Source organism: Delftia sp. HK171, from assembly GCF_001886655.1.
Lineage (GTDB): Bacteria > Pseudomonadota > Gammaproteobacteria > Burkholderiales > Burkholderiaceae_C > Comamonas > Comamonas acidovorans.
This window is the reverse complement of record NZ_CP018101.1, coordinates 2,100,019-2,157,432: the sequence shown is the minus strand read 5'-3', so window position 1 is coordinate 2,157,432 and position 57,414 is coordinate 2,100,019. Positions and strand designations below refer to the sequence as shown.

Genomic DNA, 57,414 nt, shown 5'->3' with positions numbered 1-57,414 from the left:
GGCACGCGCGGTGAATCAGGACTTCGAGCTGCTCGCCTTGCTGGCGCCCGCAGCGCTGCGCGAAAGCGGGCCGCGCCTGGACAGGGACATGCTCGCCAGTCTGCGCCACGGCCTGCAAGGCGCGACGGCGCCAGGTGTTCTGGACACGCAGGAACCATTGCGCCTGGAACAGCGCCTGGAACAACGAGTCGAGCAGCACCTGCATGGCGACTTCCTGGCCCGGCACCCCAACGACAAGCTGGTGGGCATGCTGCAGCAGTGCCAGATGCCCTGGCTGATCCACAGCACCTTCTGCCGCATGTTTCCGCAATCGCCCAACCCGCCGCTGACCGAGAACTGCCGGCAGATCGTCGATGCCTTGTGGGAGGGGGAGTATGAGCGGGCCGCACAGGCGCTGCAGGACTATCTGGCCCAGGCGCGCAAGCGCGCCCAGCTGCAGCTCAAGGTGCTGGCCGTGCTGCCTGAGACGCAGCTGCCCGCCTACCTGGTGCGGCAGACCTGATCTTGTGATTCCTGCAGTCGGCTGCCGCTGCCCGGCGCGGCTGGTTGCATGTGGAACCGCTGGTTTGCCTGCCGTTCACCGGGCGTTTACGCAAGCACGGCATATTGGGCGCCCAAAGGACCGCACCGATGAACGCCCTGCGCATCAGCACCACCGTCTTCACCGAAGCCAGATTCTGGAGCCTGGTGGTTTTCTCGGTCGTTCTTCCCTGCGCCATCTACGCGGCCCTGCTGGCCAAGCGCAGCATCTCGCGCACCACGGTACTGCTGTTCGGGCTGGCCCTGGTGGCCATGGCGGGGGTGGATGTCTACCTGCTGCAAAGCCTGGCATCGGCGGCCCGGCAGACGCCGTCGCTGTCGGACAACGCCATCTTCGTCTCGGAGCTGTCCACGGCGCTGTACCTGCTGCCGGCCATGATTGGCGGGATCGGCGTGAACATGACCTCGCATGTGCTGATACAGCATCTGTTCGATGCGGAGCGCCGGTTCGACAGCAACCGCAAGAACGAGACCACCTGAGCCGGCCGGGCCCCGCCTGGCGCTATCGGACGCTATCGGGCGCTATCGGGAGCAACCGGACTCGGCCCGGTTCAGCCCATCACGTCTTCGGAAAAGAGCTGCCAGCGCCCGCCCGTCTTGCGCCAGTACTGGCGCAGCGGCAGGCCTTCGGCGAAGGACTTGCTGCTGGCGCGCAGGTTGACCACGCGGATCTCTCCCTTGGCATCTTTCCAGGAATAGATGGACAGGTCCTGCAGCGTCACGCCGGGGCGGTTCAGGTAGGCAGCCAGCCGTTCCTGCGATGCGCGCGAGGCGGGCGACTGCAGCAGGTCCGGCGCGTAGAGCGCGGCCAGCTTGCGCGGGTCGGCCCCGTCCCAGGCGCTCTTCCATTCCTCGACGACACGCACAAAGGCATCTGCCGCCTTCTGCTGGGCCTGGGCCTTGGGGCCACCCACTGCAGCTTCTCGCGGATCAGCACCGGCGTCTGCCGGTCCACGGTCTGCATGAGCAAGGTGAGGTCGGGGTTGGCCAGCACCAGGCAGCCATCGCTGGCCTCGGGCGCGCGCGAGAACTGGTCGGGCGGCGAGCCATGCAGCCAGATGCCGCTGCCCGAGCGGCCCACGGCCTTGTCCCAGTCGTTGGGAAAGTTGACCGTGAGCGCACCCTTGCCATAGAACTCCGGCAGCCGGGGTCCGGGGATGTGGCGGCCCACGAAGTAGATGCCCAGCGGCGTGCGCTGGTCGCCTTCCTGCCATTTGTCCGTGCCCAGCTTGCCCACGGAGACATAGAAATCCCCCACCAGCCGCAGCCCGCCCGCCTCATGGGCGAACAGGTACAGCCGTGACTTGCTGGCGTCGATGGCAATCGCATGCCGCACCGACGCGCCCAGCATCAGGAACTCGCCCGGAACGGAGCCCGCGGGCGGCGCGCCGCTGTCGGCCTGCAGGCGGCGCTTGAGTTCGTTTTGCAGATCCTGCAGCTGGGCCTGCGTGGGACTGGCCGGGCCTTCCAGCCGCGCGACACTGCCCACGGACAGGTTGTGCCGCACCAGCACGCCCTGGCCCGGATGGCCGGGAGCGGAGGAGGCGGCGACGGGCGTGCCCGCCAGCACCTCGCCGGCACGGCCGGTCTTGAAGCGCAGCAGGTCGGCATACACCAGCTGGGCTGCGCGGAAATTGGGAACCTCGGCGGTGAGATCACCGGCGGCCTTCAGCGCGCCGTCCAGATCCCGCTGCTCCACCTGGCGGATGATGGCCAGCAGGCGCGCCTCCGCCTGGCTTTGCTGCGCGGGGGCGGCGGCCTTGGCATGGGTGGCTGCCACGGCAGCGGCACCGCCCGCCGTGGCCACCGCAGCGGCGGCCAGGGCGGGCTTGCCCGATGCCGCGCGCAGCCTGGCTGCGCCCGCCTTGCCGGAGGCAGGCTTGGAGGAGACAGGCTTGGCAGCTGCCGTTTTGGAGGCCTTGGCCTTGGCCTGCCTGGCATGGGCTGCCGGGCTGAAGGACACCGCGGACAGCGCGACCAGCAGCACGGCCACCCCGGCGGCCCGCGCATGCAGGCGCAGCAGGCCGGTGGGTGGCAGTGCCAGGGGACGCGCTTTTTCAGGCATCAGGAGCCGGTTCCTTCATGGGTGATGCGCCATTGTCCCTTTTCGCGCTGCATGCGCAGGGTCTTGCGGGTAGTGGTCTTGAGCGCGCCCGATGCGTAGTACTGGCGGAACTGGGCCGTGGCCTTGTCGCCATCCACGGTCACCTTCAGGTCGCGCACATTGACGACGATGGCGGTGCGGCCAACGATGCGCTGGCGGCGCTGTTCCTTCCACTTGGCCAGGCTGCTGCCATCGGCCGGGGAGAAGTGGTCGCTGTAGGCGTCCAGGTAGCGGTCCATGTCCTGGCCGGCCCATGCGGTGGACCAGGCCTTGACGGCGGCTTCCACTTCCTGCGCGGCAGCCGATTGTGCGGCCTTCTTCTCATCGACGGCAGGCGCTGCCTTGGCAGGCTCGGCGGCGGCCACGGCGGTGGCGGCTGCTGCGGTGGCCGGAGCAGCGGCCTTGGCCGCTGCCTGCCTGGCTTCCTCGGCCGCGCGGGCCTTGTCCTGTGCTGCCTGAGCTGCCTGAGCTGTCTTTTCCTGGGCCAGCTTGGCCTCTGCCGCCTTGGCTTCCGCCGCCTTGGCCTGGGCCAGCTTGGCTTCTGCAGCCTTGGCCTCGGCAGCCTTGGCTTCTGCAGCCTTGGCTTCCGCCGCCTTGGCCTGGGCGGCCTTGGCATCGGCGGCCTTCACTTCAGCGGCCTTGAATTCGGCAGCCTTGGCCTCTGCGGCCTTGGCTTCGGCGGCGCGGGTCTCGGCCAGCTTGGCGTCGGCTTCTCGGGCCTGGGCTGCCTTGGCATCGGCCACCTTGGTCGAAGCGGCCGTTGCCGTGGCCGTGGCCTGGGCCGTCTTGACCTGGGCGCCGCCCTGCTTGGGGAAGATCTGCGTGATCAGGGCCAGCTTGGGCTGGATGGCCTGGCGCGATCCGTCCAGTTGCAAGGCCTTGGCATAGGCATCGCTGGCCATGCGCGCATACAGGTCGCCCAGGTTCTCATGCGCCGTGGCGTAGCTGGGGTTGGTGCGAATGGCCTGCTCCAGCACTTCCGAGGCCTTGCGCTCCTGGCCCTCGGCGGCGTAGAGCACGGCCAGGTTGTTGTAGGGCTCGGGCAGGCTGGGGTAATCACGGGTCAGCGCCGTGAAGATCTTGATGGCCTGGGCGTTCTGGCGCTGCTCCGCGGCGATCACGCCCTGCAGAAAGCGCATCTGCACATCGGCCGGGTTCTGCTTGAGGTAGGCCTCGGCCTGCTTGGCGGCCTGGGGCGCCTTACCCTGCTCCAGCAGCCGGGAGACCTCGTCCACCGCCTCCTGCGACGCATGGGCAAACGCCCCGCACAAAGCGGCCCCCAGGCTGAAGGCGGCAATGGCCACAGGTCGGGCTATCCGCAAATAGGTACGACCCGGCACTCGCGACGGAACTCTGGACGAAATCAGCATATGGGCGCTCTCTACGCAATGAAAGTTGGAAGACGGGCCTGTTCGCTTTTGGGCTTCTTGCACACGCCGATATGCGCCTGCAGCCAAAAGCCAGCGATTTTATAGGCGAAAGCCACCTTGCCCCGCTGCATGGGTCCTTGAGACAAGGGCCATGAAACACGGCGCAAAGCCTGCTCCGAGGTAACGGAGCGGACCGGGCGGCGTTACGTAACGTGTGCCGTAACAGACCGTTGCTGAGACATTGTGATCAATAACAAAAACCATACAAATCAATATCTTAGGAAGATTCCTAGGCCATCCAGACCTGCCACCGGCACATGGCATGCATGTTGCACAAAAGGGCTCGACAGATTTCACGGCTTCCAAGCCACCGTCTGACCTTGTCGTTTCAACCCTTGTCTGGAGAGAGCAAATGACCGCCCAATCGATGCAGCCCACTGGCAACACCACCGTCAGCCCCGTGCAGTTTGCTGACCAGCAGCCCTCCACCGTTGTGCTTGCACAGCTGGGCACATCGAACACGCAGCCCGGCGCGGCTGCGGTGCTCATGCCCCGGGGCGCCGGTCCCGCCACGATGTCCCAGGTCAGCCCGGGCGTGCAGATCGTGCGCAACGGAGAAACCCTGATGGCCCAGCCCGGCAGCGCGCTGCAGGTGGGCGACAAGATCATCGTGCCCGCCGACGGCAGCGCCAAGGCGCTGTTCCAGGGCAAGGACGGCCAGACCCTGGTCGGCACCTTCGAGGGCGGCACGCAGGCCACGCTGACCCAGCGCGACGGCGACGGCGCAGGGGCCATGGTGCTGGACCTGGCCTCTGGCAACGTCCAGGTGGCACCCGCCAATGACGGCGACGCCCTGGGCCTGATCGTCACCAAGGAAAGCGCCGCAGCCGCAGCCGGTGGCTCCGTGCTCAGCGACTTCCTGCTGGCCGGCCTGATCGGCGCGGGCGGCGTGGGCCTGATCGCAGCAGCCAACAGCAGCGACGACGATCCGGCGCCCCCGCGCCCGACCGACCCCACCAACCCGACGAATCCGACGGATCCCACGAATCCGACCAACCCCACGAACCCGACAAACCCCACCAATCCGACGGACCCCACGAATCCGACCAATCCCACGAACCCGACAAATCCGACCAATCCTACGAATCCGACCAATCCCACGGATCCTACGAACCCGACCAACCCCACCAATCCAACAAACCCAACGAACCCGACCAATCCGACGGACCCCACGAATCCGACCAATCCCACGAACCCGACAAATCCGACCAATCCTACGAATCCGACCAATCCCACGGATCCCACGAACCCAACCAACCCTACGAACCCGACCAATCCGACCAACCCTACGGATCCCACGAACCCGACCAATCCCACGAACCCCACCAATCCGACCAACCCCACGGATCCCACGAACCCGACCAATCCCACGAACCCCACCAATCCGACCAACCCCACGGATCCTACGAACCCGACCAATCCCACGAACCCCACCAATCCGACCAATCCCACGGATCCGACGAACCCGACCAACCCCACCAATCCCACGGATCCGACGAACCCGACCAACCCGACCAATCCCACGGACCCCACCAATCCGACGGATCCCACGGACGGCCATGGCCTGATCACCTCAGTGCAGGACGTGGTGGGTGCGCTGTCCGGTGGCACGGTCGCCGGTCCGGTGGGCAACCTGATCGATACGCTGGTCAATCCCGGCAGCGGCACGCTGTCCGGGGTGACAGGCCTGCTGGAGAGCCTGACCAGCACCAATGGCGGGCCGCTGGGCGTGCTCACCGAGCTGGTGGACGGCCTGGTCAATATCCAGAATCAGGGCCTGGAGCCCCTGATCAGCACGCTCAATGAGCTGCTCAAGGGCCTGGACGAAGCGGGCTCCGGCGGCTCCATCGGTACGGTAGTGGACAACGTGCTCGGCGGCCTGCTCGACGAAGACGGTGCGCTGGGCGGCCTGCTGGCCGGCGTGGGCGGACTGCTGGGCGGCCTGGTGGGCGGCGGAACGGGCAATCCTCCCGGTACGCCGGACAGCGGCGTGGTCACCTCCGTGCAGGACGTCGTGGACGGCCTGCTGGGCGGCACCGTGGCGGCCCCCGTGGGCCAGTTGCTCGATGCGCTGACCAATCCCACGGACGGACTGCTGTCCACCGTGACCGGCGCGCTGGAGAACCTGACCAATGTCGAGGGTGGCCCCCTGGGTGTGCTGACCGAGCTGGTCAATGGCCTCACCCAGGTGGACGGCGAAGGCCTGGCCCCCGTGATCGGCACGCTCAACGAGCTGATTGCCGGTCTGGGCAACGGCCTGGGCGAAGATGGGCTGGGCGGACTGGTCGGCAGCCTGCTGGGCGGCCTGGTGCCCGGTGGCGGCACGGGCGGCGGCACGGGTGAAGGCCTGGTCACCACGGTGCAGGATGTGGTGGACGGCCTGCTTGGCGGCACCGTCGCAGCCCCTGTGGGCCAACTGCTGGACGCGCTGGCCAATCCCACCGATGGCACGGCCTCGGTCGTCACCGGCCTGCTGGAAGGCCTGACCAGCGTGGACGGCGGCCCCCTGGGCGTGCTGACCGAATTGGTCAACGGCCTGACCCAGGTGGACGGCCAGGCCCTGCAGCCGGTGATCGGCACCCTCAACGGCCTGATTGCCGGCCTGGGCAACGGCCTGGGCGAGGGCGGCATCGGCGAGCTGGTGGACGGCCTGCTGGGCGGCCTGATCCCGGGCGGCACGGGCGGCGGCAGCGGTGATGGCCTGGTCACCACGGTGCAGGATGTGGTGGACGGCCTGCTCGGCGGCACCGTCGCAGCCCCTGTGGGCCAACTGCTGGATGCGCTGACCAATCCCACCGATGGCACGGCCTCGGTCGTCACCGGCCTGCTGGAAGGCCTGACCAGCGTGGACGGCGGCCCCCTGGGCGTGCTGACCGAACTGGTCAACGGCCTGACCCAGGTGGACGGCCAGGCCCTGCAGCCGGTGATCGGCACCCTCAACGGCCTGATTGCCGGCCTGGGCAGCGGCCTGGGTGAAGGCGGCATTGGCGAGCTGGTCAGCGGCCTGTTGGGTGGCGACGGCGGCCTGCTGGGCGGCGTGATCGGCGGCGACGGTGGCTTGCTGGGCGGCGTGCTTGGCGATGACGGCCTGGTCGGCGGTCTGCTGGGTGGCGACGGTGGCCTGCTGGGTGGTGTGCTTGGCGATGACGGCCTGGTTGGCGGTCTGCTGGGCGGCGATGGTGGCCTGCTGGGCGGCGTGCTTGGCGACGACGGCCTGGTCGGCGGCCTGCTGGGCGGCCTGGTTCCGGGCGGCGGCACAGGCAGCGGCGACGGCCTTGTCACCACGGTGCAGGACACCGTTGGCGACCTGCTCGGCGGCACGGCCGGCGCCCCTGTGGGCCAGGTGCTGGATGCGCTGATCGACCCCGGCACCGGCGCACTGTCTGTGGTCACGGGTCTAGTGGAAGGCGTGACCCAGGTCAACGGTGGTCCGCTGGGTGTGGTGACGGACCTGGCCAACGGTCTGACGCAGGTCCCGGGCCAGGCACTGCAGCCGGTGATCGGCACCGTCAATGGCGTGCTGGCCGGCCTGACCGGCGGCGATGGCCTGCTGGGTGGTGTGGTCGGCGGCGACGGCGGCTTGCTGGGTGGCGACGGTGGCCTGCTGGGCGACGTACTTGGCGGCGATGGCGGCCTGCTGGGTGGCGTCCTTGGCGATGATGGCCTCGTCGGCGGTCTGCTGGGCGGCGTCCTTGGCGGCGATGGCGGCCTGCTGGGCGGCGTACTTGGCGATGACGGCCTGGTCGGCGGTCTGCTGGGTGGCGACGGTGGCCTGCTGGGCGGTGTCCTTGGCGATGATGGCCTGGTTGGCGGCCTGCTGGGCGGCGATGGCGGCCTGCTGGGTGGAGTGCTTGGCGATGACGGCCTGGTCGGCGGTCTGCTGGGTGGCGACGGTGGCCTGCTGGGCGGTGTCCTTGGCGATGATGGCCTGGTTGGCGGCCTGCTGGGCGGCGATGGCGGCCTGCTGGGTGGAGTGCTTGGCGATGACGGCCTGGTCGGCGGTCTGCTGGGTGGCCTGGTTCCGGGCGGCGGCACAGGCAGCGGCGACGGCCTTGTCACCACGGTGCAAAACACCGTTGGCGACCTGCTTGGCGGCACGGCCGGAGCGCCTGTGGGCCAGGTGCTGGATGCGCTGATCGACCCCGGCACCGGCGCCCTGTCCGTGGTCACGGGCCTGGTGGAAGGCGTGACCCAGGTCAACGGTGGTCCGCTGGGTGTGGTGACGGACCTGGCCAACGGTCTGACGCAGGTCCCGGGCCAGGCACTGCAGCCGGTGATCGGCACCGTCAACGGCGTGCTGGCCGGCCTGACCGGCGGCGATGGCCTGCTGGGTGGTGTGGTCGGCGGCGACGGCGGCTTGCTGGGTGGCGTGCTCGGCGATGACGGGCTGGTCGGCGGTCTGCTGGGTGGCGACGGCGGCCTGCTGGGCGGCGTCCTTGGCGGCGATGGCGGCCTGCTGGGTGGCCTCACGGGCGGACTGACGGGCGGCTCCGGCCTGGTCGGCGGCCTGCTCGATACGGTAGTGGGCGACAACGGCATCGTTGGCGGACTGCTGGGCGGCGACGGCGGCCTGCTGGGCGGCCTCACTGGCGGTCTGACGGGCGGCTCCGGCCTGGTCGGCGGGCTGCTCGACACGGTGGTGGGCGACAACGGCATCGTTGGCGGACTGCTGGGCGGTGACGGCGGCCTGCTGGGTGGCCTCACTGGCGGATCGGGCCTGGTCGGTGGCCTGCTGAACACCGTGACGGGCGACAACGGCGTCGTCGGCGGGGTGCTCAACACCGTGGCCGGTGACAACGGCGTCGTCAGCGGCGTTCTGGACACGGTGGCAGGCAACAACGGCATCGTCAGCGGCGTGCTCGACACCGTGGCCGGTGGCAGCGGCATCGTCAGCGGCGTGGTCGACACCGTGGCGGGTGACAACGGTGTCGTCAGCGGGCTGGTCAACACGGTGGCTGGTGACCACGGCATCGTCAGCGGCGTGGTCAATACCGTGGCCGGCGACAACGGAATCGTCAGCGGCGTGGTCAACACGGTGGCCGGCAACAACGGCATCGTCAGCGGCCTGCTGGGTGGCGGCAGCAGCGGCGGCGGCCTGCTGGGCGGGCTGCTGGGGGGATCGTCCGGCGGCGGGCTGCTCGGTGGCCTGCTGGGTGGCACATCGCACGCGGCAGCGGCCTCGGTCGCCGAGCTGGATCCGATTGCCACCTCCATCAGCAGCCATGCCAGCAGCACGGCCGATGCAGCAGCCAGCGTGCTGACGCAGCAACTGCACCACAACACCCTGCTCTGAGCGGCCGCGGCGCCTGCGGGCGCCGCATCCATCCCCTGCGCCGCCGCCCCACGGTGGCGGCGCACGTCCCAGGAGATCCTCCATGTCACACACTTTCAGGCTGTGCACCATCGTGCTGCTGGCCGCAGGGCTGGCCGCCTGCGGATCCACCGCCACCACCAGCACGCAGCGTTCCGAGCACCACTACGCCTTCGGCAAGACCCCGGCCCCGGCGCCGGCAAGCTCCGGCGTCGCGCCCGTGGTGGCCACCACGCAGGCCGACCAGCGCGGGCCCGCCAACGTCGCCCACATCGTCTACTTCGACTTCGACGCCTACACCATCCGCAACAGCGACCGGGCCATCGTGGAAAGCCATGCGCAGTGGCTGCGCAGCAATCCCGGGCGCTCGGTGATGCTGCGCGGCCATACGGACAGGCGCGGCGGCATCGAATACAACCTGGCGCTCGGCCAAAAGCGTGCCGACGCGGTGCGCAACAGCCTGCAGCTGCTGGGCGTGAACCCAGCCCGCGTGGAGTCCGTCAGCTACGGCAAGGAGCGGCTGGCCGACGAAGGCACGAGCGAAGAAGCCCACCAGCGCAACCGGCGCGTGGAATTCGACTACCGCTGAGCCGCCGCGCTCCGCATCCGCCTGCCGCCGGGCCGCCATGAAGGAACAGATCCGCACGCGGTCGGTGCACCGCGGCCCGGCGTCCCGTCCCCACGGGAAGAGCAGCCTCCCAATGACCCTGACCGAGGCCGAGAGCATGTTGTCGCAGCAATTGGCAAATGGCCTGGAGTACCTGGCACGGCACATGGTGCTGCTGCCCGAACCCTACCCCGGCTGCATTCTTTTCTTCACGGTGTCGGCCGAGAACAAGGTTGCCTCCGTCTTCCACGTGCGCGCCACCACGCTGGAGGCTGCCTGGCGCGAGGGTGCGACACGCGTGCGCCAATGGGCCTGGGCCCGCAAGCGTGACGAGGTCGATCTGCGCATCGACTGGGCGCAGGACATCACGCCCCTGAAGGCGGACAGTCCGCTGCCGGACTGCAGGGCCTGGACCCAGGCGCCCATGCGCTCCCTGGCCCTGGCTGATGCCGGTCTGGAGCGTGCGCAGCTGCTGCAGCCCCTGCTGCCAGATCCGCACCCGCTGGGCAGTGAAACAGGCAGCGCCCAACGGCCCCTGCACCCGCCCTGCCTGCTGCTGCACCTGCGCGGCATCTATATCAGCGGGGAGCAGCCCGCCCTGGCCGTGCCGCGCACCGACCCGCCCGAGCAGCGCCTTTGGCCCCACCTCGTGCCCGTGCACGCTGCGCTGCAGCAACTGCTGGCGCAGCAGGGCAAGGACGGAAGCTGGCCCGGTTGCGGGGATGTCTGCGACCACCTGGGCGTGACCTACGCCCTGCTGCAGGCCCAGCGCCATGCGGGCAGCGCCGCGCTGGCGCAGGCCATTGCGCTGGCCGTGGACCATGTGGAGCAACGGCTGCAGCCATTGCCCGGCGACTGCCTGCCCAGCGCGCTGGCCATGCTGGTGCTGGCCCGCCACCTGCGCAACAGCTTTGTCCTCGGGCCGGGAGCCGACAGCCAGGCCCGCGCCCGCATTCCGGCGCTGATGGACCCGCTGGCGGAAAGCCTGCTGTCCATGGCTGCCGCTTCGGCCAGCACCACCAAGGCTGCCGCCGCTGCCGCCAATGCCGCTGAAGCAGGCACACCCCGCTCCGGCCAGCCCATGCTGACCTGGGCCGAGCTGGCCATGCATGTCTATGCAAGCTCGCGCCCCCCCACCAGCGACAGCCCCACGCTGCGCGCGGCGCGCAGCGCCCTGCCCGACACGGCGGCCCTGCCTGCCGCCTTCCTGCAGGCCGCGCTGCCGCAGCTGCTGGGCATGGATGGCGGCAATGACGGCAATGGCGACGACGATGGCGACGATGGCGAAAGTGTCGAGAAGGCAGGCGCCCTTTGTGCACGCTGGATAGGCATTGCCCTGGTCGAGAGCCTGCAGCTCGACGCAGGCCTGGAGCCGCAGCCCACCGACCTGCTGCGCCAATGGCAGATCAGCCTGCAGCGCCATCTGCAAGGCATGGCCCAGCGCGCCATCTGGCCTGAGCAGGCGCTGTACCTGCCGCCCGCCCGGCGCCGCCATGCAGCCTTTGCCGATGGCAGCCTGCGCCAGGTCCTGCAGTCCCCGCGCGAAATCGCCTGGCTGCTGGCATCCAGCCTGGCAGGCCTGGAACTACTGGACGCCCTGACCCAGGCACTGCGCGCGGCCACCAGCCATGCCGCTGCCGAATCCGGGGAAGACGCGCTGCCTGCGCAGGCAGGCCACGGCTTGAGCGCGGGCGACAGCCCTGCCAAAGCTTCCCCGCCCTCGCCATCACTCTCCCTCGCGTCGCGGGCCGATGAGACTGCGGGCCAGCCGGCTTTCCCGCCCCCGCCGGCTCCATGTACCCGCCCATGTCCTGGGACAGAGCTTCCCTGGCCGAACTGATGAACGGGCGCTGGGTGGATGCAACGACAGAGCCCAGCACAGATAGCGGCACCGGCTGCGCGGGATTGGACGCCAGCCGCCTGCACCACCAGCCCGGCGCCGCCGTGCTGGTGCGGCGTGCGGGCATGGCCCTGGGCGTGCAGGCTGCGGCCCTGCCCACGCTGCGCGCCTCGGCGCTTATCAGCAGCAGCCCGCAGGGCCTGCTGGACCACGGCGTTCCGGTGCTGCATGTGCCTGATATGGAAGAGGGCCTGCGCAATCTGGCGCAGGCGGCCCGCCGCCGCATCCAGTCGCCCGTGGTCGCCGTCAGCGGCTGCGTGGGCAAGACCTCCACCCTGGGCATGATGCGCCAGTGCCTGCAGGACGGGGGGGACGCGCGTGGCGATGCCCTGCTGTCCCAGGGCACGGCGCTGCAGATGATCAATTGGAGCGAGGCCTCGCCCTGCGCCCTGCTGGAGCTGCCATTGCAGGCACTGCGCGGCGACCTGCCGCTGATTGACCCAGATATTCTGGTTATTACTAATCTTTCAATAAATAACACCCCCATTCAGGGGAGTCCGAGCCCTCCGGACAGGCCGGTCTGTCCGGTGAAAGAAAATACGAAGCATTGCAGGAAGTGCTTGAAGCCATGCAGCTCATGCACAAAGGCAGTGCGCTGGTCACCGATCAGGACATAGGTGAAAACCCCAGTGTTATTGAGCATGCCAAACGCATGGGACTGCGCCTGATCACGTTTGGCCCCCATTGCAATGCACAGGTCCGTGAAATGGGGTTTCACAATGGAAATCTGCAAATAGGCATGGGCAGCCTGCGCCTGGGCATTTCCCTGCAATCCGACGGCCACCACATGGCACTCAATGCGCAGGCGGCCCTGGCGGCCCTGCATGCATTGGGCTATGCGCCCGCACAGGTGCAGGCTTCCCTGGCCCATTGGCAGCCCATGATCGGAGCCGGGCAGCCGCAGCTCCTGCCCAGTGGAATCTGCCTGCTGGACCACAGCCTGAGCAACCACTTACTGTCCATGACAGCTGCATTTTCCCAACTGCAGTCGGTCGCTCCCCATGTGAGCAGAAGGCTGATCGTGCTGGCGGGCATACAGCCCGGCCAGGCCAGCATCGACGCTGCGCAGCTGGCCCTGGAGCCGCTGGTGCGGGATGCCCAGGCCCGGCGCGTGCTGCTGTACGGGGAGCCGCTCAGGCCGCTGGCGGCAGCCTTGGGCGATCTTTTGCACGTCAATTGGTATGACGATCTGAATCAGCTGATTTGCTCGCTGCTGAGAACTACCCATAAAGGCGATACGGTTTTGTTGGCCGGCCGCGCCACGACCAATCTTGCCCTGGCGGCCGATGCCATACGAGATAGTTTCAGTGGGCACGGGGGCCATTTAATAGCGTCTATTCAGGCTCCCTGCTTTGATCCACATCAAAAACAAATGAACATGCATTCTTGATTGAATAAAACTTATAGAGGGCTGTATATAACTCGCTACAGTGTTTGTGAAACGAGTACCTTTACATTTTGTAAAGATGCTTACTAAGCCCATCAGAACATGATCCGATACCTTCTTCCCCGTCAGTTGGCCAAGGCCACGGCGATGCCGTCGGGAACGGAGACGGTGGGGGCTTTTGCATCTGCCATCGCCGAGTCCTTCGACCGGGCTGCGCACCAGCTGCGCCGGGCTGGCTGGCTGTCGCTGCCCATCAGTCTGCTGGGCCTGCTGCCGTCCATCTTCCTGCTGCAGGTCTACAACCGCGTCATTGCGCGTGGCGGCACCGCCACCCTCACGGCCATGGTGGCGGGCGTGCTGTTCTTCCTGGGTGTGGAATGGTGGCTGCGGCGCAGGCGCGCCCGCGCCCTGCGCGAAGCCGGCGCCATGATCGACCGCGACGTGTCCCAGGCGCTGATGCACTCCATGCTGCGCCACCCGCTGGCCGCGCTGGAGCAGCGCTCCTCCAGCCAGTGGCTGCAGCTGTTCCGCGACGTGAGCGCCATGCGCTCGGGCATGTCCGGGGGCCTGGCGACCTCGCTGCTGGACCTGCCCATGGCCCTGCTGGCCCTGGTCGTCATCGGCATCATTGCCTGGCCCGTGCTGCCGGTGATTCTGGTGGCCATGCTCATCATGGGCGTGCTGGCCTGGTGGTGGGCCGACGAGGTGCGCAGCGGGCGCGTGGAGGAAATCGCCCAGGCCCGCATGCTGGACCGGGGCACGGCCGAGATCTGCAATGCCCGCGCCACGCTCAAGGTGCTGGGCTACGACGCCGCCGCACGCCAGAACTGGCAAAGCGGCTATGACCGCTGGCTGGCCGAGAGCTTTGGCAAGAACGGCGAGATGGAGAACGCACGCGAGGCCAGCACCGTGCTGCTGACGCTGTTCTCCATTGCCGTGATCACCGTGGGCGCCATTGCCATCAATGCGCAGTGGATGAGCATCGGCAGCCTGATGGCCGTGAACCTGCTGTCGGGCAAGGCGCTGGGCCCCATCTCGCAACTGGCCAGCAACTGGCGCTCGCTGGCCCATGCCAACGAGGCCGCACGACGCCTGCAGGCCGTGCTGGAGGAACCCGTCGAGGCCATGACCGACACCGTGGACCTGCCCCGGCCCCAGGGCCGGCTGCGCCTGGACCAGGCAAGCTTCCACTACCCGGGCGGCCATGTGGCGCTGGAGCAGGCATCGCTGGAGATCGGCCCCGGCGGGCTGCACGCCATCGTGGGGCGCAACGGCGCCGGCAAGTCCACCCTGGCCAAGCTGCTGGCCGGCCTCTACCAGCCCACGCAGGGGCGCATCTTCATCGATGAATACGACATGGCCCAGTTCCCGCGCGCCGAACTGGGCCGCTGGATAGGCTGCCTGGCCCAGCAGGTGTACTGGTTCAGCGGCCCCATCGTGGACGGGCTGCGCATGGTCAACCCCGATGCCGACGACCACAAGATCGTCACCGCCTGCCAGATCTCGGGCGCGCACGGCTTCATCAGCCGCCTGCCCCAGGGCTACCAGACCGTGCTGGGCGAAGGCGGCGCGGGCCTGTCGGCCGGCGAGCTGCGCAAGCTGGCCCTGGCCCAGCTGTTCCTGCGCAACCCCTCGGTGCTGATCCTGGACGAGCCCAGCAACGACCTGGACTTCGAGAGCGAAACCGCGCTGCTGCAGACGCTGCGGCAGATTGCGCTCAAGCACACGGTCATCGTCGTCACGCACTCGCTGCGCGTGGCCTCCATGGCCCAGCACCTCTACCATGTGCGCGGCGACGGCGGCATCGAGCATGGCTCGCCCCAGCTGCTGCTGCCCCAGCTGTTCGGCTCGGCGCGCGAGCCTGCGGCTTCCGCAGCTCCCGCAGCACCCGCAGCGTCCGCAGCCCCCGCAACGCCGGCCGACCCGGCTCCGCATGCCGATCACCCCGCCGTGGCGCAGGAGCTTGCCTCATGAGGGCCGGGCGCTACGACGACCTCCCCCTGGTGCTTCGCCAGTCGAGCGAAGCGCAGGCGGCCGTGCACGGCCAGCCGCCTGCGGACGCGTCCGGCGCAACGCCCCCCACCCCTGGCCGCACCGCCCTGGCGCGGGGCAAGTGGCTGCTCGTCATCCCCGTCGCCGCCCTGGTGGTCACCGGCCTGTTCTATCCGGTGGAGAACGTGGTGGTCGCCAGCGGCCAGGTCATCCCTTCCGACCGCGTGCAGACCGTGCAGCATCTGGAAGGCGGCATCGTCACCGCCGTCCATGTGCGCGAAGGCCAGGCCGTGACCCAGGGCCAGCCGCTGCTGGAAATCGACCTGGGCAGCAACAGCCTCAACCTCGAACAGCTCACCGCCCGCATGGCCACGGCCCAGGCCGTCAAGGCGCGTCTGGGCGCGGAAAGCCAGGGCCGGCCGCTGCAGCGCACCGCCTTCCCCGCCGACCTGGACGCGCAGGTGGTCCAGGCCGAACTGGGCGCCTTCTCGGCGCGCGCGCTGGAGCACCAGGGCAGCCTTGCCGCAGCCCAGGCACAGCTGCAGCAGGCGCGCGGCGACGTGGCCCAGGTGCAGGCGCGCATCGAGGGGTTGGAGACCAATCTGCGCCTGCACCAGCAGGAGGCCTCCATTGCCGGCCAGCTTGCCTCCGAGCAGCTGATAGGCCAGCTGGAAGTGCTGGACAAGCAGCGGGCGCTGGAGCAGGTGCGGGCCGAGCTGGCTGCCTCGCGCCAGACGCTTTTCAGCAACCGCGCCAAGATCGAGCAAGCCCAGGCCAAGCTGCAGGAGACCCAGGGTGCCTTCCGCCGCCGCGCCTCCGACGAGCTGGCCCAGACCGAACGCGAGCTGGCCAGCCTCAACGAAGACCTGGTCCGCGCCCGCACCCAGCGCACGCGCACCGCCGTGCTGGCGCCCACCAGCGGCTTCGTCAAGGGCCTGCGCAGCTCGGGCGCAGGCTGGGTGGTCAAGCCCGGCGAGCCCATCCTCGAAATCGTTCCGGACAAGGACGAAGTCATCGTCGAGGCGCGCCTGAGCCCCGCCGACCGTGGCTATGTGCACCCCGGCCAGGCCACCCGGGTGAAGATCTCGGCCTACGACTTCCTGCGCTACGGCTCGGTGCCCGGCCAGGTCACCCTGGTGGCTGCCGATGCCGACCGCGATCCCAACCTGGCCGACTCGCCCTCGTACTTCCGCATCCAGGCCAGCCTGGAGCAGCCCTGGGTGGGCCGCACCGACAACCGCATCACCACCGGCATGCAGGCCGAGCTCGACCTGCTGCTGGGCCACGAACCCTTTATCTGGTATTTGCTGCGGCCCGTGCTGCGCATCCAGAGCGAAGCCTTCCGGGAGCCCTGATGCCAGGCCGCCCGACCTCCCCTTCCATGGGCTGGCACGCCCGCTGCCACGCCCGGCTGCGCCAGCTGCTGGCCGCTGCCTGCTGCCTGTCCGCACTGCAGGCGCTGCAGGCCGCTGCCGCGCCCGTGGCTGCGGTGGACAGGGACCTTGATACGGACATCGGCATGGTTGCAGCAGCCGCGCCCGTATCCGCAACACCGGACCCCGTGGTCCTGCGCCTGGCCCAGCACCTCACGCCCGGCACCCTGGCCAGCGACGGCGGGCAGCGCCGCCTGCTCGATGCCCTCTACGCCCTGATCGACGAATACCCCGACGTGCGCAAGGCGCGCGCCGCGCTGGAATCGGCCGGGCATGACGTGAACACCGCGCGCGGCGCGCGCTGGCCCACCTTCAAGGTGGGTACCAACACGGGCGATGCCAAGCTGCGCCGGGGCCGCGAGTCCTACACCGCCGTCAACGCCGAAGTGCGCATGGCCCTGCTGGACGGCGGCGCCATCGGCGCGGGCATACGCTCGGCCGAATCGCAGGAGGCGGCCCAGGGCAGCGTGCTCTACGGCACGCGCCAGAACGTGCTGCTGGAGGCGCTGACCGCCCTGCTGGAGCTGCACCGCTTCGAGGACAAGGCCCGCGTGGCGGCCGAGTCGGCGCGCATCATCGGCCAGCTGGCGCGCATCGAGGAGCGCCGCGCCGAACTGGGCGCCGTGGGCCGCAACGACCTGCGCCAGGCCGCCTCGCGCCAGGCCGGCGCCCTGGCCCAGCAGCACGCGCTGGAGTCGCAGCGCATGGATGCGCAGGCCCGCTTCACGCGCTACTTCGGCTTCACGCCCCAGCCCGGCTGGCTGCCCCAGCTCAACGTGCCCGTGCAATGGATGCCGGCCAACGAGGACTCGGCCCTGCAGGCCTCCGAAACCGTCAGCCCCGAGCTGCAGGAGATGGAGCAGCAGATCGAGAAGGCCCGCGCCGAAGTGGACCGCAGCAAGTCCCAGCGCTTTCCCACGCTGGCCGCCGTGGTGGCCCACACGCGCGACCCCAGCGGCGTGCTCTATGCCGAGGGCACGCGCTACGGCGTGGAGCTGAGCTGGAACTTCGGCAACGGCTTCGAGCTGCGCGACCGCATCCTCAAGGCCATCAACGAACTGCAGGCCCAGGAAGCGCAGCAGGAAACCGTGCGCCGCCAGGTGCGCGAAACCGCCTCCGCCGCCTGGGGCCGCACCCAGTCCGGCCGCCAGCGCGAAAGCCAGCTGGCCGACGCCGTGCGCGAGGCGCGCGCCGCCTTCGAGGGGCGCCGCCGCCTGCTCGAAGTCGGGCGCGGCAGCCTGGCCCAGGTGCTGGACGCCCAGCTGGACATGCAGCGCCTGCTGCTGGACGAGGCCGACGCCATCTACGACCAGCGCATCAACGAACTGCGCCTGGCACGCACCACCGGCCGCCTCCTGCCCCAGGACCCGCCCGACCATTGGCTGAACGCGCTGTTCACCCCGCAAAAACCGATTCCGGCAGGTGGTGGTGCGCCAGGCACTGCCCCCATGGACGAGCCCGGGAACGCACCCGGCCCTGCGCCCGACATCCAACCCGGCCCTGCGCCCTCGCGCATCCGCCCCGAACCCCAGGACGCTGCCGTGGCCACCCTGTCCGCCAGCGCCATGCCCCAACGAATACAGCTGCGCCTTGAGCAGCAGTTGCGCCCCGTTTCAGACGCTTTTCCAACCACCGCCTCGCGACAGCAGTGGTGAAGTGAGAAGCGGCAGGTGAGGTTTCCCGTGCAGCGGCCGGCTTCTGCCCATCGCCAGCCGCCGCCATCGACAACGATGGGCTTTTGCAACCGAAAGGACGATGCCATGACCGACATCATCAAGAACTTCTGGAAAGACGAAGAAGGCGCCACCGCCATCGAGTACGGCTTGATCGCCGGCCTCATCGCCGTGGGGATCGTGGTGGGCGCCACCGCGCTCGGCACCAATCTGAATGGGCTGTTCACCCGGATCGCCACCAAGCTCACCGGCTTCGTTCCCTGAGCGCCGGCTCCGGCGCGATCTGGCCGGGCTCGGGCGGGGCTTGCCTCCGCCCCCGGCGCCAAGGCATTTTGCAAACCGAAAGGACCATGCCATGACCGAAATGATCAAGAACTTCTGGAAAGACGAGGAAGGCGCCACCGCCATCGAATACGGGCTGATTGCCGGCCTGATTGCCGTGGGCATCGTCGTGGGCGCCACCGCGCTGGGTACCGATCTGAACGGACTGTTCAGCCGGCTTGCCACCAAGCTCAACGGACTTGCCCCCTGAAGATGGAGTGGGCCTCGCTATGGCTGTGCGTCTGCATCACATGGCTCGCAACGATTGCGGTCATGGATCTGCGCATCCGGCGCGTGCGCAACTGGATGGTGCTGCTCGGCCTGGCCACAGGCGCGGGGGCGCTGGCCAGTGGGGCGCAGCCGTTCCAGGTCTCGGCCTGGAACGCGCTGGCCGGACTGCTGGCGGGGTTTGTCGTGCTGCTTCCTTTCTATGCACTGCGCTGGATGGGAGCGGGCGACGTCAAGTTCGGCGCGGTCGCAGGGCTGTGGTTCGGGCTGAGCTTCGACCTGCTGCTGATCTGGACTGGCGGCAGCCTGCTGGCCGGCCTGCACGGCCTTCTGGTGCTGTCATTGCGCCACCTGAGCCACAGCCCCACCGGCCTGTGGCTGCAGGCCCGGCTGCCCCTGGCCTGGGCGGCCCGCCTGGCACCGCTGGGCGCTGCGTCTCAGCCCGCAGGCGCCACCGATGGACCGCGCCAGCCCCAGCGCTCCATTCCCTATGCCGGCTACATGGCCATTGCGGCCATCGCCCTGGCCTGGCGCCACAGCCAGCCGCTTGCCTGAACGGGAGATGCCCATGCCGATCGCTTTCCCCTCGCCACGCACCACACGGCCCGGCCCCGCCGCAAGCCGCCGCCGTGCGCTATCCGGACGCTTTCCTGCCCTGGCGGACCCTCTGCGCCATGGCAGGAAAGCGCCAGGGCAGCCCCCATGCCTGAACACCGTCGCCACCCACTTGCACCAGGAGCCCCAGCCATGAACCTCACCAAGATTCTTGCCGGACTGCTGGTGGGGCTGGCCATCGTGCTCGCAGGCCTTGCCTGGCTGCTGGGCAGCCAGCCCGCAGGCCCCGTGGCCCAGCCCTCACCGGCCGCCTCGGCGCAGCCGGCCCCCGAGCCCGTGCCGCAGCATGCCGTCGTGGTCGTGGCCCAGGCCATTGCCGCAGGCCAGCGCATCGGCAGCGAGGATGTGAAGCTGGCCCAGCTGCCCGCCCCCGTACCCGGCAGCTTTGCCGCGACCGACGACGTGCTGGGCCGCACCACGCTGATGGCGCTCACCCCGGGCACCCCGCTGTTCGAGCAGCAACTGCTCAGCGGCCTGGCGCTGCAGCTGGAGCCGGGACAGCGCGCCCTGGCGATTGCCATCCGGGAGCAGATGGCCGCGGGCCACCATGTGCGCCCCGGCGACTTCGTGGATGTCTACTTCACGCTGGACGGCAAGTCCGACCAGGCCCCCGTGGACGCGCAGACCCGGCTGCTGCTGGCGCGCAGCCGCGTGCTGGCCTACGGCTCCGGCAGCGTGGAACGCCCGCCCATGTCGGCCGTCCAGCGCCAGGCGCAGCAGGACAAGGAATTGGCAGGCTCGTCGCTGCGCCGCGCCAGCGCTGCGGATCAGACGGGCCAGCGCCCTGAGAACGTGCAATCGGCCGTGCTCGCCGTGCCGCTGGACGATGTGGAGCGCCTCACCCTTGCCGAGAAATTCGGCCAGCTCACCCTGGCGCTGCGCAACCCGGACGACCTGTCCGTGCCCGATCCCAAGCTCTTCGCCGCCCTGCCCGGCGCACTGCAGCCGGTGGCGGGCCGCCTCCGGAAAGACCAGGCACTGGAGGGTGCAGACCGCGCCTTCGCCGGCCTGCGCATGCAGGACCTGGCCACCGGCGCCGACGCCAAGAACATCCGCAAGCCTGCCGCCCAGCCCATGACGGCCTTCGCACCCGCCGTGCGGCCGCCGCCGCAGCGGGCCCCGCGCGAACGCACCGTGGAGCTGCACAACGGAGCCGCGGTGCAGATGGTGAACTACTGAAAACACACAACAAGAGGGAGATGCCATGAAGTGCAAGAACATCTCGACGGCCGGAGCAACACCGCTGCAGCGCGCGGTCTGGACACTGTGCGGCAGCATGGCCTTGCTGGCATTGCCGCCAGCGGTGTCGGCGCCTGCGGACACCGCTGCCGTCCAGGGCATGCACGCCCCCGGCGCCGGGGACATGCCCTCTGGCGACTCCCTGCAGCTGGTGGCCGGACGCCAGCACCTGATGCCGCTGGCCAGTATTCCGGGCCGCATCGCCGTGGGCGACCCCAATGTGCTGGACGTGAAACTGCTGCGCGCCACGCCGGGCTCCGGCGCCAGTGCCGGCTCCGGCTCCGGCGGCACCGAGCTGCTGCTCACGCCCAAGGCCCAGGGCAGCACCACGTTGGTGGTGTGGCCCCAGAAAGGTGGCGCACCCCAGCGCTGGGAGGTCCAGGTCCGCGGCCAGCACCTGCTGCTGGAAAAGCGCCTGACCTCGGTTCCAGAACATGCCCAGGCCGTGGCCGAACTGCGCCAGTACGCGCCCGCCCAGACGCTGCTGGTGGACAACTCGCAGATCGACGTCAAGAGCAACACCGTCCAGGTGGACGTGCAGGTGGTGGAGTTCAAGAAATCCGCGATGAAGCGCATCGGCGTCAACATCTACAGCGGCGGGCGCAACAACCAGGGCTTCAGCTTCGGCAGCTTCAGCCCCGGCGTGGTGGGCAGCATCAGCACCAATACCAACGGCACGGGGACAGGAACGGGAACGGGCAATACCGGCTCGGGAGGCACGGGAGGCACGGGCTCGGGCGGCGTGTCCAACAACACATCGTCGGCCATTGCCAGCGCCATGAGCCTGGTGATGACCTTCGGCAAGGCCTTCAGCGGCGCCGGCATCGTCACGCAGCTGAGCATCCTCGAAGGCAATGGCATGGCGCGCGTGCTGGCCCGGCCGACCCTGCTGGCCCAGACCGGCCAGAACGCCAGCTTCCTGGCCGGCGGCGAGCTGCCGATCCCGGTGCCCGCGCGCGACGGCAACATCGCCATCCAGTACAAGGAATTCGGCATCAAGCTGCAGCTGACGCCCACCATCCTGTCGGACGATCGCATCGCCCTGAAGGTCTCGCCCGAGGCCAGCGACCTGGACTTCAACAGCGGCGTGACCATCAGCGGCGTCACCGTGCCCGCCATCCGCACGCGCCGCGCCGACACCTCGGTGGAGCTGGCCGATGGCGAGAGCTTCGTCATCGGCGGGCTGGTCAGCCGTGCCACCACCTCCAACGTCAGCAAGGTGCCGGTGCTGGGCGATCTGCCCATCCTGGGCACCTTCTTCAAGAACCTCAACTACACGCAGGAAGAGTCCGAGCTGGTGATCATCGTCACCCCGCGCCTGGTCCACCCGCTTCCCGCCAGCACCAATCTCGAAGCCCTGCTGCCCGGTGCGCAATCCGAGCAGCGCAACGCCGGCAAGGTCTGGCTGCCCTACCTCGCCGGCGGAATGAGCACCCAGACCGCCGTACCCGGCTTCTCGTACTGACGACATGACAAGCAAGCCCACCGCAACCGATTCGCCTGTGGACGCCACAGGCTCGCCGGCCATCGGCTCACCCACCTCGCTGGAGACCCTGCTGGGGCTGCGTTCCTCGGCCTCGCTGGCCGGCAAGCCGCAGCCCGGCACCGATGCGCTCGCGCAGGACAAGTCACCGCTGGACAGGATGCCCGCGCCCGCCGCGCCCCGCCCGACGCCGCAGCCGCTCGACAACGACCTGCAGGTGGAGCTGCTCTTCATCCACGCAGGCACCCCCGAAAGCTCGCTGGCCCAGGCCTGGCTGCAGCACATGCTGGACGGCGCACGGCTGCATGTGGCGCGGTTCCAGGACAACGTCACCGAGCAGGTGCAGCGCTACATGCCGCATGCCGTGCTCGTGCATTTCGACCCGCTGTCCACCGACGAGGCGGCCCACCTGGCCTCCCAGCTGCACATCTCCCACCCCCACCTGCCCTGCCTGGCCGTGGGCCGCACCAAGTACCCGCAGTGCATGCTGGCCGCGCTGCGCGCCGGGGTGCAGGACTTCCTCGACGTGGACGGCCCCGTGCAGGCCGCGCACCAGACGGTGATCGATCTGATCAAGCGCGTGCCCCCGTCGGCCTCGGGCATGCCCAACGCGCCGCTGACCGCCATCATGTCGGCCCGCGCCGGCCTGGGCAGCAGCCTCATGGCATCGCACTTGGCCTGGTACCTGCAAAAGCGCCTGCATGGCACGACGGCCGTGCCGGGCAAGGACGCCACGCCCCGCGAGATCAGCAACGAGACGCTGGACGGCCTGCTCATCGACCTGGGCTTTCCCAGCGGCGACTGCGGGCTGTACCTGGGCACGCTGGGCGACTTCGACTTCATCGAGGCCGTCAACAACCTGCGCCGCTTCGACCGGCGCCTGGCATCGACGGGACTGGCCCGCCATGAAAGCGGCCTGCGCCTGCTCACGCTGCCGCGCCAGCCCGCCCGCCTGCGCGACGTCTCCTATGCCGATGCCGACGCGCTGCTGCTGCGCCTGCGCCAGTACTTCCGCCACATCGTGGCCGACCTGGGGGCCGTCGTGCCCACGCAGCTGGCCATGCGCGTGGCGCTGCGCGCCAGCCAGATCTGGGTGGTCTGCGACCAGAGCGTGGCCAGCGTGGTCTCCACCACCGAGCTGCTGCGCCAGCTCGACGAGCAAAAGGTCGATCGCGAGCGCGTGCAGCTCATCGTCAGCCGGCACGACAGCCAGCTGGAGCTGGAGGCCCCGCAGATCGCCAGGCAACTGCAGCTGCCGCTGCTGGCCACCATTCCCGAGCGCCGGCGCGAACTGGTCCAGGCCGTCAACCAGGGCCAGCTGCTGCCCAGCCGGCTGCAGCGCGAGCCCTATGTGCAGGCCGTGGAAAAGCTCGCCACCTTGCTGATCACCACCCACCACCAGGCCCATGCGGGCGATCAGGCCGCGCCCGCCCGGGGCCTGAACCGTTTCTTCCACCGAACAAGAAGCTGAACGCACCATGACGACCACGGCTTATTCCCATCTGGCCGACGCCCAGGCCAGCGAGTTCGAGCGAAGCGCGCTGTTCCTCGACCTGAAGAACCGCACGCACGAGCACCTGCTCAGCCGCATCGAGGAGCTGGGTGCCGAGTTCGGCCGTTGGTCGCAGGCCGCCATCGCGCAGTTCGTGCTGATGGAGTTGGACAGCTTCATCCGCCTGCACTCCGTGCCCGTCAACGAGCAGGAGGCTCTGCAGGTGGCGCGCGCCCTCACGCGCGAGCTCACGGGACTGGGGCCGCTGCAGCCGCTGCTGGAAGACCCGCTGGTCGAGGACATCCTCATCAACGGCCACGGCAACATCTACGTCTCGCGCGGCGGCGTGCTGCAGCGCGAGACGCTGCACTTCAAGGACGACGAGCATGTGCTGCGCATCGTGCGCCGCATCCTGGCGCCGCTGGGCCGGCGCCTGGACGAGTCCAGCCCCATGGTCGATGCCCGCCTGCCCGATGGCGGGCGCATCAACGTCATCATCGAGCCGCTGTCCATCGACGGCCCCTCGGTCTCCATCCGCAAGTTCCGCAAGGACCCGCTGACACCGCCCGAACTGGTGCAGCTGGGCACCTTCAACCAGGACATCTGCCGCATCCTGGAGATGGCCGTGCAGGCGCGCTGCAACATCCTGGTCAGCGGCGGCACCAGCTCGGGCAAGACATCCCTGCTCAATGCGCTGGCCAGCTTCATCCCGGGCAGCGAGCGCATCGTCTCCATCGAGGACACGGCCGAGCTGGCCCTCAACCACAACCACGTGGTGCGACTGGAAAGCCGCCCCGGCGGCTTTGACGGCTCGGGCCACGTCAGCATCCGCGACCTGCTGCGCAACAGCCTGCGCATGCGGCCCGACCGCATCATCGTCGGCGAAGTGCGCGGCGGCGAGGTGCTGGAGCTGCTGCAGGCCATGAACACCGGCCACGACGGCTCCATGGGCACCATCCACGCCAGCTCGCCGCGCGAATGCCTGTACCGCGCCGAAATGCTGGCCGGCTTCGCGGGCTTTCAGGGCAGCGAGGTCAGCCTGCGCCGCCAGATCGCCAATGCCGTGGACTTCATCGTGCAGATCGGCCGCCTGTCCAACGGCCGCCGCCGCCTGCTGTCACTGACCGAGGTCACGGGCATGACGGACAACATGATCTCCATGCAGGAGCTGTACCGCTACGAGCCCCAGGTGGGCCCTGACGGGCAGGAGATCGACCAGTGGGTGTCGCTGGGCATCTCGCCGCACTCGCCCAAGCTGCTGAGCTGGTGGCGCATGCAGCAGCAGACCGGCCACGGAGGCGTGCGATGACAGGCCTGGCACCCGCCGTCCTCATCCTCGGCGCGCTGGCCTGCCTGCTGCTGGCACTGGCGCTGTGGGTGATCATGCGCGGGCGCCGCAAGGAGCATGAGCAGTCAATCAACCTGCACATGAAGCGCAGCGTGGACGGCCACCGGGAGGTGATCTCGCCCTCCCCGCCCATGGCCGAGCCCGCCTTCCGCGCCCCCGCGGCGCAGCCCGCGCCCTCACCCGCTGCCGTGCAGTGGCTGGCCCAGCGGCTGGGCGTCCAGTCCTGGGGAATCTCGTCCAACACCCTGGCCCTGTTCGCCATCACCGGCCTGGTGCTGGCCTTGCTGGCGACCAGCCAGGCAGGTGCTGCCGCGGGGCTGGTGGTGGCCGTGTTGTATGCCGTGGTGCTGGCCTTCGGCATCTGGCGGCGGCAGGCCAAGCGCCGCGAAAGACTGCTGCAGCAACTGCCCGGCTTCCTGGACAACATGGTCCGCCTGATCTCCATCGGCAACTCGCCGCACGCCGCCTTCCAGATGGCGCTGAACAATGTCCCCGATCCGCTGGGCGACGCGCTGCAGCAGGCGGCGGCCATGCTCAGCGCATCGCCCGACCTGGGGCAGGCCATGGGCCAGTTGGAGCGCAACTGGCGCCTGCCCGAATTCGGCCTGCTGGCCGCCGTGTTCCGCATGAGCGTGCGCTATGGCGGCCGCGCCGACCTGGTGCTGGAGCGTGTCTCGGCCTACATCCGCGACCGCCAGTCCGCCGAGCGCGAGCTGCATGCGCTGTCCTCCGAGATCCGCATGTCGGCCTGGGTGCTGGCCCTGCTGCCCCTGGTGGTGGGGACGCTGATCATGGTGATCAACCGCGGCTACTTCATGCGCATGTGGAACGACGACAGCGGCCAGACCATGGTCCTGGTCGCCGCCGCCCTGGAGGCCCTGGGCGCCTTTCTTCTCTACCGGCTGGCCAAGCTGAGGTGAACCCATGACAGCACAGTCACAGGCCCACCCATCCGTCTGCGCAAGGAGCCACGCATGACCACGCAGCAACTGTGGATCGCCAGCATCAGCCTGGGCGCGCTGGGACTGGTGCTGTGGGCCTGCGCCCTGGTGTGGAAGCTGTGGCGCTCGGCCCGTGCCTCCAGCCAGGTCGCCAGGATATTACAGGCGCGCGATACCGCATCGACCCCGAAGGCCGCCACGAAGAGCGCCATGCAGGCCAACGACGCGCAGCTGCTCAACCCGCTGTCCATCAACGTGCGTTCCTCCGATTCGCCACAGGCGGTGGCCGCCAACCTCCCGCCCCCGGCCTGGCTGCAATGGGGCGTGGCCAAGGCCTTGCTGGCCGATGAGGACCGCAAGCTGCTGGACCAGGCCGGCGTGGGCACGCGCAACGGCAGCATGGCCTATGTGGCCAGCCGCATGGTGCTGTGCGTCGTCCTGCCCCTGCTGGCGCTGGGTGTGCTGCGCCCCGGCGAAAACGCGGCGCTGATCTACGGCTTTCTCGGGGTGAGCCTGGGGCTCATGCTTCCCAAATGGTTTCTGCGCTCGCGGGCCAAGGGCCGGCGCGAGCAGGTGGTCGAGGAACTGCCGCTGTTCGTGGACCTGCTGCGGCTGCTGCAGGGCGTGGGCCTGAGCGTGGACCAGAGCCTGCAGATCCTGGCCTCGGAATTCAAGAGCGTGCTGCGCGTCATCAGCGGAGAACTGGCCCTGGCCAACCAGCTCTACAACACCGGGCGCACGCGCGAGCAATCCTTCCAGCGCATGGTCAACATGAGCGCCGACGACGACATGAGCGCCATCGTCAACCTGCTGGTGCAGGTGGACAAGCATGGCGGCGCCGTGCAGGAGCCGCTGCGGGAATTCAGCATCCGGCTGCGCGAAAAGCGCCAGGCCAGCTTCAAGGAAAAGATAGGTTCCATCACCGTCAAGATGACGGGCGTCATGGTCCTCACGCTGCTGCCCGCCCTGCTCGTCATCACGGCGGGCCCCGGCTTCCTGGCCGTGATCAGGGCATTGACCACCATGGGAGGACGCTAGGCATGCGACACCAGGAAAACACCCGCGCAGGGCGGACGCCAGCGCCGGCACCCCTTGCAACCCTGGCAGCCATGGCGACCCTGGCCTTTGCCCTGGCCGGCTGCGCCAGCAAGGGACCGCAGGGCTACGGCGCCCCTTCCGCGCAGCAGGAAACCGCCGCCCAGGCCCAGCAGCAATTGCAGAACGCCCAGCAGGCCACCCAGGTGGACAACGCCCAGACCTATCTGGACCTGATCACGCAGATGCAGCAGGCGGGCCAGTGGTATGCCTCGCTGGCGCACACCGAAGCCTTCGAGCAGCAGTACGGCGTGAACCCGGAGTCGCGCCTGATGCGGGCCGACGCGCTGCGCAACACCGGCCAGGTCGAGCAGGCCCGCCAGGCCTACCTGGCGCTGCTGCAGGGCGCCACCACGGCGCGGGCGCGGCGCGGCCTGGGCCTGCTGTACGCAAGCCAGGGCCAGTATGGCCAGGCCGTGGAGCAGCTGGACAAGGCGCGCCAGCTCAACCCCATCGACGCCAACGTGCTCAGTGACCTGGCCTACGCCCACATGCTCGACGGCCGGCTGGCCGCCGCGCAGATGCCCATCATGCAGGCCTCGCAACTCGCCCCGGCCAACGCACGGGTGCAGCTGAACATGGCGCTGTTCTGGCTGGCCAGCGGCAACCAGGCCCAGGCGTCGCAGCTGCTGCGCCAGCTGGCCCAGCCCCAGTCCAAGGGCGCCCTGCCCATGATCGACCAGACCTCGCTGCAGACCCTGCAGGCACAACTGACCAGCGTGCGCGATGCCGTGCGCCTGCGCGGCGACAGCCTGCCCGCCGAGGCCGGTGCCGGTGCCGCTGTGTCCAGCGCCCCTGTGCTGCCTTCTGTGCCGCCTTCTGTGCTGCCCCCTGCACTACCCCCTGTGCCGACCCTGGGCACCCGCCCCGAAGCACGCGCCACCGAGGCCCTGCCCGAGACCCTGCCGGCCGGCATCACCCGGCGCATTCTTCTTTCCGAGCCGCCCGGCGCCGCAGGCGCAGCACCGGCCTCGCCACTTTGAGGAGCACGACATGCCAGACACATACCGCATGGAACCACCGCGCCGCACTGCAGTCGCCAACGCTCTGGCCCCCTGGCTGCTGGCCGCCGGCCTGGCCCTGCTTCCCGCGGCCGCGCTGCATGCCCAGGCCTTCGGCGAAGTGCAGAGCCCGCCCGAGCAGGTGGATGCACGGCCCCATGTGTTCGCCGAGCCCTCCACCGACTCCATCCTGGTCGGCTACACGCTCTACACCAACCCCGATGGAACCGTGATGTACCTGCCCCGGCGCGAGATCGACATCGGCGGGGGCACCCTGCGGCTGCTGGAAATGCAGCACAGCCAGCCGGGCCAGCGTGCGCGCCCCATCGCGGGCGAGCAGGCGCGGCGCAGCTATGCGCGCTACCTCAAGAGCTTCGAGACGGAAATCCCCGCCCTGTACAAGACCGGCGTCGAAGCCGGCGGCAAGAACTGAGGCCGGCCCCGGCCACGGCTTGCAGGAACGACCATGACCCGGCGCCAACCCCGCGCTCACCGCCCCTACCGATCTGCCAGCCTGCGGCAGCGGGGGGTGTATGCGCTGGAGTGGGCCATCATCTTCCCGGTGTTCTTTGCCCTGCTGTATGCCTGCATCAGCTACGGGCTGGCGTTCCTGGTGCGCGAATCCATGCAGGCCGCCGCCGAAGACGCCGCGCGGGCCACGCTGCGCTACCAGACCAGCCGCAGCGCCCGCCTGGACGCGGCCCGCAGCCTGGTGCAGCAGCGGCTCGACTGGCTGCCCGCCGACCTTCGGCCCACGGCAGGCAGCATCGACGTGCGCATCTGCAGGCTGCAGAACAGCGAACTGTGCTCGGCCACGCTGACCTGCGGCGTGCTGGTTGCCGAACGCTGCATGGTGCGCGTGGGCTTCACCATCCCTTATGGAACCAGCCCGATAGCGCCCGCCCTGCCGGGCTTCGGCCTGGTCATGCCCACCACGTTGACGGCCAGCGCCAACATCATGGTGGACAGGGGGGGGCTATGAGATACCCCCTGAGCGGCTGCGCCGCTTCCCCCTTGAAGGGGGACGACACCCTCGCTGCGGGGCGGCGCGGCCGGCTTAGGCCCTTGCTCGGTGTCCCTGGGTTGGGGCATGCCGTGCGTGAGACGGCGCCCTATGCATCGTCCCGCACTGCAACTTGCCGCGAGAAGACAGTTCAGGACACCTTTGCTGCGCGGCGGCAGCGTGGCGTGGCGGCGGTGGAGTTCGCGTTGATCGCCGGGGTGATGGTGATGCTGCTGATGGGCATGTTCGTGTACTGGCGCGTGCTGCAGGCCCAGCAGTCGCTGGCGCGTGCCACGGGCGATGGTGCGCGCATGGTCCAGCATCTGGCGTTTGGCGGGATGGCGGGCTACAACCCGGCCAAGCCAGCCGAACGCGCCAACATCCTGCAGGCCACCAGCGATGTGGTGAACCAGAGCCTGGCGGCCAGCGGCATTCCGGCGGGCACGGCGCCCACCCAGATACAGATCGACTGGGGCACTTCCCAGGCCACGCTGAGCGTGGTGTACATGCTTCCCCCCGTGATGGGCCAGGGCCTGCAGGTGGGCAGCCAGACCTTGGGCGAACCCACGCGCCTGGAGTCCCGCAGCCTGATCAGGCTTGCGCCCGGCAGCTAGACAGGAGGACCAGAGCATGCTCACCCACCTCCCCGCATCCGTACACCGCCCCCGCACGCGCCGGCAAGGGCGCCGACAAGGGCGCCGGCAAGGCGGCAGCCTGCTCGTGCAGTTCGCCCTGCTGGGCTCGGTGCTGTTCCTGTTGCTCGGCGTCGTGGACCTGGGCTACATGTACTACGCCAAGCGTGACCTGCAGCGCATTGCCGATCTGGCGGCCACCCAGGCGGCCCAGGCCATCAATGCCGAGCGCAGCAACCGCGCTGCCTGCGTGACGGCGGGCGAGGACAGCATCACGGCCAACTGGCCGGTTCCACTGACCCGCAACAGCACCCAGACCGTGGTCAGCTGCGGCAACTGGAACCCGGCGGACCCGGCGCGCCAATCGAGCGGCGGCCGCTTCTTCGACGCCAGCTCCGGCCCGCTGAACGCGGCGCGCGTGACGGTGGGCGGCACCTCGCCCACCATCTTTCCCGGGCCCTGGAGCCGTGCCGTGGTGGCCGAGGCCATTGCCATGCGCAACGACTCGGTGGCGTCCTTCCAGGTGGGCTCGCAGCTGCTGCGCTTCAACAAGGACACGCCGCTGGGCGGGCTGCTGGGCCTGGTGGGGCTGGACGTGGGCATGCTGACCCTGCTGGACTCCAAGGGCCTGGCCGATGCCAAGATCAGCCCGGCCGGCCTGCTCAAGGCCCTGGGCGTGAACCTGGGCATAGAGCAGCTGCGCGCGCTGTCGCCCGAGGGCCTGGCCAACATCGCCAGCGTCACCCTGCTGAACGTGATCGACGCCTCCATCAGCGCCATCACCGACAACGCGCTGGCCGTGCAGCTCAATGCGCTCAAGACCCAGATCATCAACGCGGGCCTGAGCACCATCAAGATCCCGCTGGGCAGCCTGGATGACCAGAAGGGCCTGTTCGCCTTCCTGGGTGCCGGCCGCACCGATCCGCTGAACGCGGCCATGGACGTGCAGCTGGGCATTGGCGACCTGCTGAAGACGGCCATTGCCATCGGCGCCAACGGCCATGCGCTGCAGGCCAACCAGCTCGATGTGGCCGGGCTCATCAAGGGCCAGCTGACCATCGTGCAGCCGCCCACCATTGCCGTGGGCCCCGTCGGCACGCAGGGCTACAGCGCGCAGATCCGCCTGAACCTGAACGTGGACACGGACCAGTTGCTGGGCGGCGCACTCAAATGGCTGGTCAAGGACATCCTGGGCACCCAGGTCAAGCTGCCCATTGCCGTGGACATCACCAACGCCACCGGCACGCTGACCGCGCTGCAGTGCAGCGCCAGCCCGCAGACCATGGACCTGTCGGTCAAGTCATCCATCCTCAATGCCTGCGTGGGCAAGATGGACCCCAACAACAAGCAAAGCTGCGAGAAGGGCCTGCAAAATGAGCAGCTCATCACCCTGCTGCACCTGCCCGTGCTGAACGGCAAGCTGTGGGTGCCGGCGCTGGAGTACACGGACTCCACCACGGGCCTGGGCATGGAGCCGGGCTACGAAGACCCGGCCGACCCCAACTGGTCCAAGACCAACCGTTCCACGCAGGTGAACCAGCTGGCGCTGGGCGACACGGTCAACAACATCGTCACGGGACTGCTCAACCTGCTCAGCGGCCTGCTGCAGCCACCGAACAGCACGCCCACCGACATCACCACGCGCCTGCTGGGCTCCTACCTGGACGCCTCCATGGTGAACGGGCTCTACAACGTGACCAGCCTCACCAACCTGCTGCTCAGCGGGCGCGGCGTGGCCGGCGACAAGGACTACATGCCGCCGCTGCTCACGTCCAACTTCACCTTCAACAACGCCATCGCCAAGTCCTGCCTGCTGGTGGCCTGCCCGTCCTCCACCTGGAACAGCGGCACGTTCTCGGCCGCCCTCAACTCCTACACCAGCGTGCCCGGCGGCCTGCTGGATGTGCTGGGCATCTCCACCTACGACAACGGCTACCAGAGCTGCGCGGGCCTGCTCAGCTCGCTGCTCAACTGGAATGGCTGCGTCAAGAACAACGTGACCAAGCTGCTGACCTCGCACCCGCAGTACCTGTACGCGATCAACCCGAACAGCCCCGAGATCCAGTCCCTGCTCAACCGCGACAACAACCTCACCTGCACCGGCGCCCTGTGCACCCTGCTCAAGCCGCTGGTCACCACCGTGCTCAAGCCCATCCTCAACGGCGTGGGCACGCTGCTGACCAGCGTGCTCAAGGACACGCTGGGGCTGGAGGTGGGCCGCACCGACATCAAGGCCCTGTCCATCGGATGCGACACGGCGCAACTGGTTTTCTGAACGGCAGGCAAGGCCATCCAATCCATGAATCGACAACGAGGGAATGCAACGTGAATCTGGACGAGCTCGTCATCTATGTCTGGGAAGGCCAGGCCGACATCGCCGAGCGGGTGGAGCGCTGCGTGCTCAACCTGGGCGTGGACGTGGTGCGCGCCGACGGGCTGACCCTGCCCGCCGACACCAGCGAGCTGGGCAATGCGATCGCCGTGGTCAGCGTCTCGGTGCTGGAGGGCGCGCGCTTCACGCGCCAGGGCGTGGAGGGCACCTTCGGCATGCCCGTGCTGTGGGTCAGCGCCAAGCAGCGCGACGCCAACGCCGGCACCTATGCCATGGAGTACTCGCATGTGCTGCCCTTCGACTTCACGGGGGCCGAGCTGCGCGCCATGCTGGTGCGCATCCTGCGGCGCATGCAGAGCAACCAGCGCCAGGTGCAGCGCTCGGAGGACATCATCGCCGTGGCCGACTGCATGCAGCGCCTGCTGCGCGACGTGGACACCTTTGCCGACTGCGAGCACAGCGTGCTCATCATCGGCGAGACCGGCGTGGGCAAGGAGCGCATTGCCGAGCGGCTGCACGAGCGCAACAACCGCTACGGCCAGGGCCCCTTCGTGGTGGTCAACTGCGGCGCCATCCCGGACGGGCTGTTCGAGTCCCTGTTCTTCGGCCATGCCAAGGGCTCGTTCACGGGCGCGGTGAATGCCCACAAGGGCTATCTGGAGCAGGCCAACGGCGGCACGCTGTTCCTGGACGAGATCGCGGATCTGCCGCTGTACCAGCAGGTCAAGCTGCTGCGCGTGCTGGAAGAGCGCGCCATCACGCGGCTGGGCTCGGCCGCCGCCGTGCGGCTGGATTTCCGGCTGGTGGCGGCCACCAACAAGCCGCTGCGCGGGCTGGTGCGCGAGGGGCGCTTCCGGGCCGACCTGTTCTTCCGCCTGGCCGTGATCGAGCTGCAGATTCCCAGCCTGGAGGAGCGCGGCGAGGCCGACAAGCTGGCCATCTTCCACGCCATCCTGCGCAAGGTGGTGGGCGAGGCCACGATGAAGGAGCTGGGCGAGGCGCCCTTCTTCATCCTCGACGCCGTGGCCCAGATGTACTTCCCCGGCAATGTGCGCGAGCTGCGCAACCTGGCCGAGCGCATCGGCGTGGCCGCCCGCCAGACGCGCGACTGGAACGCCGACGGCGCAACGCAGCGCATCCTGCAGCACGCCCAGGCCCTGTCGGCCACCACCTTCCCGCCGGAAGCGGGCGCCGCCGAGCCCCTGCTGGCCGACCGCAGCAACTGGGACATGGACGAGCGCAACCGCATCATCGCGGCGCTCAACACCAACGACTGGAAGCGCCAGAACACGGCCCAGCACCTGGGCATCAGCCGCAAGGTGCTCTGGGAAAAGATGCGCAAGTACCAGATCAGCGACGGCGAGCCCGAAGTGCCCGTGCCGGGCTGAGCACGCCCTCCGACACATCCCCATCCCCCACGCCATGGAGACCTCCACGAACATGCAGGACAAGCCGGTCATCATCTTCGTCAGCGCCGTCTACCCCAGCCAGTACAGCCTGCTGTGCAGCCACCTTCGCGCCAGCGGCGCGGCCGACAGCTGGTTCATGACCATGCCCGGCCATGCCGAGAACTACGCCAGCCAGTGCGACCACCTGCTGTCGTTCCGGCCCGATGGCGACATCGTCGGCCCGCAAAGCTACTACTACTCCAGCAAGGTGGAGCGCTCGGCACGCATAGGCCGCGGCCTGCTGCAGGGCCTGCAGGCCTTCGAGAAGGAAAAGGGCAAGCGCATCGACGTGGTGGTCGCCCACTCGCTGTGGGCCGCGCCCAACCTGCTGTACGGCGAGATCGATGCCGCCATCGTCAGCTACATCGAGTTCCCCAGCTACCGCGTGCACGGCAACGAGCCCGACTACCCGCCCGACCTGTCCCAGCGCCTGGCCGACCGCAACATGGAAATGCTGCACTACCACCAGGTGCTGTGCAGCGACCTGACCATCACGCCCAGCGCCCATGCGCGCTCGCTGTTCCCGCCGCTGCTGCAGGAGCGCGTGGCCGTGCAGTTCGAGGGCTTCGACATCCAGGCGCCCGACGAACAGGCCGAGCCGCCGCCGCGCCAGGACACGCGCTTCACCGTGGCCTTCTCATCGCGCGACCTGTCCAGCTCCAAGGGCTTCGAGACCTTCATGCGCCTGGTCGACCGACTGGTGCGCGAGGGCGACGGCCAGCAGATGCGCTTCATCGCCCTGGGCGACCCCACGGCCGTGACCTACGGTTACGAACAGCAGTGGGTGGAGCGCCGCTACCAGGGCAAGGTGGCCAGTTTCCGCGACCATCTTCTGCAGATCCACCCGGCCGCCCAGGTGGTGGAGTTCCCGGGCAAGCTGCCCTATGACGAGTTCGCGCGCACGCTGGCCTCGGTGGACCTGTTCCTCTATCCGCTGCGCTACGGCGTGGCCAACTGGGGCCTGATGGAGATCCTGGCGCGCGGCGGCTGCGTGATCGGATCGAACTGGGGCTTTGTGCCGGAGCTGGTGCAAAACGATGTCAACGGCCTGCTGCTGCCCGACAGCGACGACGCCTGGATCGGCGCCATCCGCCAGCTGCGCGACGACCCGGCCCGGCGCCAGCGCTACGGCCGGGCCGCGCGCGAAACGGGCAAGCGCTTTCACATCTCCAACGTGGCCCCGCGCTTCATGGACCTGTTCCGCCTGGCCATGGCGCGGCGCAGGGCCGCCCCGCTGATGCTGGAGTGAGATGCCGGACGGGCCCGGGCCAGGCACGGGCCAGGCACGGGCCAGGGGCGACCCAGGCGCGGCCCAGGGCCGGATAGGTCCAGGCCTCAGGCCCGCGCCCGCAGGAAAAATCCCGTACCCATGCCGGCCTCGGCGGCCGACACCTCGGCTCCACCAGACACGGTGGAGGCCGCCACAAGGGCAGACATGCGCTCCATGCCGCTCCAGCTCAGGGCCATGTCCAGCTCGTCGCCGTCCTGCACCTCGGTCGCCTCCAGCACCTCCAGCACGTCTTCCACGCGCACCACCTGGTCCAGCAGGCCATGCAGCGAGGGCCGGGCGATGAAGAAGCCCTGCGCGCCATGGGCGCCCGCCAGCGCCACGGCCTCCAGGCCCTGGGCGGACTCGATGCCTTCCACGATCACGCAGGCGCCCCGGTCGGCGCACAGGCTGACCAGGCCCTGCATCATCCGGGCCGAAGGCCGGGCCTGCAGGCTCTGGTCCAGCACGGACTTGTCGATCTTGACGATGTTGGCGCGCAGCTTACCCAGAATGTCCAGGCCGCCGCGCCGGGGCACGATGTCGTCCAGCGCCACGCGCACGCCCAGGATCTGCAGGTGCCGCACCAAGCCCAGAGCGGCCTTCTCGCAGGGGAAGGCGCCGGTCTCGGTGATCTCCAGCACCAGGCGCTGGGCGATCTCGGGCCGGTCCTCCAGGTAGTCGAACACGCCGTCCCACCAGGCGTCGTCGCAGAACGAGGCGGCCGACAGATTGCAGCCCAGGCTGTGGCCGGTCTTCATCTCCAGCGCACCTATCACCGACCACAGCACGCTGCGGTCCAGCCGCGCGGCCAGGCCCAGGCGCTCCAGCGCCTCGATGGCATGGGGCACGGCATAGTTGTCGTAGGCAGAGAACACGCTGCGGCGCAGCAGGCACTCGTGGTAGAGCGTGCGGCCCGCGCCGGCCCCACTGCCCCCGCCTGCCATGCCTGCGGGCTCCAGCAGCGTCACGGGCTGGAATGCCAGCGCCAGGTGGCCCAGCCGCAGATCGTCCAGCAGGCGGCCCGCCAACTGCATGTCGGCCTGGTAGGCCTTGATCAGCCTGGGGTGCATCCTGCGCACCGCCATGTCCTGGACACCCGCCGTGGCGTGGCCCTTGCCGCGTATCTCGTGCAGGCCCGTCAGGGAGACGCAGCCCAGCGCCTGCACCTCGGCGCGCAGATAGGCCTGGCGCGCGCCGTCCACCACCGGGTCGCGCACCAGGGCGGACTCCAGCGCATGCATCCAGCCATGCCGGGCCTGATTGCCGGGCAGCACCGTGTCGGCCATCGTGCGGGGATCGAACCCCCGAACCAGCACCGTGTCGCCCGCACGCTCCAACGATTCGGCATCGATGCCCAGACCCGTGAGCCGGTCCACGCAGGCCCGCATGGCCTCCTCGCAGAAGCCGTTGCCGTAGACGCTGCGCCAGGTCTGCAGGGGCGACAGCCAGATGGCCAGGTCCACGGGGGTGTCGCCGGGCGGAGCTTCGATGATGTCGTCGTGCATGGTGTGCTCCTTCATTCAACGGCCTGCAATGGGTTGTGAATAGCAGTGAAATCCGATCGCCCTGCGCCCCCGGCCGGACGGCCCGCCGCCGAGCACGCCGGCATCCACGGCCGACAGCGCCAGGTCCACATGACCGGCCACCAGGTCAAAGACCACCGAGCAGGCATCCGCCTTGCGGCTGAAATACGCCAGCGTGGCGTCCGTGCCACCTGCGAAGCTGCCCAGCAGCGCCTGCCCGTCCTGTTCCTGGAACACGGCCTGCGCGCCGCCCTGCTGGGGCACGATGACGCGGTCGCCCTGCTGCAGCACGGCGCCGGCCTGGGCCGCGATCACGTCATTGCGCCGCACGATGCGCACGCCCTCGCTCACGCGCGTCAGCATTGCCACCGGCGCCATCTGTGCATGCGCGCCTCCATCACCGGCCTCGCGCGCAGAGGCAAAGCCAGAAGCGCGCGGCACCGCCGCAGACGCAAACGAGGCGGGCACGTTCAACGGCTTGCTGCGCGCCCTGTCCGGGTGGGCGCGCAGTCGCGGCAGGGGCACGCCTGCAAACGACAACGAGACAGCGGCCATGGTTTCTCCTCCGAAAGACAGCGATCGATGGGGCGGGTGGCGCAGCGCCCGGTTTTCCAGACACTGCGACAAGCTTTTTGCATCCTGTTGCAACAAGCGTGCCATGGGCCTGGACGTCTTCAACCAACGCAAAGCCATCTGTAACCTATTGATTTATTTGAACACCCACGCACAGCCGTCGCCATGTCACCGCGCGGCGTTACGGGCGATGTCACGTAACGCCGGCGCGCCAAGGCGTTACTTTCGCAGGGGCCGCGCAGGGCGGCGCGGCCCTGGCTGCCAGGCGCGGACCCCCTTTCGGTGTATGTTCCAGCGCATCACTTTCAGGAGCCGGCCCTGTCCCCGCAAAAGTCCATCCAACGGGATCTGGTGATCCTCTGGCTCACCATCTCGGCCGTCGCCCTGGTGCTGGCGTGGTTGCTGCTGCTGCTGAGCCGGCAGGGCACCGACCAGCAGGTTGCCCGCGCCCGCGACGCCGCAGGCGTCAGCTGCAGCGCACTGCAGGCCGGGGCCGCGCGCATGGGGCTGGCGGGGCTGATGGCGGACACGCCCAGCGCACAGGCCCGGTCCGCCGCGCAGGCCGTGCTGGACCTGGCGCTGCGCGAGCGCCCCGGCATGGAAGGCGGCTTCTGGCGCGAGGGCCCCGGCGTGGTGGCCTATGCCTTTCCCACCTATGACGGCTCGGGCATCAAGCGTGATGCGCCCAGTGCGGAGATGGAGCGCATCGCCTCCACCGCCCAGCGCGCGCGGGACAGCGCGGGGCTGGTGACCGACCTGCGCCCCGGCCTGCGCGAGGCGGTGGTCTTTGCCGCCTGCCCGGCCCAGGCGGACGCACCCGGGCTGGTGGCCTGGACACTGATGCGCGTTCCCCTGATCAGCGCCGACGTGGTCAACCCCCTCATCCTTGCCGTCAGCCTGCTGCTGGGCATGGTCCTGGTCTCGGGCCTGTGGCTGGGCAGAATGCTCCGGCGCTGGCAGCGGCAGTCGGCACAGATGGAGCAGCAACTGCTCGGCGCCGAGCGGCTGGCCACCCTGGGCCGGCTGTCCGCAGGCCTGGCACACGAGATCCGCAACCCGCTGGGCACCATGCGCATGAAGGCCGAGACCGCGCTGGCAGCGCCCGCGCCACTGCGTGAAGCGCGCAGCCAGGGCGCGCTGGAGGCCGTACTGGCCCAGACCGCGCGCCTGGAAGACCTGGTATCGAGCCTGCTGGCCTTGACCCAGCCCTTCCGGGTGCAACCGGAGCCGGTGGACCTACAGCAGCTGCTGGACGAAAGGCTGCAGGCACATGCCGAGCTGGCCCAGGCCAGGGGCGTGCAACTGGCAACGGCGGTTTCCGCCGGCCTTGCCCGGGACCTGCAGGATGGGCGCCGCCCGCTGCTGGACCCCGTGCAGATGGCCAGGGCGCTGGACAATCTGCTGCTCAACGCACTGGCGCACACGGCGGCCGGCGGCCGGGTGGAACTGGGCGCGGACCGCAGCGGCACCACCGTTTCCCACCGCAACAGCCCGCTGCAACTGTGGGTGGCCGATGACGGCACGGGCGTTGCGCCCGAGCTGCGCGACACGCTGTTCGAGCCCTTCACCACCGCGCGCCCGGGCGGCACCGGGCTGGGATTGGCGCTGGTGCGCGAAATCGTGCTGGCCCATGGCGGCCGCATCGCGCTGGGCAAGACAACACAAGGCACCCGCATAGAAATGGAATTTCCATGGCCCGCATCCTGATCGTGGACGATGACACGGCCTTCCGCGAAAGCCTGGCCGAGATGCTGGGCGACCTGGGCCACGCGGTCAGCGCGGCGCCCACGGTGGCGGCGGGGCTGCAGGTGCTGCAGGCCGGTTCGGTGGATGTGGCCATCGTCGATCTGCGCATGCCCGGCGAGGACGGGCTGGCCTTCCTGCGCAAGGCACGCGGCCTCTCGCGGGCGCCCTGCATCATGCTCACGGCCTATGCCAGCGGCAGCAACACCATCGAGGCCATGCGCCTGGGCGCCTTCGATCACTTGACCAAGCCCATTGCCAGAACCTCGCTGGTCGAGGTGCTGGAGCGCGCCTTGCTCAGTGCCGGCCAGGCCGGCAGCCCTGAGAACGCCGCACAGAATCCGGCGCAGAACCCGGAGCAGGAAGGCGATGAAGCCGAGCTGGTCAGCGGCAGCGAGGCCATGCGGCAGGTCTTCAAGCGCATCGGCCTGGCGGCGGACAGCGACGCCACCGTGCTGGTGCTGGGCGAGACCGGCACGGGCAAGGAACTGGTGGCACGGGCGCTGCACCGCAACAGCGCCCGGGCGGAGCGCCCCTTCGTGGCCGTTAACTGCGCGGCCATTCCCGCCGACCTGATGGAAAGCGAACTCTTCGGCCATGTGAAGGGCGCCTTCACGGGCGCCGTCAGCGACCGCGCCGGGCGCTTTCGCGAGGCGCAGGGCGGCACGCTGTTCCTCGATGAAGTGGGCGACATGCCGCTGCCCACGCAGGCCAAGATCCTCAGGGCGCTGCAGGAGCGCGAGATCACGCCCGTGGGCGCCAGCCGGGCGCTGCCCGTGAACGTGCGCATCATCGCGGCCACGCACCGCGACCTGCCCGCCGCCGTCAAGGAGGGTCGCTTTCGCGAGGATCTCTGGTACCGGCTCCAGGTCGTGCCCGTGCACCTGCCGCCGCTGCGCGAGCGCCTGGGCGACGTGCTGCTGCTGGCCGAGCATTTCCTGCGCCAAGGCGGCGGCGCCTCGCCCAAGCGCCTGGGAGCCGACGCCGCGCGGCTACTGCTGGCGCACGACTGGCCCGGCAATGTGCGCGAGCTGCGCAACGCCATGGAGCGCGCGGCCCTGCTGTGCCCCGGGCCGGTCATCGGGGCCGAGCACATCGGCCTGCAGCCTGCCGCGGCGCACGGGCCCGCCATCGACTGGAACGGCCCGCTGGCCGCCGCCGTCGCCCAGCTGGAGCGCGAAATGGTCACGCGTGCCCTGGCCGCCGCCACGGGCAACCGTGCCGAGGCCGCGCGCCGCCTGGGACTGTCGCGCCAGCAGCTGTACCGCAAGCTGGCGGAGTTCGGGCTGGGCTGAGGCAGCAATGGGCGCATGGGCGCATGGACGCACGGACGGCGCCGCATGTGTCCGATACGGTGACAACTGCTGTCTCCGCATCGGACACCGGGCCCGCAGCATCCGCTGCAAGCCCTTGATTTCATGAGGATTCCTGATGGCATGGCACTTGCATTGACGGATGCGTGTCCATCGCCAACCAAGGAGCCCTCATGTCCCGATTTGTTCTTTCCTCCGCCGTTCTGTGGCTGGGTTCCAGCGCATTGAATGCGCATGCCGTGCCGCCCGGCGGCTTCGCCCCTTCAGGCCCTTCAGCCCCTGCAGGGCCTGGCGCGCCGCACGCACAGGCCGTGCTTGAAAGCGCCGTCGCCCGGCTGCTGACCAATCCGTATGGAGAGGTGGACGGCCTGCGCCTGACCGACGGCACGGTGGTCCGGTTCCCGCCGCATATGTCCGACGCGCTCACGGCAGCCGTGAAGGTGGGCGACACGGTGCGCATCATCGGCCGCAGCGAAGCCGGTGGTGCGGTCAAGGCAGATGCCATCGTGAACTCGGCCAGCGGCCAAACCGTGTACGACCAGCCGCCCGCCCGCGACGGCGCGCGCCCCATGCCGCCGCACCTGCGCATGGCCGGCCTGCAGACGCAGCAGGCCCAGGGCCGCATTGACGTCGTACTCACCGGCCCGCGCGGCGATGCCAACGGCGTCATCCTGTCCGACGGCGCCATCGTGCGCTTTGCCCCCCATGCGCTGCAGCAGCCGCTGCAGCCGGGGCAGCTGTTTGCCGCCTCGGGCCTGGGCACGCGCAACGCGCACGGCACCTCGCTGGAGGCCACCAGCATGGGTGCCAGCCTGTCGGACCTGCAGCCGCTGTACGACCGCGCGCGCTGACGCCACCGCCCGGCCCCAGGGGCCGGGCGGGCTCCTGCCCCCATCCTGCTTTTCTGCTTTTCTGCTTTTCTGCTTTCCGGCTTTCCTGCTTGCCCGCTTTCACCGAACCCCACCATGTCCCCCAAGATCGCCCCCGTCCTGCTGCTGCTGATCTCCAACGTCTTCATGACCTTCGCCTGGTACGGGCACCTGAAGTTCGAGAACCGGCCGCTGTACCTCGTCATCCTGGTGAGCTGGCTGATCGCGCTGGCCGAGTACTGCTTTGCCGTGCCCGCCAACCGGCTCGGTCATGAGGTCTACAGCGCGGCCGAGCTCAAGACCATCCAGGAGGTGATCACGCTGGTGGTGTTCGCCGTCTTCTCCGTGCTCTACCTGGGCGAGAAGCTCACCCTCAACCACCTGGTGGGCTTCGGCTTCATCTGCCTGGGCGCCTTCTTCGTGTTCAAGGGCCCCCTGCGCTGAAGGAAGCCGCCATGCACCGCACACACCACCATGCGCGGCGCTGGCTGCCGGGGCTCAACTTCTTCCTGGCCGATGTGCGCGACGGCCTGGGACCGTTCCTGGGCGTGTTCCTGCTCGCCCAGGGCTGGCGGCTGGACGACATCGGCTACGTCATGGCCCTGGGCGGCATCGCGGGCATGCTGGCCACCACGCCGCTGGGCGCGCTGGTCGATGCCTCGCGCCGCAAGCGCAGGCTGCTGGCTGCGGCCATCGCCCTGCTGCTGGCGGGCAACCTGGCCATCTGGATCGCACCATCGCTGGCCGTGACGGCGGCATCGCAGGTCATCACCGGCGTGGTCGCGGCCTTGATCGCACCCTGCCTGCTGGGCATCACGCTGCAGATCACCGGCCATGCGGACCTGCCCCGGCAACTGGGCATCAACGAAGCCTGGAACCACGCCGGCAACGTGGCCACGGCCGCGCTGGCGGGGGCCATGGGCCTGCGCTGGGGACTGCCTTCCGTCTTCGTGCTCATGGCCCTGATGGGCTGCGCCTCGCTGGCCTGCCTGGCGCTGATGCGGCTGGATGAAACTCCGCAAGGCATGCCGCCCCCAGAGCAGGCCGGGCCTTGCGCACCCGGCCTGCTGCACGTGCTCACGGGCACGCCGGCGCTGCGGGTGCTGGCCGTGGCCATGCTGCTGTTTCACCTGGGCAATGCCGCCATGCTGCCCCTGCTGGGCCAGGCCGCCGTGGCGCGCGGCCATGCCAATCCCAGCGGCTTCACGGCGCTGACCATCATCGTGGCGCAACTGGTCATGATCCCCATGGCCCTGCTCGCCGGGCGCCACGCCCAGCGCAGTGGCTACTGGCTGCTGGTCAAGGCGGCCCTGCTGTCGCTGCCGCTGCGCGGCCTGGTCGCCGCCACCTGGGACTCGGACTGGGCGCTGATCCCCGTGCAGGTGCTCGACGGCGTGGGCGCGGGGCTGCTGGGCGTTGCCCTGCCGGGCCTGGTCGCGCAGACGCTGCGCGGCACCGGCCACGTCAACGCGGGCCTGGGCGCCGTGATGACGCTGCAGGGGCTGGGCGCGGCCGCCAGCCCGGCACTGGCGGGCTGGATTGCGCAGCGCTTCGGCTTTGATGCGGCCTTTCTTTCGCTGGGCGGCATCGCGGTGCTGGCCCTGGCGCTGTGCTGGTTCGGCGCGCCTGCCGAACCAAGGGCTGCACACCTCCGGCCAAAGACCTGAAATCAGGCCATGCGCGGCCAGCTTTCAGGGCATCTGGAAACATTTGGGGGCCTGGAAACATAGGAGAATTCCTAGGACCCGAATCAGAACCCGCGCCATCGCGGACTTGCCTCCCAGCGGCCAGCGCCTGCCGCCCCCGAATGACTGTCAAGAACAAGAAGCCTTCCGCGCGCAAGCGCAGTTCCTCCCCCGCCTCCAAGAAGAAAGCCTCCAGCCGCAGCGGCCTGTGGCGCTCCATGTTCGCCGCCCTTGTGGCGGCAGCGGGCACCTTCCAGATCGCCAGTTGCAGCCTGGACCCGAACTGGCACCCCAAGCTGCCGGAGCCGCCCTTCCTGTCCACCCTGCCCATCCCCGGGCTGGAGCATCTGCGCAAGCAGCCGGAGACAGGTTCGGGCACGGCCTCCGGTGGCGGCAGCCCGCCTGCCGGCAGCATGGCCACGGGCTTTTCGCACTGCCGCGATTTCTTCCCCGGCGGCGAGCCGCCAGCCCTGCAGATCCAGCCCCAGCAGCGCGAGCTGTGCTTCAGCGCCTTTGCCGTGCTGCACAGCGGCCAGACCAAGACGCCCGTCTTCGTGGTGGAGCGCCTGAACCGCAAACTGCTGGACCAGGGCCAGGGCCTCAAGCGCAGCGACAAGTTCTATGCCGATGCCCGCCTGCCCCGCGCTGAGCGCGCCGAACTGGACGACTACCGCCGCTCCGGCTACTCGCGCGGACACATGGCGCCGGCCGGCGACATGTACTCCCCCGAAGCCATGGCCCAGAGCTTCAGCCTGGCCAACATGGTTCCGCAGGACCAGACCCACAACGGCGGCGTCTGGAGCAAGGTCGAGCAGGACACGCGCCGCTACGCCCAGCGCGCCCAGGGCGATGTCTATGTGTTCACCGGGCCGGTGTTCGACGGCCAGCCGCTCACCATCGGGCCGGGCAAGGTCCATGTGCCCAGCCACATTTTCAAGCTGGTCTACGACGCGAGCACGGGGCGTGCCTGGGCGCACTGGCAGGCCAATAGCCCGGATACGCGGATGAGTGCGCCGATCAGTTATGAGGAGTTCACTCGGAGGACGGGGATGCCGTTGTTGGCGGGGGTGATGAGGGGGCGGGGTTAGCGTTTCGCGCTGGTTGCTGGCGTAGGGTGGGGTCCTGTTTTTGACCCTGCCGGGGGGTTGTTTTTCGAGGCCGGGTCTCGGCCCGGCGGCCGACCTACTTTCCTTTGTTTCGCCAAAGGAAAGTAGGCAAAGCAAAGGCGACCCGAATGTCCGCGACCCTCCGCTTCGCTGCGGGCAACCTGCGTCGTGGCGGTTGCGGGGTTCGCCGTGAAACTCTCTTCGCGCTGCGCGCTACGTTCAGACATCACGGCGAGTCAGATCACGAAGCAAGCCTGTCCTTCGGCAGGCTTGCAACCCCGCAACCGCCACGACGCAGGCGCTGACATACGGGGGTGGGGAGAAGGGGGCGCGCTACGCGCTGCGCGCTGCTGGCGCTGGCGCTGCGGCTCAGGGGGTTACTGTGCGCCGGTCCAGAACCTTGTCTATCAGGCCCCATTCGCGGGCCTCTTCTGCGGTCATGAAGCGGTCGCGGTCCAGGTCGCGTTCTACCTCTTCGTAGCTGCGGCCGCAGTGCTGGGCGTACAGGCGTGTCACGCGGTCCTTGGTGCGCAGCATTTCCTCGGCATGGATGCGGATGTCGGAGGCCTGGCCCTGCACGCCGCCCAGCGGCTGGTGCACGTGCAGGCTGGCGTTGGGCAGGGCCATGCGGTGGCCGGGCTCGCCGGCCATGAGCAGGAAGGAGCCCATGGAGCGCGCCGTGCCCATGCACAGCGTGTGCACGGGTGACTTGATGAACTGCATGGTGTCGTACATGGCCAGGCCGCTGGTGATCACCCCGCCCGGCGAGTTGATGTAGAGGTGAATGGGCTTGTCCGGGTTCTCCGCCTCCAGGAACAGCAGTTGCGCGCAGACCAGGGCAGAGACCGCATCGTTGACCTCGCCGTTGAGAAAGATCACGCGGTCGCGCAGCAGGCGCGAGTAGATGTCGAAGGACCGCTCTCCGCGCGCCGACTGTTCGACAACCATGGGGACGAGCATCATCGATTCGCGCATGGGCGAACTCCTGTGTGTGGTGGTGAAAAAGAAAGGGCTGCGGCCCTGCGCCGCATGCCCCGTTGCCGGGGCCCTCAGGTCGCGTGTATCAGGTCACGTGCATCAGGTCGCGTACATCAGGAAGCCGCCGTCGTTGGCCGCTTCCCTGGCGGGCTGCAGCCGCGCATCGGTCAGCACATGGACGATGCGCAGCAGCGTGCCGCCATCGGCGCCGGGGCTGATCTGCAGGTCCACCGTGCTTTCCAGAAAGGGCGGCTCCGCCTCGCGCAGCCGCAGGCGCAGTTCCTGCTGCGGCACCTGCAGCAAAGGCTCGGCATGCTCGGTGCCCGGAAGCCACTGCGCGCGCAGCTCGGGAATGCTCAGCGCGCGCCAGACCTTCTCGGGCGGGGCGTCCAGCGCGTACTCCTGCACCAGCTCGCGGGCCGTATCGTCGGTGTCCATATTGCTCATCTTGTTCATTGGTCCATGTCCTTGAGCAGGCCCTTGAGTGCATCCACGCGCTGCGGCCAGTAGGCGCGGTACTTCGCCAGCCAGCCCGCAATCTGCGCCAGCCCTTCGGGATCGACCTCGTAATGCATGAAGCGCCCCTGCCGCTGCTCGCTCACCAGCCCCGCGTTGCGCAGCACCGCCAGATGCTGGGACATGGCCGACTGGCTGATGTCCATCCCCTCGCGCAGCGCGCTGGCATGCATGCTGCCAGCGGCCAGCTTCTCGAAGATGGAGCGGCGCGTAGGGTCGGCCAAGGCCTTGAAGATGTCGTTCTCGGGCATGGCGACACTTTAGCAACCACTTATTTCAAACGCAAGCCCCGCACGCCAATCCCGCCGCCACGCCCTCATCCGCAAACCGCTTGGCCGCCTTGAGCAGATAGCTCACGGCATAAAGAATGGGGTCGTCGGCCTCGTCGCCATTCAGATGGTCCACCACCTCGATGGCATAGCCCAGATTCACCGCCGTGTCGTGCAACAGGCCCAGCAATTCCGCGTCCTGCGGCTCCAGCGACTGCGCCTGATCGGCCTTCACGTAGTAGATGCGCAGCAGGTCCCGGCAGACGCAATTGATGGCAGTGATGTTGTGGCGAGCGTGCAGGTCCAGCACATCCAGCGCGGCGCCCATGTGCAGGACGGCGTCGATGGCGAGGTCGTCGAGCCGAGGCTTGGCAGAAGCAGCCGATGAAGGATCGGGATGATGAGGCATCCTGCGATGCTCGTTGAATCGGCGAGGGGCGTCTCTACGGAATTAGTAGAACGGAAGGCAAGCTGGGATGGTTGTCTTCGGCTTGGATACGAAGATGGCGGCCACCCGTGGAAATGTCTCACCGGATTGCGCAAATCCTCGGAGTGCCGACTGCCTACCTTTACTGCGAGGACGATGATCTTGCCGAAGTGATCCTGGCGTGGAGCAAGCTTGCTCGCGGTGGTCGGGCGCAGGCGAAAAAAGCTGTGTTGGGGTTGGTGGCTGGGCGGCAGGGGTGAACGCCTAGGCAGCCGCTATGACGGGATGTCGGCAGGATTGCGCGGCAAGAGATTGCTGGCTGCGTATCAATATCGTCAGAGAGGCAGCCTTCTCAGACGGCGGCAGACGGCCAGGAGCAGCCGGTGGCTTCGAGTAAAAGCAGACGTTCAATGTTCACAAGGAGCGGACCATTCAACACCAAGCGGAGGGCTGCTGTTGAACGTTCCGCTCGAGGGAGTTGTTAGATCGCTTCCCCGTAAGTTCAGATGCGATCAAAGCAATATCACGTCCGTTTCCGTTAGCCGGTAAAGCTGAACTTGGATCTCGCTACGCGCCAAAGCTGCTGCCAAGTCCTTAGCCAAGGTCTCATCAGCGGGCAACACGAGAGTGCGTGAACATTCAGCACTTTGGGCGTGAACGATTAGTTGGCCAATGCCTGTATAGATATCTCCTCGCGTTGCCGATGTCTTTACCTCGAAAGCCTCTACTAGGTCAGAGCCCTTCGCGACACCGAGGTCAAGTAGCGTGTTTTTTACTACGCGATGGCCAGCTTTCACGCCCCTTCGCTTGCGCCACTCCTGCAGCGCCTTGACGACTTCGCCGTGCCTAGAAACATAGTCAATGTCGCGTGCTGCGATTCGTCCTCTCTTCCGCCCAAAGAATTCATCGAAGTACTCCCGCAGCTTCCGCTCCTTCTCCCTAGCTTGTGTCGTCTGCGTGTCTCCGTTGCGGACCGCCGCCTTGAAGTCAATGATGGATTGGAGATATGCAATTGCTGGGCGGACAGCCCCTCGCCCCGAAACGGGCATCACAAGAATTCCTTCTTTATGTGATCCGTCGCTGGCGAGGACAGCTTGAAGCTGGAGATCTGCCCAGGCAACGAGCGCATCCTTCTTGACGCCTTCAGCGCCACCTCCGACACGCCCGGAATGGAAGAGATAAGTCCGGCCGCTCGTAGAGTCTCGAGCAAAGAAACCAGCAATGGAGTTATTGCGGCCCACGTAAGGCGTGTTTACCTCTACTGCAATCGCCACGCCGGCCCCATCTCCAATTCGCCCGAACCAATTCAACCTTCTGGGGTTCGCGACCTCGTCCTTGTGGTCGGAGGACCAAAACCAGTACGTTCCGTTTGTGCGTACACTTGCTTGCGGTTGTCGACCACCTTGCCAGCCGATATCCCGAACTGTCGTTGTCGGAAACTCGCGGCGAATTGTCGCTTCGAGCTCAGACTGTGCCTTACGAATCTCTGCGCGGTCTTCAATCAGTATGAACATTGAGTGGCCTAGTCGTGGGAGTTTGATACGGTCTAACGCTCGACATGAGAGTCGCTCGCCAGCAAGCCGGATAGCGTCCTCTCGACGGCAGGGTTAGGTAGCGTCCGCCTGCACAAGGGCCGCCTCCAGTTCAGGAAGAAGTGCGCTCAGAACGACCAGGCTTTCCTTCACGAGGATTCGATCCCTGTCGTTGCTGGGATCTTTCGACCCATGGAGCAAATTGCACCGGATTTGGTATAGAACGCCGACAACGCCAGCCAAACGGCCAACCGCTGTTTCGGCTTCGCTTCGATACATAGCAGCGCATCTCTGTGAGGCAGCTCTGAACTTTGGATCCCATCGGTTTAGAAGCAGATTGGCTGGTGGGACCGCGAGGATCTGATCTACTGATTGGGTGCTCTGACGCAGGACTCGAACTGCGGCTAGCTCGCTCATATTTCGCCGAATACAAGTCATTACTCTCGATCGTTCCCGAGCATCGGTCTCTCCGCCGTACAAGGCATTGAATGCCATCCAAAGTTCTGAGAATTCTCCCCACTCATGCGGGGCGCCCATTCTGATTCGGCGTGAGAGATCAGCGCGTAGTTGTGCAGATGTAGTCGCCATGAGCCACCTAACGCAATGTAGACCGCGCCAACCCGCAGGCCATATCTGGCACTTGCGGTCTAAATTGGCACGCAAAAAATGCCGCAAGGGGCTTGTAGCCTAGCCCTGCAGCAGGTGTACTGAATAAAAACACAGAGCCAAATCTAGCCATGAGATCCGCTACCTCTTCTCCTTTACGTGCCACATGGCTGTTGAATCAGATCCGCGGGCGACTTTGTAACAAGCACTATAGCTTACGCAAGGAGCAGGCCTATGTCCAATGGGTGCGCCTGTTTTTGAAATGGCACGGTTTGCGACATCGCGAGACATGGGGCGGTAGAAAATCGAGGTTATTCAAACCATGCTGACCTATAAGTGACGGCTTTCTAGTTTCTAGCTGGATAACGGCTCAGGGTCGCCAGCCGACTGCTGGCCGGCAGCTTTAGGCTGGTTGCGATCTGTTAGCAGATACCCAACGAGCTACATCGACAGAGCCTGAGCTGCCATAGCCTGCAAGCGCTATTCCTGCAGTAACAGGACCCCGCTATCGAGCAAGGCCGGATTGCATCGAGAGATCCGAAGGCTGAATTGACACGTGCCCTCAAGAATTCATCGGGCCACCACATCCAGGCGCGGCACCACCTCATCGTCATCATCGTCATCGCCGGGCAGCAGCTCAAAGGCCTTGAAGACCGCGCGCTCGACGCGCTTGGCCACGTCTTCGTCGCTGAAGACCCCGGGGTACGTCTTGCGCAGCCTGCTGCTGACCTTCATGTTGGTCACCAGAGATCGGATGATCGTCGCATAGTCCTCATCACGGCCCTCGATGATTTCCTTGAGGCTGTCGCGTGCGGCGTCGTAACGCAGGAGGTACACGGCCTCGTCCTTGAGCCCGTGCAGGATCGAGTGGCGGATGACGTCAACCAGGTACTCGGACTGGAGGGTGAGGTCGGCATAGCGCCAGGTGGCCAGGCCCCGACTCCAGTCGGCTACGTGCAGGTTGGACTCGACACCGTCTTCATGTTTCACGGTCGCGCCGAACGTGCACACCGGATTCATCGTGACCATCAGCGGCCGCGAAAGGTGCTCCAAGGCGGTGTCATAGGCGGCGCGCCGCATGGCGTTCTCGCTGATCACCGCCGAGACCGGCAGGATCACCGGCGCTGGCAGGAAGCCATCGCGCCGAAGGATGTCGTTGATCAGGAAGCGCGAGAGCCGGCCATTGCCGTCACTCAGCGGGTGGATGTAGACGAAGCCGAAGGACAGGGCCGCCGCTCGCAGCAGCGGGCTTTGCCCACGGGTACGCTGCTCGAACGCACGCAGCCCCTCCATCATCTCGGCCATCATTTCATGGTGCGGCGCCAGGTAGTCGATCACGGGCTCGAAGATCGAGTTGGTGTGCCCGACAAAAACCGGGGACCGGCGAATGCCTAGCTTGGCGCCCACCATCTTGTCGCTCATGACGGCCCGCTGAATCAGCAGCATCCCCTCTTCCGTGAGTGCGGACTCGATCTTGCCGCAGTGCGTGCTCATGGCGCGCGCCAGACGGCGGATGCGGTCATCTTCCTTGCCCTCGGACTCGATGGCAAAGCTGGCCTTGCTCTCCTTGATGGTCAACCAGTTGACAGCACGCTCTATCGTCTCGAGCCCGAACTGATCCACCATGCTGTCGATCTCCGCGCGCAGTGGCGCTGGATCAGTCGGGCCTCGCTCCCCAAGGTCGACCATTGGGCAAAAGGCGCGGGTGCCTGGCAGGTTGTTGTTGATGCGCCAACGGCGCACCTTGTCCGCCGCCGTGGCGGTGAGGTACTGGGACGGGGCGAGCAAATCGACATAGTTCCCGCCGGCGTCGCCCACCCCATCCAGGATGGCGCCAGTGAGCCACTCATAGAGGAAGCCGCAGCGGCGCGCGTATGCACCCGTGGGTTCTTCCAGCACCCATTTGGCGATGGGCTCAGGTCCGGTGACTTCGAAAAGGCGGGTGAGAAAGTCCAGCTCGACGCCCTCATGCTTGAGTGCAAACGTCAAGTGCGCGCTCAGCGTCGCATCCGGCTGGTAATGGGCTGGGTACGTCTTGACCGTGAAGCCGTTTGACACCGCTCTGGAGCGCGCCGAGCCTATGACGCTGCGGACCCGAAAGGGCTGCACCGGCGCCACGTCGTACTCCTGCGACAGCCAGTTATATCCGGCGTATCCATCTACATTTTGCATACGGCGCCCTTGAAACAGTTATCTGCGCCATTCTCTACAACAAAACACTTACGATCAACGGCACGCGTCAAGGCCCGCACCAGATCGACGAACATGGCAGTCGGCGCCGGATTCGCTCCGCGCTAGGGTCACTTTTACTGCGAGGCATATTCGCCGCTCCCTTCAAGCGCCGCTCCCGTCCTGCGAGGCCACTACCGCGCGGTGGTTGGATTGGCCACCCGAACATCCTGTCCAGCGGCTACAAGCGGAGCATCGACTTTGTCTGCACCGTATTGACGGAAATGCCTCACTGCCACAGGATTTTTGCCGCAGCATCGTTGGACCTTCCGCAACCTACCCGAGAGGTACCCTATGGCTGAACAAGCGACCCAGGACAAGCAACCTCAACCTGATCTGGCCGAGTTCAATGCGTTCTTTCCATCCCGCTACTCGCTCAGTCAGTTCACATCGCCCAAGTCCGACCTGCGGGATGCCGATTACGCGACAACCTATCAAGGAAGCAAGAAGATCCTGATGATCGGCGCGGACGAGCGCTACCTGCTTACCGACAACGGCAGCTTCTTTTCCACCGGCAACCATCCGGTCGAAACCTTGCTGCCCATGTACCACCTCGACAAGGCAGGCTTCGCCTTCGACGTGGCAACGGTTTCGGGAAACCCCGTCAAGTTCGAGTTCTGGGCCATGCCCTCCGAAGACGAGACGGTCAAGGGCTTCTTCGACAAGTACCACCCGCAGTTCAAGCAGCCGTTGCGCCTGTCGTCTGTGCTGGCGCAGGGCCTGGAGCAATATGCGGCCATCTTCGTGCCTGGCGGGCATGGCGCACTGATCGGCCTGCCCGACAGCCGTGACGTGGGGGCGGTGCTGGAATGGGCGGCCGCCAACAACCGGTTCGTCATCTCCCTGTGCCACGGCCCTGCCGCATTCCTCGCGGTTGGCGATAGCGACATCTACCGGGGCTACAAGATATGTGCCTTCCCCGACGCGCTCGATGCGCAGACCCCCGACATCGGCTACATGCCGGGTCACCTGACCTGGAAGTTCGGCGAAAGACTCAAGGCCTTGGGAATCGAGATCGTGAACGATGGCATCTCGGGCGCGGTGCACCGGGACCGGCAACTCATCACGGGCGACAGCCCGCTGGCTGGCAATGCGCTCGGCAAGCTTGCCGCCAAAACCTTGCTCGCGGAAGTCGCAGCCTGAAGTAAACGTTTCCGTTTCGTGTTGTCAGCCGCAGCAAGGCGAAGTTCGGCTCAGGGTCGTTCCACTGCCGCTTTTTCCGCTGGCAGTTGCAGCCCGTATGCCAGCGCCGCACCCAGCGCGTCAATGACCGCCCGCACGCCCGGCACGTTGCGGCGGTCGCGGTGATAGGCCAGGTACACCGGGCAGGACGGCAGTGGCGCGTCCACCTCCAGGCGCGCCAGGCCGGGCACGGCATGGGCCATGGCGTCGGGCAGCAGGCAGATGCCCTGACCTTGCTGCGTGGCCTCCTGGCGGGCCAGGTCGGAGCCGGATCGAAAGACGAATCGGGTGGCGCCCCGGCTGGCCAGCCACAGGTTGGAGGCGTCCTGCCGGCCGATGGCCAGGTCCTGTCCCACGAAATCTTGGCTGGCGAAGTCCTGCACGCGAAGGTGGCGATCCGGCAGGCGCTGCTCGACATAGCCGTGCGAGGCGTACAGGCCAAACGTCAATTGCCCCACCCCTTTCTCCACCACCACGGCCGAGCTGGAGCGCCCGACCCTGAGCGCCACATCCACTTCGCGCCGCCCGACATCCGTGAAGCGCGACTCCACGGCCACTTCGATATGCAGCCCGGGATGCGCGCTTCTCAACTGCGAGAGCACGGCGGTCACGGGCTTCACGAAGCCCTCTCCCATGCTGACGCGAATGGTGCCGGTCAGCGCATGGGCCTTCTCATCGGGCCGGTCGTCGCGCTTGATGCCGCCCAGTCCCAGCTCGAATTGCTCAGCCAGCTCCACCAGTTCCATCGCATCGGGCTCGACCGTCGTCCCTGCGCTGCTTCGGTGTACCAAGGCGCGGCCCAGGGATTGCTCCAGCGCTTCGATGCGCCGCGCGACGGTCGAGGTGGACAGGCCCAGGGCAGCGCCTGCAGCAAGCAGGCTTTGGTGGCGGTGAAGCGCCAGGAGCACGCGCAAGTCATCCCAGGTGGTGGGCGGTTGGTTTTTCATGAATGCAAATCAGCTTACCAGCGCTGCCCATTCCCAGCCGGGCACCCCGTCGCAATACTCGAGTGCATGAAAACCCCTTTTGATTTCTCCCAGAAAACCGTCCTGGTGACCGGTGCCTCCATGGGCATCGGCGAAGTATTCGCCAGGGAGCTTGCCCGCCGTGGCGCCAAAGTCGTGCTGATCGCGCGCAGCCGCGACAGGCTCGAAAAGCTCGCCAGCGAATTGCCCGGCGCCGAATTCCTGGTCGAGGACCTGGCGACACCCGGGGCGGCCCGGCGGGTTTTCGAGGCCGTCAGCGCCAGGGGCCTGCTGCCGGATCTGCTGGTGAACAACGCAGGCTTCGGCACCCATGGCAGGTTTGATGAACTGGCGCTGGCCATGCAGCGGGAGGCCATCGACCTGAATGTGGGCGCCCTGGTGGAGCTGACGCACCTGTGTCTCCCCGCACTGGAGCAGCGCCAGGGCGGCGTCATCAACATCGCCTCCACGGCAGCGTTTCAGCCGGTCCCGTACATGGCGGTCTACGCCGCGACCAAGGCCTTTGTCCTTTCGTTCAGCGAAGCGCTCTGGGCCGAGTACCGGCCACGCGGCGTTCGCGTGCTGGCGTTGTGCCCGGGCGCTACCGACACGGCGTTCTTTGCCCGCGCCGGCGAGGCCGCATCGTTTGGGAAAAAAGCGTCCAGCGAGGACGTGGTTCGCCTGGGGCTGAAAGCCTTCGACGACAACCGCGCCTCGGTGGTGCACGGTTGCGCCAACTACCTGACGGCCCTGGGCGCCCGCGTTGCCACGCGCGAGTTCATGGCCCGGTTCACGGCGCGCGTGATGAGGCCTGCAGCGCAGCCGGCTTGAATGCCCACGGTCTCAGGGATGCAAGCTTGCCGCGGCCCGGCCATTCCTGGCCCCGGCCTGCGTTCACCAGTCAGCCGCCACTGCCGTCAGCCCTTCGTGCGAGGGAAAGTGCGGCAGCACCTCCTGGGCCAGTTCCTCCAGCACCTCGGCGGGCGGGCGCTGTGTCCACTGGATGCCCAGCGCCGCGTGGTTCACCCCCGCCGCCTGCCAGTGTTCGAGCAATGCCACCAGTCCCTTGCGCCCGGTGCGCAGGACATAGCCCCCATGCAACGGGGTTGGGGGATGGCCGGGGTCATCGACCAGGTCGATCCACTCATTCGTCATGTGCGGGCGGAATGCGCCTCCAGGGATCAGGTCACGCCAGGCACGGATTTTTTCCGCCAGGTGCTGGGGCCCCCGGGGGGTATGGGTGGCACCGGGGTAGGTCAGCCAGCCATCTGCATGCTCAGCAATCCACGCCAGCGACTGGCTTGACGATCCCGTCACCATCAGCGGAATGCTCCCCGCAACGGGCTGGGGGAGAAACTCGGCTCCTTCCAGGCGCCCCAGCGGGGAATCGATGTCCAGGTGCCCGGGCTGCATGAGCTGACGCATATAGGCCACGGCCTGGGAAAAGCGCTGTGCCCGGGCCGCGTGTTCCAGTCCGTAGGCGGGAAACTCCATCGGCCTGTCGCCAGAGGCCAAGCCCATCACCAGCCGGCCGCCGGAGAGCTGGTCAATGCTTGTGGCGGCCTTGGCCAGGTCGATCGGATGGCGCAGGGAGACGATGGCGCTGCCGGTGGCCAAGGCGATCTTGCGGGTACGGGCCGCCAGGAAGGACAGGTAGGTGAAGGGGTCGAACACCTGCCCTGCGTCCCCGAACGAGGGATCGAACAAGGGGACATCGCGCACCCACACGGCGGCAAAGCCATGCTGGTCGATGCGGGTGACCAGATCGGCCTGCCCGCGCAGCACCGACATGTCGCCCTTGTAGCTGCGCAGCGGCAGGAAGATGCCCACGGTCAGCCGGTCTGGTGCAAACATGCGCCGGTAGCCAGGGTGTGCGTAGAACGAGGCATAGGAAGCCCCACCCGTGCGCGGGGAGAGAGGAGTTGCGTTCATTGTCTGGACCTGACTCGTGTTCATGCGCCGGTTGCCGGTGCCGGCAGCGTGATGCCCTTGCGCACCGCAGGCCGCGCCGCGACCCGCTCATGCCATGCGCTCAGATGGCGGTGCCGGCTGAAGTCGAAGTGGATGATTCGCGCGATGTGCGTCCAACCGAAATGGGCAATGTCTGCAATGGAGTAGCAGTCGCCGGCCAAGTAGGAACGGCCCTCCAGCGCGTGGTCCAGCACCGTGAACGCCTGCTCCGTCAGGCGCCGGTAGCGTTCGATTGCGGCAGGAACCGGGCTGTCCGCGAACAGCTCGAAGTGCACGCGCTGGCCCAGCAGCGGCCCGACACTGGACGCATGGAATTGCAGCCATTTGATCGCCTCCCAGCGGGCCTGCAGGTCCTCTGGCAGCAGGTGCCCGCTCCTGTCGGCCAGGTACAGAAGAATGGCCGCTGACTCAAACAACACCACACCCGTCTCGCTGTCCGTGAGCACGGGAATGCGGCCATGGGGATTCAGCGCCAGAAAGGCCGGCTGCCGGTGCTCGCCTTCATCGATGCGCACATGGTGCAGCTGGTAAGGCAGCGAAAGTTCTTCAAGCGCAATGGTCACCTTGAAGCCATTGGGGGAGCTGTCTGAATAGAGATGGAGCATTTAAATTTTAGATAAACTTAATTCATAGAATCGCTGGAAAGACTTATTTTCAACAGATATACGTCTAATTTAAAGCGATGATTTCTGCTCCAAGAATTTAGTAAATCTAAAAATAAGATGACCTACCCATTGCAGGCGCTGCGCACTTTCGTGGAAGTGGGGCAGCGCAAAAGCGTCAAGGCCGCGGCACAGGCCCTGCACGTCACGCCCGGCGCCGTCAGCCAGCAGATCCGCGTGCTGGAAGACCGCCTGGGAGTGGTGTTGCTGGAGCGTGAGCGCCTTGGCATGCGACTGACCGAGGCAGGCGCCAGCGTGTTCCCCAGGCTGCGCGAAGCGTTTCTTCAAATCGACCAGGCCATGCACGACCTGGAAAGCACCAAGGCAAGACGGAGCCTGACCGTCAGCACGGTCGCCACGTTCGCGGCATCGTGGCTGGTGCCCCGGCTGGGGCGTTTCAAGCAATTGCACCCGGACATCGAAATGCGCGTGGAGGCCACGTCGGAACTGGTGGACCTGCGGCGCGACCGGGTGGACGTGGCCTTGCGCCATGGGCTGGGAGACTATCCGGGGCTGGAGGTTCTCCCCCTCATGGCGCCAGTTCTGACGCCCGTCGCCTCGCCGGGGTTCCTGAAGGCGCACGGGGCAGTGATCCATGAGGCAGGCGATTGCCTGGGCTACCCCCTGCTGCATGACGGCGACCGCGCAGACTGGCCGCTCTGGCTGAAAGCGCATGGCGTGGCCGACGACATGCGCGCGGAGCGCGGCAGTGCCTTTGACGATGACTTCCTGCTGATCCGTGCGGCAGAGGCTGGCCAGGGCCTGGCGCTGGTGCCGCAGGCCTATGCCCAGGAAGAAATCGCGGCGGGCCGGCTCATCCAGGTGCTGGACAAGCCATGGCCCGCACGATTTGCCTACTACGCGGTGACGCGGCCCGGAGCGGCCGACCGCCCCGAAGTGCGCGCGTTCCTGGACTGGATTCGCGACGAGGCGGGGAAAAAGCTGTCCCCTTCCCAACCTTAGCCCAGCACGAGCCTTGCTAGCCTTGGCACATGCTGATCTCCGAACTCGCCCAGCTCACGGGCGTCTCCATCCACGCGCTGCGCCACTACGAGCGCGCGGGCCTGCTCAAGCCCCGGCGCCTGCCCAATGGCTACCGCGACTATCCGCGCTCGGCCCGGCGCGAGGTGGTGTTCATCGCCATGTCCCGCGCGCTGGGGTTCGGGCTGCCGCGCATTGCGGAGAACCTGCGCGCCTGGCGTGCGGGGCGCATAGGCCCCGGTGACCTGGCCGATGCCGTGCAGCAGCGCGTGCAGGAGATAGACGAGCAGATCGCCGCGCTGCAGGCCCAGCGCGCCCAGGCCCTGGACCATGTGCAGTGGCTGCGCGCCCGCCAGGCCGAGCGGGATCTGGCGCAAACGGCACCGACCCCAGCCAGCACCCCCGACAAACCCGCCGCGCCCTGGCCGCGCGTGCGCCGTGCCGTTTCACCCACTACGAAGGAGACAAGCCATGACTGAGCCGACCACGCACCCCACCCCATCCACCCAGGCGCTGCAGAAGGCCGTGCTGGCCATGCCCATGGCGCGCACCCTGGGCCTGCGCTTTGTACGGGCCGAGCCCGGCGCCACCGAGCTGGAGATGCCCATTGCCGATGCCCTGTGCTTTCAGCCGGGCCAATTACAGGCCACGGCGATCTTTGCGCTGGGCGACTTTGCGGCGGTGTCGGCCGCAGGTTCACTGCTGCCTGCTGGCTGGGCCAATGCCACGGTGGACGGCAGCGTGAAGCTCTTCGCCCCCGCACGCGGCACCCACCTGCGCGCGCGCGGCCGCGTGGTGGATGCCGGCCGCGTGCTCAGCATCTGCGCGGCGGACCTGTACGCGGTGGCCGAGGATGGACATGAAACGCATTGCGCGACCTGGCTGGGGACGGCGCGCAATCTGGAGCCGAGGCCCGTGCGGGCCTGAGAACGATCCCCCGGTCTCCCCACCCCGTATGTCAGCGCCTAAGTCGTGGCGGTTGCGGGGCTGCGAGGTTGTCGAAGGGCAGACGACCTCGCCAAGGCCACCACAGCTACAAGCTTTCCTTCAAGCCAATCTTCTCTTCAGATAGAGACTCTCGCCTATAGTGAATAAGCAATACCAACATCACACAGGACATGAGAGAAGAAAACGAGAAAATATAGTTGATCATGGAATAGCTGGAGCCATGAAAACCCAATGACATTGGAGCAAAAAACACCAATGCGTAAACAACCCAAAAAATGATTCTTGACGACCAATAAAGACCTAGCCCCCCAGAAATTGCTGCGACATAGAAGAACACCGCATCCGTAATTCCTTTGCACACCAAGGAAAGGAAACCTTCCCCGACAATTTGAGAACCATTCGCTTCTGATATTTCATAGAACAGCATGAATACAGACAATGCAACAACTGGAATAATGGCACAAAAAATCATCAATGACGATGAATCTTTGATGAACTGAAATTGCACTAC

At 67.6% G+C, this 57,414-nt stretch carries 52 protein-coding genes (2 of these 52 cut by a window edge); 37 read left to right on the top strand and 15 right to left on the bottom strand.

Annotation, left to right across the window (positions count from 1 at the left end; translation table 11 throughout):
• On the top strand, positions 1–502 hold the 3' portion of the coding sequence (locus tag BO996_RS09785; protein ID WP_071954626.1) for a GntR family transcriptional regulator. Its footprint begins 575 nt before the window's first position; only the last 502 of its 1,077 coding nucleotides appear in the window; its start codon lies beyond the left edge, outside the window; its stop codon occupies positions 500–502.
• Between the two features lie 128 nt (positions 503–630).
• The gene (locus BO996_RS09780; RefSeq protein WP_013803741.1) at positions 631–1,020 is read left to right on the top strand and encodes a hypothetical protein; all 390 of its coding nucleotides are present in this window, start codon (positions 631–633) and stop codon (positions 1,018–1,020) included.
• Between the two features lie 71 nt (positions 1,021–1,091).
• On the opposite strand, the gene BO996_RS29655 is transcribed toward BO996_RS09780, so the two are convergent.
• From BO996_RS29655 to BO996_RS09770, 3 genes are read right to left on the bottom strand one after another with little or no spacing between them, the layout of a single operon-like run.
• Positions 1,092–1,262, bottom strand: a complete 171-nt coding sequence (locus tag BO996_RS29655; protein ID WP_232240505.1) for a hypothetical protein — start codon at positions 1,260–1,262, stop codon at positions 1,092–1,094.
• 11 nt (positions 1,263–1,273) lie between these two features.
• Entirely contained in the window at positions 1,274–2,605 is a 1,332-nt protein-coding gene (locus tag BO996_RS09775) for a L,D-transpeptidase family protein (protein ID WP_232240504.1), read from the bottom strand.
• On the bottom strand, positions 2,605–3,948 hold the full coding sequence (locus BO996_RS09770; protein WP_232240503.1) for a L,D-transpeptidase Cds6 family protein: 1,344 nt from the start codon (positions 3,946–3,948) through the stop codon (positions 2,605–2,607). Before BO996_RS09770 ends, BO996_RS09775 begins: the two co-directional genes overlap by 1 nt.
• A 478-nt stretch (positions 3,949–4,426) precedes the next feature.
• On the opposite strand from BO996_RS09770, the gene BO996_RS09765 reads away from it, so the two are divergent.
• From BO996_RS09765 to BO996_RS09660, 24 genes are all read left to right on the top strand, one after another.
• Complete coding sequence (locus tag BO996_RS09765) at positions 4,427–9,367, top strand: hypothetical protein (protein ID WP_071954624.1); 4,941 nt, start codon at positions 4,427–4,429, stop codon at positions 9,365–9,367.
• A gap of 82 nt (positions 9,368–9,449) precedes the next feature.
• A complete protein-coding gene (locus tag BO996_RS09760; RefSeq protein ID WP_071954623.1) occupies positions 9,450–9,974 on the top strand; it encodes an OmpA family protein in 525 nt (174 codons plus the stop codon).
• A gap of 112 nt (positions 9,975–10,086) precedes the next feature.
• Positions 10,087–11,832, top strand: coding sequence for a hypothetical protein (locus BO996_RS29650; protein WP_232240502.1), 1,746 nt, complete (start codon positions 10,087–10,089; stop codon positions 11,830–11,832).
• Positions 11,799–12,509: a hypothetical protein gene (locus BO996_RS29645; protein WP_232240501.1), complete on the top strand. Its 711-nt coding sequence runs from the start codon at positions 11,799–11,801 to the stop codon at positions 12,507–12,509. The genes BO996_RS29650 and BO996_RS29645 overlap by 34 nt, the downstream gene beginning before the upstream one ends.
• Complete coding sequence (locus BO996_RS29640; protein WP_232240500.1) at positions 12,461–13,282, top strand: hypothetical protein; 822 nt, start codon at positions 12,461–12,463, stop codon at positions 13,280–13,282. The genes BO996_RS29645 and BO996_RS29640 overlap by 49 nt, the downstream gene beginning before the upstream one ends.
• A 99-nt stretch (positions 13,283–13,381) precedes the next feature.
• Positions 13,382–15,253 carry a peptidase domain-containing ABC transporter gene (locus BO996_RS09750; RefSeq protein WP_071954622.1) on the top strand — a complete coding sequence of 624 codons (1,872 nt, stop codon included), beginning with the start codon at positions 13,382–13,384 and terminating at the stop codon, positions 15,251–15,253.
• The gene (locus BO996_RS09745) at positions 15,250–16,626 is read left to right on the top strand and encodes an HlyD family type I secretion periplasmic adaptor subunit (protein WP_043823924.1); all 1,377 of its coding nucleotides are present in this window, start codon (positions 15,250–15,252) and stop codon (positions 16,624–16,626) included. The genes BO996_RS09750 and BO996_RS09745 overlap by 4 nt, the downstream gene beginning before the upstream one ends.
• Positions 16,626–18,359: a TolC family protein gene (locus tag BO996_RS09740; protein WP_071954621.1), complete on the top strand. Its 1,734-nt coding sequence runs from the start codon at positions 16,626–16,628 to the stop codon at positions 18,357–18,359. Before BO996_RS09745 ends, BO996_RS09740 begins: the two co-directional genes overlap by 1 nt.
• Before the next feature lie 105 nt (positions 18,360–18,464).
• Complete coding sequence (locus tag BO996_RS09735; protein WP_013803749.1) at positions 18,465–18,641, top strand: Flp family type IVb pilin; 177 nt, start codon at positions 18,465–18,467, stop codon at positions 18,639–18,641.
• A gap of 91 nt (positions 18,642–18,732) precedes the next feature.
• A complete protein-coding gene (locus BO996_RS09730) occupies positions 18,733–18,909 on the top strand; it encodes a Flp family type IVb pilin (RefSeq protein WP_013803750.1) in 177 nt (58 codons plus the stop codon).
• A 62-nt stretch (positions 18,910–18,971) separates the two neighbouring features.
• Entirely contained in the window at positions 18,972–19,481 is a 510-nt protein-coding gene (locus BO996_RS09725) for an A24 family peptidase (protein ID WP_232240498.1), read from the top strand.
• Between the two features lie 192 nt (positions 19,482–19,673).
• The gene (cpaB, locus tag BO996_RS09720; protein ID WP_071954619.1) at positions 19,674–20,720 is read left to right on the top strand and encodes a Flp pilus assembly protein CpaB; all 1,047 of its coding nucleotides are present in this window, start codon (positions 19,674–19,676) and stop codon (positions 20,718–20,720) included.
• A gap of 25 nt (positions 20,721–20,745) precedes the next feature.
• Positions 20,746–22,245, top strand: coding sequence for a type II and III secretion system protein family protein (locus BO996_RS09715; RefSeq protein ID WP_063326959.1), 1,500 nt, complete (start codon positions 20,746–20,748; stop codon positions 22,243–22,245).
• Between the two features lie 4 nt (positions 22,246–22,249).
• Entirely contained in the window at positions 22,250–23,734 is a 1,485-nt protein-coding gene (locus BO996_RS09710) for an AAA family ATPase (protein WP_071954618.1), read from the top strand.
• 7 nt (positions 23,735–23,741) lie between these two features.
• Positions 23,742–25,064 carry a CpaF family protein gene (locus BO996_RS09705; RefSeq protein WP_012203993.1) on the top strand — a complete coding sequence of 441 codons (1,323 nt, stop codon included), beginning with the start codon at positions 23,742–23,744 and terminating at the stop codon, positions 25,062–25,064.
• Entirely contained in the window at positions 25,061–26,023 is a 963-nt protein-coding gene (locus tag BO996_RS09700) for a type II secretion system F family protein (RefSeq protein ID WP_034391047.1), read from the top strand. Before BO996_RS09705 ends, BO996_RS09700 begins: the two co-directional genes overlap by 4 nt.
• Before the next feature lie 54 nt (positions 26,024–26,077).
• Positions 26,078–27,082, top strand: coding sequence for a type II secretion system F family protein (locus BO996_RS09695; RefSeq protein ID WP_063326961.1), 1,005 nt, complete (start codon positions 26,078–26,080; stop codon positions 27,080–27,082).
• Positions 27,083–27,153: 71 nt separating this feature from the next.
• Positions 27,154–28,122: a tetratricopeptide repeat protein gene (locus BO996_RS09690; protein ID WP_232240497.1), complete on the top strand. Its 969-nt coding sequence runs from the start codon at positions 27,154–27,156 to the stop codon at positions 28,120–28,122.
• Between the two features lie 10 nt (positions 28,123–28,132).
• Complete coding sequence (locus BO996_RS09685; RefSeq protein WP_071954616.1) at positions 28,133–28,573, top strand: DUF3613 domain-containing protein; 441 nt, start codon at positions 28,133–28,135, stop codon at positions 28,571–28,573.
• A 33-nt stretch (positions 28,574–28,606) separates the two neighbouring features.
• Positions 28,607–29,122, top strand: a complete 516-nt coding sequence (locus tag BO996_RS09680; protein ID WP_071954615.1) for a TadE/TadG family type IV pilus assembly protein — start codon at positions 28,607–28,609, stop codon at positions 29,120–29,122.
• A gap of 113 nt (positions 29,123–29,235) precedes the next feature.
• The gene (locus tag BO996_RS09675; protein WP_232240496.1) at positions 29,236–29,757 is read left to right on the top strand and encodes a TadE family protein; all 522 of its coding nucleotides are present in this window, start codon (positions 29,236–29,238) and stop codon (positions 29,755–29,757) included.
• 16 nt (positions 29,758–29,773) lie between these two features.
• Positions 29,774–32,050: a TadG family pilus assembly protein gene (locus tag BO996_RS09670; RefSeq protein WP_071954613.1), complete on the top strand. Its 2,277-nt coding sequence runs from the start codon at positions 29,774–29,776 to the stop codon at positions 32,048–32,050.
• A gap of 50 nt (positions 32,051–32,100) precedes the next feature.
• Positions 32,101–33,495 carry a sigma 54-interacting transcriptional regulator gene (locus BO996_RS09665; RefSeq protein WP_063326965.1) on the top strand — a complete coding sequence of 465 codons (1,395 nt, stop codon included), beginning with the start codon at positions 32,101–32,103 and terminating at the stop codon, positions 33,493–33,495.
• 34 nt (positions 33,496–33,529) lie between these two features.
• Positions 33,530–34,804, top strand: coding sequence for a glycosyltransferase (locus tag BO996_RS09660; protein WP_175403303.1), 1,275 nt, complete (start codon positions 33,530–33,532; stop codon positions 34,802–34,804).
• Between the two features lie 86 nt (positions 34,805–34,890).
• Here BO996_RS09660 and BO996_RS09655 read toward each other — a convergent pair whose 3' ends face one another.
• Together BO996_RS09655 and BO996_RS09650 are read right to left on the bottom strand one after the other, a co-directional pair.
• Complete coding sequence (locus tag BO996_RS09655) at positions 34,891–36,330, bottom strand: EAL domain-containing protein (RefSeq protein WP_071957061.1); 1,440 nt, start codon at positions 36,328–36,330, stop codon at positions 34,891–34,893.
• A 15-nt stretch (positions 36,331–36,345) separates the two neighbouring features.
• Positions 36,346–36,903 (bottom strand): hypothetical protein, encoded by a 558-nt coding sequence (locus tag BO996_RS09650; protein WP_043781120.1) that lies wholly within the window; start codon positions 36,901–36,903, stop codon positions 36,346–36,348.
• 300 nt (positions 36,904–37,203) lie between these two features.
• Here BO996_RS09650 and BO996_RS09645 point away from each other — a divergent pair, with 300 nt between their 5' ends.
• From BO996_RS09645 to BO996_RS09620, 6 genes are all read left to right on the top strand, one after another.
• Positions 37,204–38,628 carry a sensor histidine kinase gene (locus tag BO996_RS09645; RefSeq protein WP_198041277.1) on the top strand — a complete coding sequence of 475 codons (1,425 nt, stop codon included), beginning with the start codon at positions 37,204–37,206 and terminating at the stop codon, positions 38,626–38,628.
• Positions 38,613–39,959 carry a sigma-54-dependent transcriptional regulator gene (locus BO996_RS09640; RefSeq protein WP_034391028.1) on the top strand — a complete coding sequence of 449 codons (1,347 nt, stop codon included), beginning with the start codon at positions 38,613–38,615 and terminating at the stop codon, positions 39,957–39,959. Before BO996_RS09645 ends, BO996_RS09640 begins: the two co-directional genes overlap by 16 nt.
• A 191-nt stretch (positions 39,960–40,150) precedes the next feature.
• Positions 40,151–40,828, top strand: coding sequence for a hypothetical protein (locus BO996_RS09635; RefSeq protein WP_071954611.1), 678 nt, complete (start codon positions 40,151–40,153; stop codon positions 40,826–40,828).
• 114 nt (positions 40,829–40,942) lie between these two features.
• On the top strand, positions 40,943–41,290 hold the full coding sequence (locus tag BO996_RS09630) for a DMT family protein (protein WP_012203978.1): 348 nt from the start codon (positions 40,943–40,945) through the stop codon (positions 41,288–41,290).
• A gap of 11 nt (positions 41,291–41,301) precedes the next feature.
• Positions 41,302–42,513: an MFS transporter gene (locus BO996_RS09625; RefSeq protein ID WP_071954610.1), complete on the top strand. Its 1,212-nt coding sequence runs from the start codon at positions 41,302–41,304 to the stop codon at positions 42,511–42,513.
• A gap of 140 nt (positions 42,514–42,653) precedes the next feature.
• Positions 42,654–43,619: a DNA/RNA non-specific endonuclease gene (locus BO996_RS09620; protein WP_071954609.1), complete on the top strand. Its 966-nt coding sequence runs from the start codon at positions 42,654–42,656 to the stop codon at positions 43,617–43,619.
• A 387-nt stretch (positions 43,620–44,006) separates the two neighbouring features.
• On the opposite strand, the gene BO996_RS09615 is transcribed toward BO996_RS09620, so the two are convergent.
• The 6 genes from BO996_RS09615 to BO996_RS09590 all read right to left on the bottom strand — a co-directional run bounded on the left by BO996_RS09615 (position 44,007) and on the right by BO996_RS09590 (position 50,137).
• Positions 44,007–44,612: an ATP-dependent Clp protease proteolytic subunit gene (locus tag BO996_RS09615; protein WP_013803771.1), complete on the bottom strand. Its 606-nt coding sequence runs from the start codon at positions 44,610–44,612 to the stop codon at positions 44,007–44,009.
• Between the two features lie 102 nt (positions 44,613–44,714).
• Positions 44,715–45,071 (bottom strand): SRPBCC family protein, encoded by a 357-nt coding sequence (locus BO996_RS09610; protein WP_071954608.1) that lies wholly within the window; start codon positions 45,069–45,071, stop codon positions 44,715–44,717.
• Entirely contained in the window at positions 45,068–45,382 is a 315-nt protein-coding gene (locus BO996_RS09605) for an ArsR/SmtB family transcription factor (RefSeq protein WP_016454521.1), read from the bottom strand. The genes BO996_RS09610 and BO996_RS09605 overlap by 4 nt, the downstream gene beginning before the upstream one ends.
• A gap of 25 nt (positions 45,383–45,407) precedes the next feature.
• Positions 45,408–45,809 carry a hypothetical protein gene (locus BO996_RS09600; protein ID WP_071954607.1) on the bottom strand — a complete coding sequence of 134 codons (402 nt, stop codon included), beginning with the start codon at positions 45,807–45,809 and terminating at the stop codon, positions 45,408–45,410.
• Between the two features lie 530 nt (positions 45,810–46,339).
• Positions 46,340–47,341, bottom strand: coding sequence for a hypothetical protein (locus tag BO996_RS28935; protein ID WP_071954606.1), 1,002 nt, complete (start codon positions 47,339–47,341; stop codon positions 46,340–46,342).
• Positions 47,342–48,535: 1,194 nt separating this feature from the next.
• The gene (locus BO996_RS09590; RefSeq protein ID WP_071954605.1) at positions 48,536–50,137 is read right to left on the bottom strand and encodes a Fic family protein; all 1,602 of its coding nucleotides are present in this window, start codon (positions 50,135–50,137) and stop codon (positions 48,536–48,538) included.
• A gap of 351 nt (positions 50,138–50,488) precedes the next feature.
• On the opposite strand from BO996_RS09590, the gene hchA reads away from it, so the two are divergent.
• Positions 50,489–51,337, top strand: coding sequence for a glyoxalase III HchA (hchA, locus tag BO996_RS09585; RefSeq protein ID WP_071954604.1), 849 nt, complete (start codon positions 50,489–50,491; stop codon positions 51,335–51,337).
• A 50-nt stretch (positions 51,338–51,387) separates the two neighbouring features.
• Here hchA and BO996_RS09580 read toward each other — a convergent pair whose 3' ends face one another.
• Positions 51,388–52,323: a LysR family transcriptional regulator gene (locus BO996_RS09580; protein WP_071954603.1), complete on the bottom strand. Its 936-nt coding sequence runs from the start codon at positions 52,321–52,323 to the stop codon at positions 51,388–51,390.
• A 66-nt stretch (positions 52,324–52,389) separates the two neighbouring features.
• Between BO996_RS09580 and BO996_RS09575 the strand changes: the two genes are divergently transcribed.
• On the top strand, positions 52,390–53,172 hold the full coding sequence (locus BO996_RS09575; RefSeq protein WP_071954602.1) for an SDR family NAD(P)-dependent oxidoreductase: 783 nt from the start codon (positions 52,390–52,392) through the stop codon (positions 53,170–53,172).
• Between the two features lie 63 nt (positions 53,173–53,235).
• Here the strand turns inward: BO996_RS09575 and BO996_RS09570 are convergent, their stop codons facing one another.
• Both BO996_RS09570 and BO996_RS09565 read right to left on the bottom strand, forming a co-directional pair.
• Positions 53,236–54,273, bottom strand: a complete 1,038-nt coding sequence (locus BO996_RS09570; protein WP_071954601.1) for an LLM class oxidoreductase — start codon at positions 54,271–54,273, stop codon at positions 53,236–53,238.
• Positions 54,274–54,293: 20 nt separating this feature from the next.
• Positions 54,294–54,917 (bottom strand): glutathione S-transferase family protein, encoded by a 624-nt coding sequence (locus tag BO996_RS09565; RefSeq protein ID WP_071954600.1) that lies wholly within the window; start codon positions 54,915–54,917, stop codon positions 54,294–54,296.
• 117 nt (positions 54,918–55,034) lie between these two features.
• Here BO996_RS09565 and BO996_RS09560 point away from each other — a divergent pair, with 117 nt between their 5' ends.
• From BO996_RS09560 to BO996_RS09550, 3 genes are read left to right on the top strand one after another with little or no spacing between them, the layout of a single operon-like run.
• The gene (locus tag BO996_RS09560) at positions 55,035–55,937 is read left to right on the top strand and encodes a LysR substrate-binding domain-containing protein (protein WP_071954599.1); all 903 of its coding nucleotides are present in this window, start codon (positions 55,035–55,037) and stop codon (positions 55,935–55,937) included.
• A 29-nt stretch (positions 55,938–55,966) separates the two neighbouring features.
• Positions 55,967–56,434, top strand: coding sequence for a MerR family DNA-binding transcriptional regulator (locus tag BO996_RS09555; RefSeq protein ID WP_071954598.1), 468 nt, complete (start codon positions 55,967–55,969; stop codon positions 56,432–56,434).
• Entirely contained in the window at positions 56,427–56,882 is a 456-nt protein-coding gene (locus BO996_RS09550) for a PaaI family thioesterase (RefSeq protein WP_071954597.1), read from the top strand. Before BO996_RS09555 ends, BO996_RS09550 begins: the two co-directional genes overlap by 8 nt.
• Positions 56,883–56,988: 106 nt before the next feature.
• Here BO996_RS09550 and BO996_RS09545 read toward each other — a convergent pair whose 3' ends face one another.
• Positions 56,989–57,414: the 3' end of a multidrug transporter MatE gene (locus BO996_RS09545; protein WP_232240495.1), read on the bottom strand. The gene runs 807 nt beyond the window's last position; 426 of the gene's 1,233 nt are visible here — the last part of the coding sequence; its start codon lies off the right edge, out of view; it ends in the stop codon at positions 56,989–56,991.

Coding starts and splice junctions, on each gene's coding strand:
- cpaB (WP_071954619.1), top strand. CDS start 19,674: ATGAACCTCACCAAGATTCTTGCCGGACTGCTGGTGGGGCTGGCCATC.
- BO996_RS09695 (WP_063326961.1), top strand. CDS start 26,078: ATGACCACGCAGCAACTGTGGATCGCCAGCATCAGCCTGGGCGCGCTG.
- BO996_RS09775 (WP_232240504.1), bottom strand. CDS start 2,605: ATGCCTGAAAAAGCGCGTCCCCTGGCACTGCCACCCACCGGCCTGCTG.
- BO996_RS09660 (WP_175403303.1), top strand. CDS start 33,530: ATGGAGACCTCCACGAACATGCAGGACAAGCCGGTCATCATCTTCGTC.
- BO996_RS09730 (WP_013803750.1), top strand. CDS start 18,733: ATGACCGAAATGATCAAGAACTTCTGGAAAGACGAGGAAGGCGCCACC.
- BO996_RS09555 (WP_071954598.1), top strand. CDS start 55,967: ATGCTGATCTCCGAACTCGCCCAGCTCACGGGCGTCTCCATCCACGCG.
- BO996_RS09670 (WP_071954613.1), top strand. CDS start 29,774: ATGCTCACCCACCTCCCCGCATCCGTACACCGCCCCCGCACGCGCCGG.
- BO996_RS09705 (WP_012203993.1), top strand. CDS start 23,742: ATGACGACCACGGCTTATTCCCATCTGGCCGACGCCCAGGCCAGCGAG.
- BO996_RS09655 (WP_071957061.1), bottom strand. CDS start 36,330: ATGCACGACGACATCATCGAAGCTCCGCCCGGCGACACCCCCGTGGAC.
- BO996_RS09630 (WP_012203978.1), top strand. CDS start 40,943: ATGTCCCCCAAGATCGCCCCCGTCCTGCTGCTGCTGATCTCCAACGTC.
- BO996_RS09735 (WP_013803749.1), top strand. CDS start 18,465: ATGACCGACATCATCAAGAACTTCTGGAAAGACGAAGAAGGCGCCACC.
- BO996_RS09575 (WP_071954602.1), top strand. CDS start 52,390: ATGAAAACCCCTTTTGATTTCTCCCAGAAAACCGTCCTGGTGACCGGT.
- BO996_RS09745 (WP_043823924.1), top strand. CDS start 15,250: ATGAGGGCCGGGCGCTACGACGACCTCCCCCTGGTGCTTCGCCAGTCG.
- BO996_RS09620 (WP_071954609.1), top strand. CDS start 42,654: ATGACTGTCAAGAACAAGAAGCCTTCCGCGCGCAAGCGCAGTTCCTCC.
- BO996_RS09650 (WP_043781120.1), bottom strand. CDS start 36,903: ATGGCCGCTGTCTCGTTGTCGTTTGCAGGCGTGCCCCTGCCGCGACTG.
- BO996_RS09590 (WP_071954605.1), bottom strand. CDS start 50,137: ATGCAAAATGTAGATGGATACGCCGGATATAACTGGCTGTCGCAGGAG.
- BO996_RS09625 (WP_071954610.1), top strand. CDS start 41,302: ATGCACCGCACACACCACCATGCGCGGCGCTGGCTGCCGGGGCTCAAC.
- BO996_RS09605 (WP_016454521.1), bottom strand. CDS start 45,382: ATGCCCGAGAACGACATCTTCAAGGCCTTGGCCGACCCTACGCGCCGC.
- BO996_RS09740 (WP_071954621.1), top strand. CDS start 16,626: ATGCCAGGCCGCCCGACCTCCCCTTCCATGGGCTGGCACGCCCGCTGC.
- BO996_RS09760 (WP_071954623.1), top strand. CDS start 9,450: ATGTCACACACTTTCAGGCTGTGCACCATCGTGCTGCTGGCCGCAGGG.
- BO996_RS09640 (WP_034391028.1), top strand. CDS start 38,613: ATGGCCCGCATCCTGATCGTGGACGATGACACGGCCTTCCGCGAAAGC.
- BO996_RS09750 (WP_071954622.1), top strand. CDS start 13,382: ATGATCCGATACCTTCTTCCCCGTCAGTTGGCCAAGGCCACGGCGATG.
- BO996_RS09715 (WP_063326959.1), top strand. CDS start 20,746: ATGAAGTGCAAGAACATCTCGACGGCCGGAGCAACACCGCTGCAGCGC.
- BO996_RS09710 (WP_071954618.1), top strand. CDS start 22,250: ATGACAAGCAAGCCCACCGCAACCGATTCGCCTGTGGACGCCACAGGC.
- BO996_RS09635 (WP_071954611.1), top strand. CDS start 40,151: ATGTCCCGATTTGTTCTTTCCTCCGCCGTTCTGTGGCTGGGTTCCAGC.
- BO996_RS09765 (WP_071954624.1), top strand. CDS start 4,427: ATGACCGCCCAATCGATGCAGCCCACTGGCAACACCACCGTCAGCCCC.
- BO996_RS09780 (WP_013803741.1), top strand. CDS start 631: ATGAACGCCCTGCGCATCAGCACCACCGTCTTCACCGAAGCCAGATTC.
- BO996_RS09580 (WP_071954603.1), bottom strand. CDS start 52,323: ATGAAAAACCAACCGCCCACCACCTGGGATGACTTGCGCGTGCTCCTG.
- BO996_RS09550 (WP_071954597.1), top strand. CDS start 56,427: ATGACTGAGCCGACCACGCACCCCACCCCATCCACCCAGGCGCTGCAG.
- BO996_RS09600 (WP_071954607.1), bottom strand. CDS start 45,809: ATGCCTCATCATCCCGATCCTTCATCGGCTGCTTCTGCCAAGCCTCGG.
- BO996_RS09700 (WP_034391047.1), top strand. CDS start 25,061: ATGACAGGCCTGGCACCCGCCGTCCTCATCCTCGGCGCGCTGGCCTGC.
- BO996_RS09570 (WP_071954601.1), bottom strand. CDS start 54,273: ATGAACGCAACTCCTCTCTCCCCGCGCACGGGTGGGGCTTCCTATGCC.
- BO996_RS09615 (WP_013803771.1), bottom strand. CDS start 44,612: ATGCGCGAATCGATGATGCTCGTCCCCATGGTTGTCGAACAGTCGGCG.
- BO996_RS09685 (WP_071954616.1), top strand. CDS start 28,133: ATGCCAGACACATACCGCATGGAACCACCGCGCCGCACTGCAGTCGCC.
- BO996_RS29640 (WP_232240500.1), top strand. CDS start 12,461: ATGCAGCTCATGCACAAAGGCAGTGCGCTGGTCACCGATCAGGACATA.
- BO996_RS09690 (WP_232240497.1), top strand. CDS start 27,154: ATGGCGACCCTGGCCTTTGCCCTGGCCGGCTGCGCCAGCAAGGGACCG.
- BO996_RS28935 (WP_071954606.1), bottom strand. CDS start 47,341: ATGTTCATACTGATTGAAGACCGCGCAGAGATTCGTAAGGCACAGTCT.
- BO996_RS29645 (WP_232240501.1), top strand. CDS start 11,799: ATGTCCTGGGACAGAGCTTCCCTGGCCGAACTGATGAACGGGCGCTGG.
- BO996_RS09565 (WP_071954600.1), bottom strand. CDS start 54,917: ATGCTCCATCTCTATTCAGACAGCTCCCCCAATGGCTTCAAGGTGACC.
- hchA (WP_071954604.1), top strand. CDS start 50,489: ATGGCTGAACAAGCGACCCAGGACAAGCAACCTCAACCTGATCTGGCC.
- BO996_RS09560 (WP_071954599.1), top strand. CDS start 55,035: ATGACCTACCCATTGCAGGCGCTGCGCACTTTCGTGGAAGTGGGGCAG.
- BO996_RS29650 (WP_232240502.1), top strand. CDS start 10,087: ATGACCCTGACCGAGGCCGAGAGCATGTTGTCGCAGCAATTGGCAAAT.
- BO996_RS09610 (WP_071954608.1), bottom strand. CDS start 45,071: ATGAACAAGATGAGCAATATGGACACCGACGATACGGCCCGCGAGCTG.
- BO996_RS09680 (WP_071954615.1), top strand. CDS start 28,607: ATGACCCGGCGCCAACCCCGCGCTCACCGCCCCTACCGATCTGCCAGC.
- BO996_RS09725 (WP_232240498.1), top strand. CDS start 18,972: ATGGATCTGCGCATCCGGCGCGTGCGCAACTGGATGGTGCTGCTCGGC.